The following is a 52,955-nucleotide window of genomic DNA, read 5'->3' as shown; positions in this document are numbered from 1 at the left end:
GGGTCAGTTTGCCCGCGGTGATATCTGTGTCGATGAACCCCGGACAGATCGCGTTGGCGCGGATACCATCGGGGGCCAGTTCGCGCGCCATGGCCTTGGTCAAACCCAAGATCCCCGCCTTGGCCGCCGAATAATGCGGCCCGCCAAAGATGCCACCGCCGCGTTGCGCGGAAACCGACGACATATTTACGATGCTGCCCACTTTGCGCTCTCGCAGGTGCGGGATCAGCGCCTGAGACATATACAGCGTGCCGCGCAGGTTCACGTCGAGAACAGCGTCGTAATTCTCGGGCGCGATCTCCATGAGCTTGAGAGGCTGCGTGATGCCTGCATTGTTCACAAGAATGTCGATGCCACCAAGCGTTCCCAAAAGCTCTTGCACCATCGAAAGACACGCGGTGCGGTTGGTCACGTCACAGGCGCGACCCAGATGGCCATCGCCCGGCAAATCATTGGCAGAAGCTTGCGCTTGGCTTGCATCGAGATCAACAATCACCACGTTCGCGCCATGTTCGGCAAACAAATTCGCCGTCGCCTTGCCCAGCCCCCGCGCGCTGGCCGCACCTGTGATGATCGCGGTTTTCCCTGTCAGAAGTGCCGTCATGTTCTGTCCTTCAAGCTCTGCCCCATAAGGGCCTCGTATGCGCGCACGACGCGGCTGTCGTCTTCGCGCCCATGTCCCATGGCAGACGCGGCGGTGAACATCTGGTAGGCGGCGGCGGACAGGGGTAGGGCCACGCCCGCGTCTTTGCCGGTTTGCAGAACAAGCCCGAGGTCTTTGATGAAGATGTCCACGCTTGACGCGACGGGTGGATCATCGACCAACATGCGCGGCACGCGGTCGGACATCATCCAAGAGTTGCCAGCGGCGTTGGTCACGATGTCATACAGCGTCTGCGGATCGCACCCGGCCTTTGACCCAAGCGCCATAAGCTCAGCAGCCACCGCCAAATGTACGCCTGCCGCCAATTGGTGAACGACTTTGTATGTCGCCGCTTGCCCTGCCTCGTCGCCAAGACGATGCACAATGCCCGCAACCGCGTCCAGCACTGGATCGGCGCGATCAAATGCAGCTTCGGGGCCGGACGCCATAACAGTCAAAGTCCCGGCCTCAGCCCCGACTTGGCCACCCGACACGGGCGCGTCGAGCATGATCAGCCCAGCCTCCGCCAGCCGCGCCGCGATCTCTCTTGCGTCGGATGGTGCGACCGTCGAAGACAGCATGACCGTCGCACCGGGGGCCAGCGCCCTGGCCACATCCGTGTCGAACAAAACCGACCGCGCCTGATCCGCGTTCACCACCATGACGAGCAAGAGGTCTGCGCCTTTCGCGGCATCCTCTGGGGTATCCCGGGGGGTACCGCCTGCGTCCGTGAATCGCTGTCGTGCATCGGGCGAGAGGTCGTAGCCCGTCATTGGGATACCTGCGGTCAAGATATTGCGCGCCATGCCAAGGCCCATTGCGCCAAGGCCGATGATTGCGGTGCTCATTGGTTCACCCATGTCTTGACCGACGCACAAATCGCTTCGACGGTCATACCGTACTGCTGATGCAGCGTCGGCAAAGCGCCCGCATCCAGGAATTCATCCGGCAGCCCGATCTGGCGGAATGGCACATGAACCCCGGCGCGCATGAGGGTGCTTGCCACCGCTTCGCCCAACCCGCCGGTGACGGAATGGTTCTCAGCCGTCACAACCAGTCGCCCGCCTTTCGCGGCTTCTGCGGTGATCGTTTCGGTGTCCAGCGGTTTGATCGTCGGTGAATGCAGCACAGCACAGGAAATCCCGTCTTTGGCCAAAGCTTTCGCCGCATCCAGAACACGCATGGTCATGAAACCGGACGCGATGAACAGAACGTCGGTTCCGTCATGGATTATCTGCGCTTTGCCCAGTTTGAATTGGTAGTCGTATTCACCAAGAACATTCGGCACTTGCCCGCGCAGAAGCCGCATATAGACCGGGCCGGGATGATCGGCGATAGCATGTGTCGCCTGTATCGTGTCAATGGCATCGCAGGGGTCAAGCACCGTGAGGTTCGGCATCCCGCGCATGATCGCCAGATCCTCGGTCGCCTGATGGCTGGGGCCGTAGCCGGTGGTCAGGCCGGGCAAGGCGCAACAGATTTTGACGGGCAGGTTTTCTTCGGCAATTGCCATGCAGATGAAATCATAGGCCCGGCGCGCGGCGAACACGGCATAGGTTGTTGCAAACGGCGTGAACCCTTCACGGGCAAGACCAGCAGCGGCAGAGATCATCACCTGTTCGGCCATCCCCATCTGATAGAACCGATCCGGGTGCGCGTTCGCAAAGACATGCAGGTCGGTGTATTTCGACAGATCCGCGGACAAGCCAACGATATCCTCACGGGTCTTGGCCAGTTCGACCAAGGCATGTCCAAACGGCGCTGCAATGGTCTCGCGCCCCTCGGAATCCAATGACGCGATCATCGCTGAGGTGGCGAGTTTCGTGTCCGGCACCTGCCGCGCGGTGTATTTCGATTTACGGCGTGAATTCGGGGGAAAATGTTCGTTCATACTGGTTTTCCCTCGTCCAGAATGGCAATCGCTTTGGCCCATTCCTCGGGTTCAACCCGCACAAAATGCGCCATCTCACGGGCCTCAAGGAATGGCACGCCTTTGCACATCTTGGTGCGGCAGATGATGACGCGCGGACGCGCATCAGGCAGGTTCCGCGCGGTGTCGAACGCGGCGGTCAACGCATTCAGGTCGTTGCCGTCCACCTCTTGCGCGTGCCAGCCAAACGCCGCCCATTGCGGCGCTTGCGGGCCAGCAGCCAAGGCATCGGTGGTCTTGCCATCCGCCTGCTGGTCGTTGAAATCGACAAGGCAGATCAGGTTGTCGAGCTTCCATTGCACGGCAGACATTACCGCTTCCCAAGTGGAACCTTCGCCCAATTCCCCATCCGACATGAGGTTATAGACAAACGCGTCGCTGCCCTTGCGCTTGAGCCCCATCGCAGCCCCGACCGCAATGCCAAGGCCGTGGCCAAGCGACCCGCCCGTGATCTCCATTCCCGGCGTATAGGCGGCCATGCCAGACATCGGCATCCGAGAATCGTCCATACCGTAGGTGCCGATCTCGTCCTCGGGCAGGACACCGGCCTCGATCAGCGCCGCATAGAGCGCAATCGCGTAGTGACCGATGGACAGGTAAAACCGGTCGCGCCCTTCCCATTCGGGATCTTGCGGGCGGTAGGTCATCGCGTGGAAATAACTGACCGCGAGCAGATCGGCGGCACCCAAGGCCTGCCCGATATAGCCCTGTCCCTGCACTTCACCCATCAAGAGCGCATTGCGCCGGATCGCCCATGCGCGGCGCGCAAGGCTCACATTCTGCCGTGTCAGTGTCGATGCGTCCGTCACGCGCATTCCTCCCCCCGTGCCGATACTCGGGGCTAACGAACCACCACGCCCCAATTTTTGCAATCGAATTTTGGTATACCATTTACACAGATTGCGATTAGGGTTCGGAAAGCATCCCATTTTAAGGACCGCACAGATGAACCTCTCTGCCATGCTCGCTGCACGTCACGCCACAGGCCGCCCGGTTCGGGTGGGCCTGATCGGTGCGGGCAAATTCGGGTCAATGATCCTGAACCAATCCAAGTATCTGAACGGCCTGCATATCGTCGGAATTGCCGATCTGGACGTTGGAAAAGCACAGGCCTCATTGGCCCGCGTAGGCTGGGGCGATGACCGATTTGCGCCGTCTTTGGCGGAGGCCTTAGGCAGCGGCAAAACCCATGTGATGGACGACGCAAACGCGCTTTGTGCGTTTGACGGGATCGACTGCATTGTCGAGGCGACAGGCCATCCGCTTGCCGGGGTGCGCCATGCGTTGGCAGCTATCGACGGCGGCAAACACGTTGTGATGGTCAATGTCGAGGCCGATATCCTGTGTGGTCCGGTCCTTGCCAAACGCGCGGCACAAGCGGGTGTGATCTATTCAATGGCCTATGGCGACCAGCCCGCTGCGATGTGCGAATTGGTGGACTGGGTCCGCGCCACAGGGTTCGAACTGGTGGCCTCCGGCAAAGGCATGAACTTTGCGCCGCATTATCGGTATTCGACCCCCGACACCGTGTGGGGCTTTTTCGGCTGGTCGGATGAAGAGGTTGCAGCAGGGGATTTTAACCCCAAGATGTACAATTCCTTCACCGACGGCACCAAAGCCGCGATCGAGATGGCGGCGGTCGCCAACGCAACTGGCCTTGATTGCCCGGACAATGGCCTCGCCTTTCCGCCTGCGGGGCTGCACGATCTGGCGCAAGTATTCAAACCCGCGTCCGAAGGCGGGCGGCTGGATCGCGCCGGGCTGGTCGATATCGCTGCGAGCCGCGAACCTGACGGGCGAACGGTGATGAACAACATTCAATACGGGATGTTCGTGACCTTCAAAGCGCCCGACACCTATGCCCGTGATTGCTTTGCCCAATACGGGCTGCTGACCGACGACAGCGGATGGTACGGGTCCATGTGGCGGCCGTTCCACCTGATCGGTCTGGAAACCAGCGTTTCGGTGCTTTCCGCCTGTCTTCGGAATGAGGCGACAGGCAGTTCCACCCGCTACCGTGCCGATGCCGTGGCCACCGCGAAACGCGACCTGAAAGCGGGCGAATGGCTGGATGGCGAAGGCGGGTTCTGTGTCTGGGCCAAAGCGATCCCCGCCCGCATCGCAGCGCCAATGAACGCGCTGCCCATCGGCCTTGCGCATCACGTCAAACTCATCCGCGATGTTCCCCGAGATCAGGTGGTGACATTCGACGATGTGGACCTGACTGAAGACCAAGACATCGTCGCGCTGCGCCGCGAACAGGATACAATGATGGAGTAATCTATGGTTGATCTCGTCTATTTCCCAAAAGAAGACGTGGACGAATGGGAATAGACATGGACCAAAACCGGCTCCACGCCACCTAAGTTACATAATTATCATTATTGGTGCATCGAGCCATCACAACAGCAAAGACGTTGCCAATGCCGCGATCTCGTCGGCCACGCGCTGCGGCAAGGGAATACCGTCGCGCATCCGCTCTGCCCGCAAAGCGCGTTCCTTGTCACCGGGGATCAGAACGCGGTCAGTCCCCGCACCCGGGGTCAAGGACCGCACAAAGTCGATATAGGATGCAACCTCGGGAAAGATCGCCTGTTCGGCATCAAGCCGCACGGGATCAATGAACAGCGCCAGCAATCCATTACCGAACGGATGTTTCGTCGCCCCATTGGTGCCATTGCTGGTCAGCGCACCGGCCAACAGCTCGCAGGCCAGCATCAATCCCGACCCTTTGTGCAATCCAAACGCCTGCAACGCGCCCGATCCCATCAACGGATCTGGAACCGCCTCTGACACGGTCGCGCCATAAAGCACTTCGGGGTCGCGCGTCGGCACCCCGTTCTGATCCACAAGCGCGTCAAGCGTCAGCGCAGCCCCCCCTTGCGCGGCAACCAGCGCCTTGCCTTCGGCCACGATCGACGTGGCGAAATCAAGGATGAAATCATCCCCGCCGGGATTGGGCACACCCACCGACACCGGCGCGGTTGAGGCCGCCCGTTTCCCGGTGCCAAACGGCGCGACAAGTTGCGATCCCGCCACGTTCACGAACATGATCGACACCAGACCGGCTGCTGCCGCCTGTTCGGTATAGGCCCCAAGCCGCCCGATATGTCCGGCGCGGCGCAACCCGATTCCCGAAAAGCCAGTGCGCTTTGCCACCTCAATGCCGCGCGCAACCGCATCCCGGGCAAGCCATTGCCCCATCCCGCTATTGCCATCGAACAACGTGAACGCGTCCAATTCGACCATCGGCGTCAGGCTTTGCCCCGCCTTGAGTTGACCCGTCCGCAGCCAGTGATGATAGCGCAGAATACGAATGATGCCGTGGCTGTCATGCCCACTGGCACTGGCCTCGGTCAGATGCTCAGCGACGCAGCGAGCCTCATCCAATGCACAGCCATCCGCACACAGAATATCGGTCATGGTCTGCGTGATTGCGGTGGCGGACACAGGTACAGAGGGCATCATGTGCGTGCACCCCGAGCTGCCGTGACCAAACCCAAGTAAAGACCGCGGCACAGCACCCGAATTCTCATGAAATCCACAGCATTCCTCCCAACGCCGAACTTTCCAAATTTATCCGCGACTTGGGCAGTGGGATCAACGGATATTCGGTAGTGGCACAGTATGGATCGAAACATTTCAGTATTTTGGTATACCAAAACGCCATTTCCTGTGATACCGAATCGAAAGGGCCGCTAAAAACGCGGCCTCAATGGGAGGAAATTCAAATGAAAAAACTGCTCGCTTTGGCGGCAGCTGTTGCTGTCGTTGGAACTGAAACGATTGCCGAGGACTATCCCTCAAAGCCAATCGAAGTGATCACGCATGCCGGTGCTGGGGGAGGCACCGACGTGACGGCTCGCATGATGATGTTGCGCGCCCGCCGCGAACTGGGCGAGGACATGATCGTCGTCAACAAACGCGGTGGTGGTGGGTCCGTTGCGATGGACCATTACCTGACCCTGCCTGCTGACGGCTATTCGATCCTGACTTTCACTATCGGCCACGCCGCCGAACTGGCCAAAGGCAAAACCGACATGACGCTGGCCGATGTGCGCCCGATCGCGCGCGGCACTGATGATCCGCAGATCCTCATGGCCCGGTGCGGTGCCTATGAAAGCGCCCAAGCCTTTGTCGACGCCCAAAAGGACGAACCGCTCAGCTATGGCGTGACCCAGCTTGGCAATATCGACGACGTGTCCGCGTTCATGTTCACCACGCGCGGCGGTCTGGCCACACCCCGGATCGTTCCGTTCGAAGGGGGCGGCGAACTGGCCACACAGCTGATCGCCGAGGCAGTGGACGTTGCCGTTCTTAACCTCGCCGAAGCGGCCAGCCAGATCGACGCAGGCGATATCTGCCCAATCGTAGTTCTGGCCGATGACCGCATGGGCGCGCTGCCGGATGTGTCTACCGCGAAAGAGCTTGGCATTGATGTCAGCTTCTCGACCGTGCGTGGTTTTGTCGTGCACAAGGACGTGCCAGACGATGTGGCCGCCAAGATCGAAGACTCGCTGATGAACGCGATGAACCATAGCGTCTATCAGGGCTTCCTTGAATCGGTCGGTCTTGACGGAACATCCGTCGCCGGCTCCGAGGTCTGGGGCAATCAGCTCACCACCATGGTCACCGATATGGAAGCCGCTCTGAAAGAGCTTGGCTTTATCGAGTAATCGACCGTCCTGCGCGCCCTATCCCGGGCGCGCAGACCCCATTTGCGAGAACTGCCATGACACCCCCAGACACATCAGGCGCACGCCATGCGTCCAGTTGGATCGTGCCGCTTGTGATCCTCGCGTTCTGCGCTGCGGCCTATTACCTGACGACGACATTCGACCGCGTACCGCCGATCCTCAAGCGTGGGATGCAGCCCGCCGATTTTCCGCAGCTGATGATCATACTCTTGGCCATCATGGCGCTTTGGCTGCTGATCCGCGATCACGCACCCGCCCCCGAAGTGCTGCCAGCGCCGGTCTATATCTCAATGGCGCTCCTTGTGGGCTTTCCAGTTCTGGCGTTGCTGGACCTGTTTCTGGCGTTAGGGGTGTTTGGGCTGTTGCTCACGCTGTTTTGGGGCGAACGCCGCACCTGGGCGCTTGTCCTTGTGGGTGTTGTTGTCCCCACCTGTGTCTTTCTCTTGTTTGATCAGGTGTTCGAGATCCGCTTCCCGCGCGGTCTTTTAACCAACCTTTGGTACGGGTGAACCCATGGATGCTGTTTTAGCTGGTCTCTACGCCCTTGCCGATCCTGGGCTGCTTATCCTGATATTCGCGGCCACTTTGGGCGGCGTGCTTGTCGGGGCGCTTCCCGGTCTGAACGCCACCACGGGTGTTGCGCTTTTACTGCCATTCACCATCACGATGGAGCCGATCCCGGCGATCGCCATCCTTATCACAATTTATTGCGCCGCAACCTTTGCAGGCGCGATCACCGCGATCTTGATCAATACGCCCGGCACGTCGGCCTCTGCCACCACCTGCCTTGACGGCTATCCCTTGGCCCAACGCGGCGAAGCCGGCCGCGCACTTGGCATTGCCACCGTGTCGTCCACATTCGGCGGCGTGGTCAGCGTGGTCTGCCTGATGGCGGCAGCACCTCTTATGGCGCGCGCAGCGTACAACTTTGCGCCGCCCGAATATTTTGCGCTAACCGTGTTCGGCCTATCGATGCTGGCCAGCATCGGCGATGGCTCACCCCTCAAGAACGTAATGGCCGGCGCGTTTGGCGTGCTTTTGGCCACTGTCGGGATTGATCTGCTGACCACCGTGGAACGCTTTACCTTTGGGTTCAACGAAATGTCCGAAGGCATCGGGTTTGTGCCCGTAATGATTGGCGTTTTTGGAATTTCCGAACTGCTGGTGCAGGCCTCGAACCTCAACGCAAAACGCGAACGCATCACGATGAAGGCGATCAAGCTGCCCTCGATTGCCGACTATAAAAAGATCTGGCGCACGATCCTGCGGTCCTCTGGCATCGGCACATTCATCGGCATCCTGCCTGCGGAAGGTGCCACAGTCGCGTCGATGATCGGCTATAACGAGGCACGTCGCTGGTCCAAAACACCCGAGGAATTCGGCAAAGGCGCAATCGAAGGCATCGCAGGGTCCGAAGCCGCCAACAACGCCGCCGCCGGGGGCGCAATGGTGCCCACCCTTGCGCTTGGCATCCCCGGCAGCCCAACAGCGGCGGTGATCCTTGCAGGCCTCGTGGTCCATGGCATTCAACCGGGCCCGACCATGTTCACCGAACAGGCCGACTTTGCCTTTGCGATCTTCTGGTCGATGCTGCTGGTCAATTGCCTGTTCTTCTTTGTCGGTCTCTTTGGCGCGAAACTCTTTGCCCGCGTGACACTGATCCCGGTGACGATCCTGTGGCCTGCGGTCTTCACATTTTCCATCGTTGGAGCCTATTCGCTGGATCAATCCATGCTTGACGTCTGGATCGCCATCGCATCGGGCATCATCGGCTACTACATGCGCCGCTATGGCTACTCGGTCGTACCGCTTGCCATTGGTTTGATCCTAGGCGGGATGCTGGAGAAGCGTCTGGGCCAAAGCATGGTGATGCTCGATGAGCAGTGGTGGCTGATGCTCACCCGCCCGATCTGCCTGTTCTTTTTTGTCCTGACAGCACTGGCGCTGTTCGGAAAACCGCTCTGGGGGATGTTGTTCCGCCAGCGCGCACCGCTCAAATCTTCCGGAGAATAACGTGACCAAGATCAAATCCATCCGCACCCGCGTCTGGAACTGGACCGGCCCAACCGTCCCACCCTCGGGCAATTTCTGCACCAACGCGTCTGACGTATTGTGGATGAAGGGCGATGCAATGGCATCGTTCCGATTTCACCAATGGCTGACATGCGAGGTGGAAACCGAAGACGGCACCATCGGCATTGGCAACGCCGCGCTTGCGCCATCGGTGGTTAAGAAAGCCATCGACGATTGGTACGCGCCGCTTGTCATCGGCGAAGACCCATTTGACTATGCCTATATCTGGGAAAAGATGTACCGCCGCACCCACGCCTGGGGCCGCAAGGGCATCGGCATGACCGCAATTTCCGCGATCGACATCGCCATCTGGGACCTGATGGGCAAGCTGGTGAACAAACCCGTCTTCAAACTGCTGGGCGGCCGCACCAAGGAAAAGATCCCGGTCTATTATTCCAAGCTTTATGCAGGCCCTATTGAGACCATGCAGAAAGAAGCCGAAGAGGCGATGTCCCACGGCTACACCGGCTTTAAGTCACGCTTTGGCTATGGCCCGAAAGACGGCATGATGGGCATGCGCGAAAACCTCAAACGGGTCGAGGCGATCCGCGAGGTGATCGGCTATGACCGCGACCTCATGCTGGAATGCTACATGGGGTGGAACATCGATTACACCAAACGCATGTTGCCCAAGCTGGCCCCGTTTGAACCCCGCTGGCTCGAAGAGCCGGTAATTGCCGACGATGTAAACGGCTATGCCGAACTCAACGCGATGAACATCGTGCCCATTTCGGGTGGTGAACACGAATTTTCGGTCATCGGCTGTGCCGACCTGCTGCGCAAAGGCGCGGTCAGCGTCCTGCAATACGACACCAACCGCGTCGGCGGGATCACGGCAGCACAAAAGATTAACGCGATTGCCGAAGCGTTTCAGGTGCCCGTCATTCCGCATGCCGGACAGATGCACAATTACCACCTGACCATGGCCAATGCGAATTGCCCGATCAGTGAATATTTCCCGGTCTTTGACGTCGAAGTTGGCAACGAATTGTTCTATTACATCTTCGACGGTGACGTTGAGGCACAGGACGGTTTCCTCCAACTGGACGACAACACCCCCGGCCTTGGCATCACGATCAGTGACAAACATTTGAAACATTTCGAGATTGAAGAATGAGCACCTATTCCGGCATCTGGCCCGTCGCGCCGACACCCTTTCACGACGATGGCACCGTCGATTTCGACGGCATGAAACGTGTGCTGGATTGCATGATCGACCAAGGTGTCGACGGCATCTGCATTCTGGCCAACTTCTCTGAACAGTTCCTGATTTCCGATCACGAACGCGCGGCGCTGACGAAACTGTCGCTTGATCATGTGGCAGGCAGGGTGCCCGTGATTGTCACGATCAGTCACTATGCCACCCAGATTGCTGTTGAACGCGCCCGCTTTGCCAAAGACCTTGGCGCGGACATCGTGATGATGATGCCACCCTATCACGGCGCATTGCTTAAAGGCACAGCAGACCAGACGTTTGAGCAGTTCCAGGCCGTCGGAGAGGTTGGCATCCCGATCATGATTCAGGACGCGCCGCTGTCCGGTGTCGATCTGCCGGTGCCCTTGCTTGTGCGTATGGCCCGCGAAATCGAGATGGTGAAGCTTTTCAAGATCGAATGCCCGCAAGCCGCTGGCAAACTGCGCAGCCTCATTGCTGCGGGGGGTGACGCCATCGAAGGCCCCTTTGACGGCGAAGAAGCGATCACCCTGCTGGCCGATCTTGAGGCGGGCGCCACCGGGTCCATGACCAGCGCGATGATCCCGGATCAGATCAAACCGGTGATCACCAAATTTGCCGCAGGCGACCTAGCCGGGGCCGAGGCGGCATATGCCCGTGTCCTGCCGGCCATCAACCATGAAAACCGCCAATGCGGGTTCCGGTCGGCCAAGGCCGCCATGGTCGAAGGCGGCGTGATCAAATCCGAATTTTGCCGCCATCCGATCCCGCCTCTGCACCCAGACACGCGGGCACAGCTTTTACGTTTGATCACACCATTAGATCCGATTGTCTTGCACTGGGGGCTTTGATGCAGAAACCTGTTTCCACTTTCGATTTGTCTGAAGAAGACCTGGAACTTGAACGCCCGCGCGCGACCCTTGCAGAAGTGGCCGCAGACAAACTGCGCGACTTTATCCTGCTCGAAAAGCTGCCGCCCGGCGCGGCGATTTCCGAACGCGAAGTCGCTGCGATGCTCAGGATCAGCCGCACCCCGTTGCGCGGCGCGCTGGCGATTCTCGAACAGGATGGGCTGGTGGAATACACGGTCACCCGCCGCCCGCGCGTGGCCAATCCTTCGGTGGCCGAAATCGCTCAGAACCTTGTCGTGATGGGTGCCCTTGAGGCGCTTGGCGGCGAACTGGCCTGCAAACACGCCACTGATGCCGAAATCGCCGAAATCGTCGCTCTGGATGCCAGAATGCAGGACGCGTCAACCACCCTGCCCCCGCTGGACTTCTTCAGCACCGACATGAACATGCATGAAACCATCATCCGGGTCAGCGGCAATTTTGCCCTGGTCGAAACCCACCGCCGCTACAATGCACGCCTCTGGCGCGCACGCTTTATCTCGTCCAAGCGCAGCGAGGGGCGCGACCAAACGCTGGCCGAACACGCCGCCATCATCGCCGCCTTGAAAACACGAGACGCCGCCAAGACAGGCGCGGCAATGCGCAAGCACCTGTCCTCGGCGATCTCGAATATCGAAACCGCGCTTCACGAACGCAATTCATAACCCAGAGGATATCATGGCCCCAAAAATCGGCATCATCCCCGGTGACCCAAGCGGCATCGGTCCGGAACTGATCGCGCGGCTTCTGGCCGAAGACTGCGCGGACGCTGCAAGCATTCTTTTGATCGGCGACCGCCATGTCTTTGAACAAGGTCAAGCGCAGGCCGGTATCCCACACGAGATGGTGGATATCGACGCCACCGCGCAGGATTTCACCACCCTGCCACGCTTTGCCCTGCATGCCTTGGACACCATCGCACCCGAAGATGTGACACTGGCGCAAAGCACCTTTGCGTCGGGCAATTCCACGCTTCGCGCATTGGACAAGGCGCTGGAATTTGCCCAAGCCGGGATCATCGACGCGATTGTCTTTGGGCCGTTCAACAAGGCGTCCATGCACATGGCGGGTCTCGGGCACGCGGACGAACTGCACTACATGGCCGAAAAACTGAGCACGACCGGATATGTCAGCGAACTCAACACCCTGGACGGCATGTGGACCAGCCGCGTCACCAGCCATATCTCTCTGAAAGAGGTGGCTGACGCGATCACAGGACCGCGCATCAAAGAGGCAACACATCTGATTGACCGCACCTTGCGCCGCGCCGGATACGCCCGCCCGCGCATCGCGGTGGCCGCATTGAATCCGCATGCCGGGGATGGCGGCAATTTCGGCCGCGAGGAAATTGACGTGATCGAACCAACCGTGCGCGAAATGGCCCAATCCCAGATGGCTGTTGACGGGCCTTGGCCCTCGGACACCGTGTTTCTCAAGGTCACGCGCGGCGAACTGGACGCGGTGGTCACCATGTACCATGACCAAGGCCAGATCGCGCTGAAACTGCTCGGCTTTGACCGGGGTGTCACGGTGCAAGGTGGTCTGCCGATTCCTGTGGCGACCCCGGCCCATGGCACGGCCTTTGATATCGTGGGCCAGGGCAGGGCCGATGTTGGCGCCACGGTCGCCGCCTTTGAGGTCGCCTGCCGTATGGTCGAAAACTGGAGCGCCGAAGAGGCCGTTGCATGATGCGCCGGATCGGCGTCATCGGGGCAGGACTGATGGGTGCGGGCATGGCATCGTGCCTGCTGCGCACAGGCCATCCGGTCATCGTGCTGGCCAACCGCAACCGCGCCCCTATCGACGCGCTTGTGCAACAGGGTGCCACCGAAGCCGACAGCGCAGAAACGCTGGTACAGACCTGCGATGTGGTTCTGACCTGCCTGCCCAAGGCCGACACAGTGCTGGCGCTCGCCAATCAGCTGGTGCCAATGGTGCGCCCGGATCAGGTGTGGATCGACACCACGTCATCCACCCCCGAAGCCAGCATCACCATTGCCAACATGCTGGCCGCCCAAGGGGCAATCTTTGCCGACGCGCCGGTCACCGGTGGCCCCCCACAGGCAAGCAGCGGTGAACTGGCCTCGCTCGTTGGCTGCGCCGAGGCGCATTTTCCTTTGATACAGTCTCTGGTTCAGCCCTATTCCAAGGTCGTCCGTCGCTTTGGCGATCCGGGGCGCGGGCATGCGGCCAAGCTGCTCAATAACCTTGTCACCCAAGGCACGATGATCTTGCTGGCCGATGCCTATGGCACCGCCCACAATTTTGGGATCGATACATCCGCACTCTACGATGTGATGATGACTGGTGCCGGGCGATCGGGCACTTTGGAGAAAGCGGTCAAACCCGCGCTTCAGGGCGACTACGGCGGGTCACGGTTTTCCATCGAAAACGCCGCAAAAGACCTTGGCTATGCGCGCGACCTGATTGCCGGTTTCGACCCGGACACAGCCGAACTTGCCGCACAGTTACACAACAGGCTCGCAACCCTCATCGACAAGGGCCGCGGGGCCGATTACGTCTCAACCATGCTGGACCCCACACGGGCAGACCAAAAGGACACCTGACATGAGCTTTACCCCACACGGCAAACATCTGATCGCCGGAACCTGGACCGCAAGCGATGCGACCTTTCAGTCCATGCCCGCCCATGGCACCGCGCACAGCTTCAGCGTGGGCACGCCAGATCACGTCACCGCCGCGTGCGAGGCCGCCGAAGACGCGTTCTGGAGCTATGGCTACAGCTCACGCGACGACCGCGCCGCGTTTCTCAACACGATCGCGGACGAGATCGAGGCCCGCGCTGACGCGATCACCCAGATCGGGACCGAAGAAACCGGCCTTCCCGAAGGCCGTTTGCAAGGCGAACGCGGGCGCACAATCGGTCAGATGCGGCTTTTTGCGTCGCATATCCTTGCCGGTGATTACCTTGACCGTCGCCATGACGAAGCCCTGCCTGATCGCGCCCCCCTGCCCCGGCCTGACCTGAAGATGGTGCAACGCCCCATCGGCCCCGTGGCTGTGTTTGGCGCGTCGAACTTCCCACTGGCCTTCTCCACCGCTGGTGGCGACACCGCCAGCGCGCTTGCCGCTGGGTGTCCCGTTGTCGTCAAAGGCCACCCGGCCCATCCCGGCACCGGCGAAATCATCGCCGAGGCCATTCATGCCGCTGTCACAAAGTGCAATCTGCATCCCGGTGTGTTCTCGTTCATCCAAAGCAACAGCAACGAGGTCGGCAGCGCGTTGGTGCAGCACCCTCTGATCAAGGCCGTTGGTTTCACAGGGTCGCTGCGCGGCGGTCGTGCGCTTTATGATCTGTGCGCCGCGCGCCCTGAACCAATCCCATGTTTCGGTGAACTGGGTTCTGTGAACCCCGTGTTCGTCCTGCCCAACGCGCTGTCCAACCGGGCCGACGCGATTGCCAAGGCGTGGGCTGGATCGCTCACCATGGGGGCGGGTCAATTCTGCACCAATCCCGGAATCCTTGTGATGAACGACGGCACAGACGCCGACACCTTCACCACCACCGCCAAAGCCGCACTGGCCGACACAGCGCCGCAAACCATGCTGACCGATGGCATCGCAAACGCGTTCCGCGATGGGCAAACCCAGATCGCAGGCGTCAGCCCGGTATCCGAGATCCTCGCCACATCGTGCGAAGGCCGCAACGTCGCCCCGTTTGTGTATGAAACCACTGGCGACGCGTTTTTGGCCAACCCTGCGCTGCACCACGAAGTGTTCGGCCCGCTTGGCCTAATCGTGCGGACCAAAGACGCGGACCAGATGGTCGCCATTGCGCGCAGCCTTGAAGGCCAGCTGACCTGCACGCTTCAGCTTGATGAAGCAGACACCGATCTTGGCAAAACCTTGATGCCAGTGCTTGAACGCAAGGCCGGGCGCGTGCTTGCCAACGGCTTCCCCACCGGTGTCGAAGTGGCCGACGCAATGGTCCATGGCGGCCCCTACCCCGCCTCGACCAATTTCGGCGCAACATCGGTCGGGACGATGGCCATTCGTCGCTTCGTGCGTCCTGTTTGCTATCAGGACATTCCCGACGCATTGTTGCCGCAAGACTTTTAATCGTTCCGGGGGAACCATGACGAAAACGCAAAACGTGGCTGCGATAGGCCTCGGCTCCATGGGCTATGGCATCGCGCAATCCGCCTTGCGCGGGCGCCATGCCGTTTGGGGCATCGACATCAACGCAGATCAAATGGCCCGGTTTGTCAGTGAAGGCGGACAAGGCGGCGACGTCCCTGCGGATGAGTTGGACAGCGTCATAGTCTGTGTTCTGAACGCGGCGCAAACCGAAGCCGTGTTATTCGGTGAAAGCGGCATCGCCCCCAAGCTGCGCAAAGGCGCGGCAATCCTGTCCTGCGCAACGGTTCCCCCGGCTTTTGCCAAGGATATGGAGGCCCGGTGCGCTGCATTGGGCCTGCACTACCTCGACGCGCCCATTTCCGGCGGATCGGTCAAAGCCGCGAACGGGCAATTGTCGATTATGGCAGCGGGCACACCCGACGCGTTCGCGGCCCTGCGCCCGGTGTTGGGCAGCATTTCCGAGACCGTGTTCGAACTGGGCGACAGCGCAGGCGCGGGCAGCGCGATGAAAGCCGTCAACCAACTGCTTGCCGGCGTGCATATCGCCACCATGGCCGAGGCGTTGACCTTTGGCATGACCCAAGGGGTGACTCCCGACAAATTCGTCGAAGTGATCAGCAAATGCGCGGGCACCAGCTGGATGCTCGAAAACCGCGCACCGCATATCGTGGCGGGCGATTACACGCCGCATTCGTCGGTCAATATCTGGCCCAAAGACCTTGGCATTGTTCTCGACATCGCCAAGGACGCGCGGTTCAGCGCCCCGATCACCGCCGCCGCGTTGCAACAATTCGTAGCCGCCGCTGGCATGGGATACGGGGCCGAAGACGACGCTGCGGTTGCCAAGGTCTATGCCCGGAATGCGGGTCTAACCCTGCCCGGAGGCGACACATGACCACCGTAATGGGCTGCATCGCGGATGATTTCACCGGGGCCACCGACCTTGCCGGACTTCTTGCCCGGAGCGGCGTGCGCGTGTCCCTGCGCATTGGCGTGCCGGATGAGCCGCCAAGCGACACCAGCCCGTTCGAGGTGATCGCTTTGAAGTCTCGCACCGTCCCTGTGGCCGACGCGGTGGAGGAAACCCAACGCGCGCTGGCATGGCTGCAACAGGCGGGTGCGCAGCGGTTCTTCTGGAAATATTGTTCGACCTTTGACAGCACCGCAGAGGGCAATATCGGCCCGGTGGCCGAGGCTTTGATGCAGGCGCTTGGCACCGACCAGACGATCTATTGCCCCGCTTTCCCGGAAAACGGGCGGTCGATCTTTATGGGCAACCTGTTCGTGGGCCAACAACCCTTGGCCGAAAGCCCGATGAAGGATCACCCGCTGACGCCTATGCGCGACAGCAATCTGATGCGTCTGTTGGCTCCGCAAGTGACAAAACCTGTCGGCCTCGCTGATCGCCTCACCGTTGCGCGTGGTGCAGACGCCTTGCGCGACCGTTTCGAAGCGCTGAAAGCCGAAGGTGTCGCGCATGTGGTGGTTGATGCGGTTGCCAACGAAGACCTCTACACCATTGCGGAGGCCTGCCGCGACATGCCGCTGATGACTGGTGGGTCCGCCGTGGCGATGCCCCTGCCCCATCTTTACAAAGCCCAAGGGTTGCTAGCTGCCGATGCCCCCGCGACGCCGAAACCGGACACGCCAGACCAGACGATTGTCCTTTCGGGCAGCTGTTCGGCGATGACCAACGCACAGGTGGCGCGCTATATCGCAACTGGCGCGCCCAGCTTCCGACTGGACCCGCTGGACGTGTCGAAAACAGGCTCTAACCCGGCCCTAAACTGGCTTTTGAACCAAGACCTGAGCACGGCGCCCCTGATCTATGCAACAGCCGAACCTGCGTCCGTCAAAGCGGCGCAAGCCGCGCTTGGCACTGATGCCGCGGGCAAGCTGATCGAAGACACGCTGGCCAAGTGTGCCATCGCCGCCCGCGACCAAGGCGCGCGGCGCATTATCGTGGCAGGGGGCGAAACCTCGGGTGCTGTGACCAAGGCGCTTGGCGTCACGCAACTTGATATCAGCACCGAAATAGCACCCGGCGTGCCGTGGACGTTCTGCACCTCTGACGGCCATACCATCGCGTTGACCTTAAAATCGGGCAACTTCGGCGCAGAGACCTTCTTCACCGACGCCCAAGCCAAGCTGGACGCCGCATGAGCAGCGAGGCCAAGCTGCGCGAGTTGATCTGTACGCTGGCCAAGTCGATGTTCGACCGTGGTCTGACCGGCGGCAGCACCGGCAACATTTCCGCGCGCACCGAAGATGGGGGATTGCTGGTCAGCCCCACAGGCACAAGCTTTGGTCGCCTTGATCCCGGCAGGCTCAGCCGCTTTGACGCGCAAGGCACGCTGATCGACGGAGACAAGCCGACCAAGGAAATGCCGCTTCATTCTGCGTTCTATGACACGCGCAGCACGGCGGGCGCGGTGGTGCATCTGCATTCCTGCCATTCGGTCGCATTGTCGATGATGCCCGACGCGGACGAGGACAATTTCCTGCCACCGCTGACGCCCTACGGAATCATGAAACTGGGCAAGGTGAAACTGCTGCCCTTTTTCCTGCCCGGTGATCCGGCGATGGGTGACGCCGTGCGCGGATTGGCGGGCAAACGCAGTGCGGTGATGCTGGCCAATCACGGACCTGTCGTGGCTGGCAAGGATATAGAGGCGGCATGCAACGCGGTGGAAGAACTTGAAGACACCGCGCGCCTTGCGATGTTGACGCGGGGCCTCAACCCGCGCGGTCTGACCCCGGAGCAGGTTAACCAACTTGTGACCAAATTCGATGTGGAGTGGGACATATGAAATTCTCGGCCAACCTAGGGTTTCTCTGGCAGGATCGCCCCCTGCCTGACGCGATCCGCGCCGCAAAATCCGCTGGGTTCGATGCGGTCGAATGCCATTGGCCCTATGACACGCCTGCTGCCGATGTTGCCGCTGCGTTGGCCGAAACAGGCCTGCCCATGCTTGGTCTCAACACACGGCGTGGCGATGTTGCTGGGGGTGAAAACGGCCTGTCCGCCCTGCCCGGCCGCGAGACCGAGGCACGCGCCGCAATTGACGAAGCGGTTGCCTATGCAAAGGTCGTGAACGCTGGTGCGATCCATGTCATGGCCGGGTTTGCCCATGGGCAAGATTCCCGGCAAACCTTTGTAAGTAATCTGAAATACGCTTCTGAGATTGCCCCGGAGCGGACCATCCTGATCGAGCCTCTGAACCACCACGACGCACCCGGATATTTCCTGCAAACCTCTGGTCAGGCCATCGAGATCATCGCAGAGGTCGGTGCGCCAAACCTCAAACTGATGTTTGACTGCTATCACCTGCAAATTATGGAGGGCGACCTGACGCATCGCCTGCAAACCCTGCAATCACACATCGGTCATATCCAATTCGCCTCGGTTCCAGACCGCGGTACACCGGATCATGGTGAGGTGAATTACGCGCATGTGTTCGGTGTCATCTCTGCCATGGGGTACGACGCTCCGATTGGGGCAGAGTACAAACCGGTCGGGGATACCGATGCGACATTGGGTTGGTTAACAGCGCTGCGTTAACCAGAATTTACAGGGGGTTCTTTTCCGCGAAGCTGCGGAAGAACGCCAGGAACGCCTTGTCTGGGTCGCGCAACGGCTCTTTGCCAGCCGCCCAGGCGCGCCATTCGCCTTCGACGAAATACACGTCATAGCCGGGGTGGCGCAGCTTGGCGGTCTCGTAGGTTTCGGTCCGCAATGCAGGCCCACGCCGGTCAAGCCAGTCGGGACGCGGTTTGAGGGTTTCGGCCCTGCCCTCCATCCGCGCTTTGCGGCCCACTTTGCTGGCACCCAGCTCGCGCTCGGCCTCGGCGGTGCTCCCTGCGTCTTTCTTCCACCAGCGCAGCTCGACATGGGTCACACGACGGCCCGTCTTGATCGGATCAATCGCAACCACGTAATCCGAGAGCGCGTTCACCTCGGCAATCGCGGGATCGATCGCGCGCAGTTTGAGGTTGGACCACGATGTCAGCTTGCCCTTGGCCACGCCCAAAACACCGCGCAGATCATCAAGGCTGAACTTTTCAGACGAGCGATAGCGCAGATTGCCGCGTTTCTGCACCATCTCATACAGGGTCAGCGCGTATTTCGACGACAGCGCAAACATCACCTCGCGTTGCAGGCGGGCAAAGACAGTCGAGTCCTTGATGATCCGCCGAAGCCGTTGCGGGATTTCGTATTCCAGCAATCCGTCGCGCCGGGTGGTTTCGATGTTTCCACCAAGAAGCTGCACGCGCTCAATCGCTTCTTCCCCTTCGCGGATGACGCGGATCTTGACGATGGACGCCATGAGCCGTTCGATCGATTCCCCTACCCTGTCATTGGAATTGTGCGATCCGCGCAGATCAGCCTTGGCAATCACATGGGTCACGGGTTTATCGATGGCATCCCACGCGTTTTCCAATAGCTGGTTAAAGATACGCCGATCGGCCAGCGTCAGCGGAGTGACCTCAACAAGATCCACCAATTCGCCCGGTTTGATCAGGCTTTGCGCATTGGGTCGCGCCTCAACCGTGCGGTACGCTTTGCCTTGCGCCATGCGCCTTACACCACTGCTCTTACTTTTGTACGTGTTTGCGTGTAATTTATCATATTACGTGGGTTTGGCAAACCACCCAATTTGTAAGCCTTAAATCACGGGTTTTTGCCACACCGATTCGCAACCCCCTTATTTTGCGCTGTCTTTTCTGACTAAAGAAGAGGTCATTTCCATCCACCCAAAAGGTAAGAGTTCAGGACCACCCAAGACGTAAGATTGACGACCCCAGACTGTAAGGGAAAACATCCCAGCCTGTAACCAAACCTATCCCGAAACGTATGTTTAGACACGAATATTGGACAGTTATCAGTGGGTTAAGACAGACGAACATTGAATCTAGAAATAGGAACAGAAACAGGGATTTTTGTATTTGAATTTAGTTTGAGAAGTGCGATGGCACTCGCAGCAATTCAGATCAAAACTTAGTAAACTTACATTTTGGGTGATAGACGCTATCAAAGCGTAGCTCAGGCCCCATGATCTTGGTACATGGATCAGTTATCTGATCCAGAAGCCGTCCACACCAAAGTTCCGCTTTTTTCAACGCATCAAGGAAAAAATCGCACTTGTGGCAATGGCCCGATGCCTTCATGATTCGGAAAAACACATAACAAGAGGCCATGATGGAGCAACCCGCCCTACCCCCCGTGACCCTGACCGAGCTGGATCAACTGGCGCAGCGCGCCGCCACAGTGATCGCGCGCCTGCGTGACAGACTATATGCGCCGGGCACCGAAAAGCAGCTCGACCTGACGTTCAACGTGCGCAAGGCCGCTGAAATGGTCGGCCGCAGCGAAAAACTGATCCGGGATGCCGAAGGCGACGGACGACTGCCAATGCCCGATAAAGACCCCGATACCGGTCGGCGCACTGGCTATAACCTTGCTGATGTGAACCGCATGCGCGAAGTGTTCGGCACCCTGCCCCATCGTGGTCCGAACGACCCTGCGATGGTGCTTGCGGTGCAGAACTTCAAAGGCGGTGTCGGCAAATCCACGGTCACTGTGCATCTGGCGCAGTACCTCGCGCTCAAGGGCTACCGAGTCTGTGTTGTGGATTGCGACAGTCAGGCTTCAACCACGTCGATGTTTGGTTTGAATCCTGACGTGGATGTCGATGAAGACGAAGATACGCTCTACCCGTTCTTTCGGCATGGTGGGCCAAAGTCGCTGCATTACGCATTGCGCGCGACCTATTGGCCCGGGGTCGCGTTGATCCCTGCGAACCTAGGGCTTTATGATGCGGAATATGAATTCGCAGCGCGTATGGCGCGGGAACAGAGCTTTGTTCTGGATCGGCTTCGGGCGGGAATAGAAACGATTCAGGATCAGTTTGATGTGATCCTGATGGACCCGCCCCCGGCGCTTGGCATGTTGTCGCTGTCGGTGCTTAGGGCGGCGAATGCGCTGATCATCCCGGCGCCACCCAACAACATTGATTTCGGCTCTACCGCGCATTTTCTCAAGATGATGGGTGCCACATTAAATGAACTCGCGGAACATGGCGGGGCGCGGGATTATGCGTTTGTTAAGATCCTCGCCACGAAGATGAACGATCAGAAATCGGCGCATATCGCAATCAAGCGGATGATGGACGCGGTGTTCCCAATGGACAGCCTGTCCGCGGTTCTCAAGGACAGCGCCGAGATCGACAACGCGACCGCGAACCTGTCTTCGGTTTACGAACTCACCGGACCGGGCACGCGGACGGACACACATAAACGCTGCCGCGCGTATCTGGACGCCGTCAACCGCGAGATCGAAGTGTTGATCCGCAAGACATGGCCCAGCCATTACCCGGCATTGCGCAAGGAGGGACTGCTATGACACGCCGCCATGATGATATTTTCAACGATGTGCTGAACGGGTTGGACACACCCGCGCCCGAACCCGAAGCGCGCGCCGGGGCGCGGTTCCTGAAACGCTCCAACACGATTGCAGATCGGCTTTCGGGCGAGGTTGAGGAAAAGACGCTGCGCTGGGTTGAGCCATCGGAGTGCCGGATGTGGGATCAGCACAACCGCGCCTATGACCTCCTGACCGAAGACAATTGCCGCGATCTGATCGACGGGATTCGCGCGCAAGGGCGGCAGGAATTTCCGGCCATCGTGCGCAAGACCGGCAATTCGGATCAACCCTTTGAGGTGGTCTGCGGCGCGCGTCGGCATTTCGCGGTAAGCTGGTTGCAGGCGAACAATTACCCGCAGTTCAAATACCTGATCGAGGTGCGTGACCTGACCGACGAAGAGGCGTTTCGCCTGTCGGATATCGAAAACCGCGACCGCGAGGATATTTCGGATTTTGAGCGGGCGATGGATTACGCTGATGCGATTGAACGCTATTATGGCGGGCGTCAGCGGGCGATGGCGGACAGGCTGGAGGTCAGTGAACCTTGGCTGTCGCGGTTCCTGCAACTGGCCAAACTGCCCAAAGAGGTGGTTAACGCGTTTCCCACGATCCGCGATATTCGGGAACGCGCGGTACGGGATCTCAAACCGTTGATGACGACTCATTCCACCAAACAATTGCTGATTGCTGAGGCGGTGAGCATCGCAGAAGTGCAGGACGCCGCGCGCGGCGGGCAGGGCGCGTTTGTTGATCCGAACGAGGTGATCCGGCGATTGCTGGAGGTGGGCAAAGCCCCGAAAGCCAAAAAACCGAAGGTGCTCGCGCAGGTGTACGGCGGCAAAACCGTCAAGGACAAGATCGAGGTCCGTCAAAAAGGGCGCACGATGGTTGTCGAATTTGATGAGGGCGTGTCAGAGGCGGGTTTGCGCCGGGCGTTTGCGCAATTCATGGACGCGCATTTCAAGCACGGGCAGCATTCCTGAAAAACTTGCCCATGGGCAAGTTTTCTTATAACGCGTTGAAAATAATGAATAAGTGCCTTTTCATTTTTGCTTATTCAGCGCGACGCCCTGGGCGACAATGTTGTCCACAGTGATGCCGAAATGCGCGTAAAGCACATCCGCCTTGGCCGATGCACCAAAGCTGTCCATGCCGATAAATCTGTCCTCGGGGCGAAGCCAGTGTGACCAGCCAAAAGGCGACGCTGCCTCAATCGCAAGGCGTGGCGCGTCCCCTAGGATGGCGGCGCGGGCCTCAGTCGAGTGCTCGGCGAACAGCTCCCAGCAGGGCATGGACACAACGGCGGTCGGGACGCCGCGCGCCTCAAGGGCGGACTGAGCCGCAACGGCCAATCCCACTTCTGTGCCCGTTGCGATCAAGGTTAACGCGCGGGGGCCTGACGCGTTTGACACGACATAGGCACCGCTGCGTGACAGGGTTGCGGAGGCGTCGCTGCGCACTTGCTCTGCGGGTTGGCGCGACAGCGCAAAGAGCGATGGGCCGTCGCGGGTCTGCAACGCGATGTGCCACGCCTCGGCGGTTTCAATCGCGTCGGCGGGCCGGAAGACGCGCATATTTGGCATGGCGCGAAAGCTGGCCAGAACTTCGATCGGTTGGTGGGTCGGGCCGTTGCTGCCGACGCCGATGGAATCGTGGCTGAACACATAAATCACCGGCAGGCGCATCAGGGCGGCCATGCGCATCGCCGCGCGTTCGTAATCGGAAAACGCAAGGTAGGTCACGTTCACCACGCGCAATCCGCCATGCGCGGCAATCCCGTTGCCCATCGCGCCCATCAGATGTTCGCGCACGCCGCAATGCACATAGCTGCCGCTGCGGTCGTCTGCGGTGAAGGCGGCGCGGCGACGTTTGTGGTTGGTCGGGGCCTCAAGATCCGCACAAAGGACAAGCGTTTCGGGCATCGCATCGGTCAGCCAGTCACAGACATCGCCGGACGATTGAATGGTCGGAGTTGCGGCGTTGGGGACGGCTGGTATGTGCCATGGATCGGGCAGGGGGCTTTGGTGCCAGCGATCGAATTCGGCGTGTTTTGGATGGGCCTGTTTGCGCTGGATCCATTCGTGACATGCGGCGCGGCCCCGGTTCATTGAGGTTGTCCAATCGTGGTAAATGCTGTCCGGGATCACGAAGGGCGCGTGGGGCCAATCCAATGCGGTGCGCATCTCAATGCTGTCTTGCTCCGTCAACGGCGCGCTGTGCCCACCGCGTTTGCCCTCAAGGCGGGGAATGCCACGGGCGATGATGGTACGGCAGGCGATCAGTGTTGGTCGTGGGTCCGTCTTGGCCTGAGACAAAGCGGCATCAATCGCCGAAATGTCGTGCCCGTCCGCTTCGATCACCTGCCAGTTTGCCGCGCGAAAGCGGGCGGGGATGTCTTCGCTGATGGAAAGGCCCGTGGCCCCATCGTCGGTGATCTGATTGTCGTCCCAAAGGAAGGTCAGATTGCCAAGCCTCAAATGCCCGGCAAGCGAAATCGCCTCTTGCCCCATGCCTTCTTGCAGGCACCCATCGCCGACAAACGCCCATGTGCGGTGGTCCACCAGATCAGAGCCGAACTGCGCCTGTAGTCTCTGTTCTGCCACCGCCATCCCAACCGCAGAGGCGATGCCCTGACCCAGCAATCCGGTGGTGATTTCTATTCCGGCATGTTGCTCGATCTCGGGGTGACCCGCGCAGACGGATCCGAGTTTCCGAAAGGATTTGAGCGCGTCCAGCGACAGCTCTTTGTAGCCCGACAGGTGTAGCAGCGCATAGAGCAGCATCGACCCGTGCCCGTTGGACAGCACCACGCGATCCCGGTCGGGCCAGAGCGGATCGTCGGGGTTAACTTTAAGGTGGTTCGCATAGAGCGTCGCCGCGATCTCAGCCATGCCAAGGGGCACGCCCTGATGGCCTTCGCCTGCGGTGCGGATGGCATCAAGGGCTAGGAAACGGATGGCGTGGGCCATGGAGTGAATGTCTGACACGGGCGGCGTCCTTTGGCGAAAACTTACGTTTTGGGTGGGCTAAGTGTTGTTGACACTTGCACCTCTCATGCTCACCATTGCAGATGGTATACCATTTTCCAAGACTGCGCATGAAGGGTGAGGCATGACACATACGCTGGCGATCGGGCCATATAACGATGATGAAAAACAGGGTCTAACACAGGATCTTTCGCCAATTTATCTTGATGGGCCGTCCGGGGTGGCGGGGCTTGATCCGGCGCAGCGCGATGCGATCACGGCCGTGGCCTATAAGGGGCATCACCCGTTTGGTGCAGATGAGATGACGCTTTTGCCGAATATCGGCGTGATTGCGAATTACGGCGTTGGGTATGACGCGATCGATGTCGCTGCCGCCAATGAGCGCGGGATCAAGGTCTCTAACACGCCCGGCGTGTTGAACGATGATGTTGCGGATATTGCCGTGGCCATGTTGATCATGCAGGGCCGCGAGATGGAACAGGCGAGCGCTTGGGCGCGGTCGGGCAACTGGGCGGAAAAAGGTGAATACCGTTTGAACCGCAAGGTAAGCGGCGGGCGCGTCGGGATCGTTGGCCTTGGCCGGATCGGGCGCGAGATTGCAAACCGGCTGGCGGCGTTCAAAATGGACATGCATTATTGGTCGCGCACCGAAAAGGACACGCCGGGTTGGACGCATCACAGCGATCCTGTGTCGCTTGCAAGTGCGGTGGATTATCTGATCGTGGCGCTTGTGGGCGGGCCGGATACCGAGAATTTCGTGTCGAAAGACGTGATTGCAGCGCTTGGCCCTCGGGGGGTTGTTGTCAACATTTCGCGCGGGTCCACGATTGATGAAGGCGCTTTGCTGGACGCGTTGGAATCGCGCGCGATTGCAGGTGCTGCGCTGGACGTGTTTCAGGGCGAGCCCAAGATCGACCCGCGCTTTTACGCGTTGGACAACGTGGTGATCCAGCCGCACCAGGGGTCGGGCACTGTTGAGACGCGCGCGGCTATGGCCAAGCTTCAAAGGGATAATGTGCTGGCGTTTTTGGCTGGGGACGCGTTGTTGACGCCGGTGAATTGATCTTGTTTCGGACCGGGGCGCAAAACCATCCCCGGTCCGAAGCCTTGGCTGCGCTTCAGGCCTTTGGTTTGTCGTCTTCGAGGTAGTAGCGGATATTGTCCTCAAAGCTTTCGTCGGCGGAAAGGCCAAGTTTCAGCGATTTTTCAGGCGCTTGATCATAGCGCCAGCCTTTGACGATGTATTGGATATCGGCATCCGGTTCCCAGCGGATCAGTTTTGCGGGTTCCGGCCCGACTACGGCGGTCATGGCGTCGATCAATTGGCGCACGGACCAGATTTTGCCGGGCATCATCATGTTGCGATTCATGCCCAGATCGGCCTCGGCCAGTTCAGCGCCCTTGATGAGGTTGTCCACGCATTTGCGGGGGCTGAGATAGTAGTGCAGGAAATCGTCGTCCACCGGGCAGATCGCCTCTTGGCCGTTCAGGGGTTCGCGCAGGATCGACGACATAAAGCTTGATGCGGCGCGATTCGGTTTGCCGGGGCGCACCGAGATCGTCGGAAGGCGGAAGCCGCGCCCATCGACAAAGCCTTTGCGGCTGTAGTCGTTGATCAGCATTTCCCCAATGGCCTTTTGCGTACCGTAGGACGTTTGCGGGTTAAGAAAGGTGTGGTCGGTGATCGGGTCGGGTACTTCGCCACCGAACACGGCCAGCGACGATGTGAAGACGACAACAGGTTTGGTGCCCAAGGCGCGGGCGCGGTCCAGCACGTTGATCGTGCCGGTCATGTTGATCTTGTACCCGAGGTCAAAGTCTTCTTCGGCATGGGACGACACGATTGCCGCAAGCAGGTAGATCACATGGGTGTCTGTATCGAGGCAGGCGGCGACGGATGCGGGATCGGCGATATCACAGGTGGTTGTTTCAACCGGAAAGGGGGCTTGCACGGGGGCGGGATCGGCAATGTCGGCCAGAACCAGCTTCGTGATGTCCTGCCCGCGCAATGTGCCGCGTTGGGCCAGCTGCTGTGCGAGTTTCTGGCCAACGACACCGCCGCCACCGAGGATAAGAATGTTCATGGGGGATCTCCTGGTTCTGGATTAAAGAAGCCCGCGCGCGGCAAGATTGCGCATCAGGGCGGATGTTCCAAAGGTCCATTCCGGGCATTCGGTGGACAGGCGCACGGTGTTGCGCAGGGTGCCAAGCTTGGGCTCTGTGATGTCGACCACATCACCGATGTGATGGGTGAAGCCTTGTCCGGGGGCGTCGCGGTCCTTGGTCGGGGCGAAAAGCGTGCCGCAAAACAGGACAAATCCGTCGGGGTATTGGTGATGCCGCCCGATGGTTTGCGCGGCAAGGTCGGCGGGGTCGCGGCTGATCTGGGTCATGGAGGATTGACCGTCGAGTGTGAACCCGTCGGTGCCAGTGACAGTCATGGTCAGTTCCGCGCTGCGCACATCATCGAGCGTGTAGTTGTCATCGAAGAAACGAAGGAACGGACCCAGCGCGCAGGACGCGTTGTTGTCCTTGGCCTTGCCCAAGAGCAGGGCAGAGCGGCCCTCGACATCGCGCAGGTTCACGTCATTGCCCAGCGTCGCGCCGATGATGGTGCCTTTTGAGGTAACGCAGAGGACGACTTCGGGTTCGGGGTTGTTCCATTTGGACACCGGGTGCAGGCCCACCTCGGCACCATAGCCAACTGCGCTCATGGGTTGGGACTTGGTGAACACCTCTGCATAGGGGCCGATGCCAACCTCAAGGTATTGCGACCAAAGGCCCTCGGCTTGCAGCACGGCTTTGACCTTTTCAGCCTCAACAGAGCCAGGTTTCAGGCCCGAGAGGCTGTCGCCGATGATCTTGCCGACACGGTCGCGGATCGCATTGGCGCGCTCGGGGTCGCCGTCGGCCTTTTCCTCGATCACGCGTTCCACCATGCTGTTGGCAAAGGTCACGCCGCAGGCTTTGACCGCGTGCAGATCGACGGGGGCCAGCAGGTGCGGGGCCATGTCGGACAGGCTGCCAATGTCTTCGCCAGCGGCGGCGTTCAACAAGGCAACGGGATCATCCGCTTCGCACAGATCGCGCATGGTGGGGATGGTGTGGGACGTGATGTCGATCACGCGGTCGCCGCGAATTGCGACAACGCAGGGGCCGATATTGGGGCGCCAGACCCGGCCTGCCAGGGCAGCGTTTGAAAAGGGATTGGACAGGGGCAGCATGGGTCACCTCGTGTTGGTCGGCGGCAGCATCTTGCCGGGATTCAGGATGTTGTGTGGGTCTAACGCGGCCTTGATCGCGCGCATGGGCATCAGGGCGGGGCCGTGTTCAGCCTCCATATGGCGCTGTTTGCCAAGGCCGATGCCATGTTCGCCGGATACCGTGCCGCCAAGGCGCAGGGCGGTTTTGCACAGGTCGCTTGTGAATTGCTCGGCGCGTTTCATCTCGTCCGGGTCGTTGGGATCGACTGACAGTCCGGCATGGAAGTTGCCGTCCCCGACATGGCCGACAATGGTGGCGGTCAGGCCAAGTTTGGCTGCGTCATCCTGCGACTGGCGGACCGCTTCGGCCAGTTTCGAGATCGGCACGCAGACATCCGTGGGCCAGATATGTTTGCCCTTGCCTAAGGCGGCAGAGGCGTAATGCGCGTCGTGACGCATGGCCCAAAGTGCTGTGCGGTCCTCGGTCGTGTCGGCGGTTTTCCAGCCGCTTGCGCCGTGATCTTCAGCGATCGCGGCAAAGGCGACGCGTTGGTCTTCGACTGCGGCGGGAGAGCCGTGGAATTCGAGAAACAGATGCGGAACCTCTGGCAGGCCCGCGTTGGAATAGGCGTTGAACCCGCGCACCATCATATGGTCAAGAAGTTCGATCCGCGCCATTGGGATGCCGCATTGAATCGTCGTGATCACGCAATTGACCGCGTCATCAACCGATGCAAACCGGCAGGTCGCGGCGGTGGTTGCTTCTGGCAGGCCGTGCAGTTTCAGGGTCAGTTCGGTGATGATACCAAGCGTGCCTTCCGACCCAATCAACAAGTGCGTCAGGTCATAGCCGTTCGAAGCTTTGCGCGCGGCGCTTCCGGTGCGGATGATCGTGCCGTCGGCCAACACTGCCTCAAGCGCGAGGATGTTTTCGCGCATGGTGCCATAGCGCACGGCGGTGGTGCCGCTGGCGCGGGTGGCGGCCATGCCGCCCATGCTCGCGTCGGCACCGGGATCGACGGGAAAGAACAGGCCCGTGCTGCGCAGATCGGCGTTCAGTGCCTTGCGGGTGACACCCGGTTGCACCACGCAGTTGAGGTCTTCGGTCTGCACCGAAAGCACGCGGTTCATATCGCGGAAATCGACACTAATACCGCCCAAAGTGGGCAGGTGTTGACCTTCGAGAGACGATGCCGCGCCCACTGGCGTAATGGGGCATCCGTGCTGCGCACAGAGTTCGACAATCGTGCTGACATCGTCGGTCGAGGCCGGGTAGGCGACGGCGTCGGGCGGCGTGTTGGGGTAATAGGTTTCGTTCTGCCCGTGCAGCGTCAGATCTGCGTGCGACGTGCTGATCTTGTCGCCAAGCGTGGCTTTGAGCGCGGTGATGGCTGTTGAAATACTCATCGTGTGGCCGTCCATGTTGCCAGCGCCACGACCGACAGCATGGCAAGGGCCATGCCAATGTTGATGGCGCGTTGGGTGCGGTGGCTGAGGTTCAGTTCGTGCAGGACCGTGCCCGCCCAGAGCCAGCCCAGATGCAGAGGTATCCAGATCGCTGTCATGATCAGGACTTTTGTGATCACTTCAAAGGGCAGGTTGTCTGGCGCATAGTTGAACCCCGAGATGAGTGAGGTGTTGACCACATACGCCTTGGGATTGATCGCCTGAAGCGCAATGCCTCCAAGGATGCCGGGGGGGGTCTTTGCCTCCATGAACGCGATTTTTGATCCGGCGAAGGCGATCCGCGCTGCGAGGTAGAGAAGATACGCGATAGAGGCCGTCATCAGCACGATGCGCAGCCATGGGACGGACAGCACAATTGCGGCAACGCCGGTGATGACCGCGAGCAGCACAAGGTTTGTGCCGATGAACAGCCCCAGAACATAGCGCAGCGACGGTTTGAACCCGTAGGCTGCGCCAAAGCCCGCAGTGGTCAGAACACCGGGGCCGGGGGTAATGATCAGCAGGATCACGGCAAGCGCGAAGGTTCCCATCAGGTGAACTCCAACTGCACTTTCATCGCCGTCGCGCGGTCATTGGCGGTGGCGAAGGCGGTGGCGTATTGGGCCAGCGGAAAGCTGTGAGTCACTAACGGGGCAACGTCGATCAGGCCTTTTTGCATGAAGGCGACGGCTTGTGCGAATTCGGCGTGAAAGCGGAAGGAGCCTTTGAGAGACAGTTCCTTGGCGGTGATTTGCATCATCGGCAGGGTCATGTCGCCCGACAGGCCCAGTTGCACCAACGTTGCGCGCGGACGCAGGGCACCGACCATCGCGCGCAGGGCGGGTTCCGCGCCGGAACATTCAACGCCTGTGTCGATACTGCCCTTGGCGGCTGCATATGGAGCGAGTGCTTCGGGATGCGTCAGGCTGTTGAGCGTCACGTCAGCGCCCGCTGTCTTTGCGCGGGAAAGGGCGGTGTCGGTGATGTCGGTCGCTATGATTTCGGACGCACCTGCGCGGCGGGCGGCAAGGATCACCAGCACGCCGATGGGGCCGCACCCCGTGACCAGAACGCGTTTGCCAAGAACGGTGCCGGCTTGCGCCATCGCGTGGAGGCACACTGCGAGCGGTTCGGCCATGGCGGCCTCTGCCGGGGTCAGGCCGTCAGCGTTGATGCATTGCGCCGCATCGGCGATCAGGCTTTCGCGGAACGCGCCTTGGATGTGTGGGAATGGCATCGCAGAGCCATAAAACCGCATATTCAGGCATTGGTTGGGCAGGCCGCGCAGACATTCGTCGCAGACGCCACAGGGGCGCGACGGAGACACGGCGACCAGATCGCCGACGCTGTACCCGTCAACGCCCGTGCCGATTTCGGTCACATGGCCGGACACTTCGTGCCCTAGGATCATCGGTTCGCGCAGTTTGACCGTGCCGAACCCGCCGTGGTTGAAATAATGCAGGTCGCTGCCGCAAATGCCGCCGCGCGCCATCTTGATGCGCAGTTGGCCGGGGCCAAGCAGATCATCGGGTGCTGTGCCAAGGCGCAAATCCTTGGGCCCATATGCGTAGAGTGCTTGCATCAGACGACCCTCCCTAGATCGGGCAAAACGCGGCTTGCGTCATGCGGCAAATGGTATACCATTTTTGCAAGTAAGAGCGTCGGCGGGGAATTGTCAAACACCCAAAGCACGACGAAACCGGGAGGGGACATGCCGAATTTCGATCTAACGGGGCGCGTGGCGTTGGTCACGGGGTCATCCAAGGGGATTGGCTTTGCCTTGTCCCAAGGACTGGCCGAGGCTGGCGCACGCATCGTTATGAACGGTCGCAATGAGAGCGACCTTGAGGCGGCGGCAGAGCGGTTGCGCGGGGCAGGGGCCAGCGTTGAGACCCTGGCCTTTGACGTGACCGATGCGGCAGCGGTGCGCGACGCGGTGAACGGCTATGAACGCGACGGGCAGATCGACATCCTGATCAACAATGCTGGGATGCAGCATCGTGGTCCTTTGGAGGATTTTGAGCCGGATGCGTTTGACCACCTGATGCGGACCAACGTCAATTCGGCATTTTATGTCGGACAGGCCGTGGCCAAGCACATGATCGGGCGCGGTACGGGCAAGATCATCAACATCGCGTCGGTCCAGACCGCTTTGGCGCGTCCGGGGATTGCGCCCTACACCGCGTCCAAGGGGGCGATTGCGAACCTGACCAAAGGCATGGCGACCGATTGGGCGCGGCTTGGTCTGAACTGCAACGCAATTGCGCCGGGGTATTTTGACACGCCGCTGAACGCAGCATTGGTGGCCGACCCGGAGTTTTCCGCATGGTTGGAAAAGCGTACGCCGCAGGGCCGGTGGGGCAAGGTCGAAGAGCTGCAAGGCGCTGCTGTGTTCCTTGCCTCGGACGCGGCCAGTTTTGTGAACGGACACACGCTGTATGTCGATGGCGGCATCACGGCGAGCCTTTGAGGGAGGGAAAACATGAGTGAGAAATTGACAGTTGGCTTTATCGGCGTTGGTCTGATGGGGCATGGGATGGCCAAGAACATCCTGAAGGGCGGCTATCCGCTGGTCATCAAGGGCAACCGCAATCGGGTGCCGGTGGACAGTCTTGTTGGCATGGGTGCCACCGAGGTGCAGACCGCGCGCGAGATGGCGGCGCAATGTGATGTAATCCATTTGTGTCTGTCGAATTCACCGCAGGTCGAGGCAATGATGCGTGGCCCTGACGGTATCCTGGCCGGTGCGCGCGAGGGGTTGATCGTGGTCGATGCAACGACCGCTGATCCAACCTCGACCATGGCGCTGGCCGAAGAGATGTTGGCACAGGGCGTGCACATGGTCGATGCGCCTTTGGGCAGGACGCCGAAGGAAGCCGAGGAAGGCATGCTTGACGCAATGGTGGGGGCGTCGGACGCCGCGTTTGCCAAGGTGAAACCCGTGATCGAATGTTGGTCCGGGTCGATCAACCATATCGGGCCGGTGGGGTCTGGCCATAAAATGAAGCTCATCATGAATTTCATGTCGATGTCCTATGCCGCCGTCTATTCCGAAGCGCTGAGCATTGCCGTCAAATCCGGACTAACGCCGCAATCGGTGCGTGATGTGATGGCTCCATCCCGCATGGGCTGTGGGTTCTTTGACACGTTCTTTTCCGCTGCAGTGGGCGGCAATCCGCAGGCGCACAAATTCGCCATCGCCAATGCGGCCAAGGATGTGCGCTATGTGGCCTCTATGGCCACGGCGGCGGGGGTGATGAACCCGATGGGGGCTGCCGTGCGCAACTATTTTGATCAGGCCGAGGCGGCGGGCAAGGGGCAGGATTTCGTGCCGACCATTGCCAATCACATCGCGGAACTGAACGGGTTCAGCCTTCCGGAGGCGGTGAAGAAGGGCGAAAGCTGATGTTGAGCGCAGAGCAGACGCAGTTCTACGACGAGAACGGATACCTGTTGGTCGAGAACGCGGTCACGCCGGACCAGCTTGACCGTTTGCGTGACATCACCACGCGGCTGATCGAAGCATCGCGCGAGGTGAGCGAGAGCAACGAGGTTTATGACCTTGATCGGGGTCATTCTGCGGACAACCCGCGCTTGACGCGGGTGAAGCTGCCGCACAAGCGCGATCCGTATTTCTGGGATTTGATCCGCGATTCTAAGATGACCGAAGTCCTGACTGATTTGTTGGGGCCGCATACGAACTTGCTCACGTCCAAGCTCAACACCAAGGCACCCGGCGGTGGGCGGGCGATTGAGTGGCATCAGGATTGGGCGTTCTACCCCGCGACCAATGACAGCCTGCTGGCATTCGGTCTGATGCTTGAGGATGTGGATGAGGCGAACGGGCCGCTCATGGTTATTCCTGGAAGTCACAAAGGCCCGATCCTGAGCCATATGGCGAACGGCTATTTCGCGGGGGCCATTGACCCGGATGATCCGCTGTTCGAGATGGACAAGGCTGTGACGCTGACCGGCAAAGCGGGCGATATGACGGTGCATCATGCGCGCATCCTGCACGGGTCAGCGCCGAATATGAGTGATCGGAATCGATTGATTCTGTTCTACGAATGCAGCGCGTCGGATGCCTGGCCGATCCTTGGCGCGTCCAGCTATATCCATTCACTGGGTCAACGTGCCTATTGGGACGATGTGCAGGACCGCCAAATCACCGGGGAGCCGCAATTGGTGGCTCGTATGGCGGATGTGCCTGTCGTGATGCCAATGCCGCCTGCGCCTGACACCGGGTCGATCTTCAAGACACAGGAAAGTGCAGGCGCGAAAAGCGCGTTTGCGACGAAACCAAGTTAGGATTTGCACACGACATCCCACAAACCGCGCGTTGGTGCGCCTGTTGACCAGACCAGTTTTCCTCTACTGGGCGGCGGGTCTGTGATCATTGGCGCGCCCAAGGATCGCTGGACGCTGCTGGTGGTCTATCGTGGCAAGCATTGCCCGCGCTGCAAGCGGTATCTGAACAAGTTTAACGCGATGCTGGCGGATTGGACGGCGATCATGGATGTGATCGTGGTGTCTGCGGATACCGAGGCAGAGGCAAAAGCGGATGTGGCAGAGTTCGGTTGGGGTTTCGATTTGTGTTACGGCATGACCGAGGCGCAGATGCGCGCGCTTGGGCTTTATGTGTCGGACCCGTTGTCCGAGGCGGAAACAACCGACCGGTTTGCTGAACCCGGCACCTTTGCGATTCGGCCTGACGGGACGCTGATGCTGGTGGATATTTCCAACGGACCCGCGTCGCGGCCCGATCTGGACGAGTTGCTCGACGGGATGCGGTTCAACATCGAGAACGACCGCCCGGTGCGGGGGACGGCTTAGGGTGCGATCTTAGCCAATTTGGTTTGATGCGATGCGATCAAGGATGTGGGTCTTGTGATCCTGTCCACCAAAGAACACTGCCAGAACAAAGATCGTCTGCGTGGTCTCATCGACGGTAAAATACAGGATAGCGCGGTTCTTGGTGGTCCAACGCAAGCCTGCCATCACTTCGGGCCACAGCGTGCCCTGATGGGGCGTTTGGGCAAGGGCGTCGATGATCGTTTCAATCTCGAACAGGCGTTTTTCGGCTTGGTCGAACGCGTCCGCGATGTCAGAGCCAAGGTCGGTATAGGCCGCGATGAGATGGTCAAAGATCGTTTCAAGATCGGTTTGGCAGGCCAGTGACCGCTGAACCCTACAGCCCATGCGCCTGTCGTTTGCGGGCAATCATGTCTTGAGTTGCGCGGCGGGCGATGTCCGAGGATTCAAACGGGCCGTCTAGCCGGTCAGCAACAAATGCGCGGAGGGCATCAAGTTCGGTAGTTTCGCGGTCAGCCTTGGCTTTGAGCAGATCAAGGCTGTGTTGAATCACCGCGCTGACGCTGGAATACCGACCTTCTTGAACCAGGGAGCGTGCAAACGAGTCTTGTTGTTCAGAGATCGAAATCGAGGCTTTGACCGACATTTTGGCACCTTCTTTCACCATGCTACTGAGTAGCATAGAGTTGACCTCGTATCAAGGTTCAGGGTGGTGCTACAGCTCGTCCACCAGCCTTGCGCTGCCGTCCTCAAGCATCGCGGCGATCTTGGGCATCTCGCAGAACCCGCCTTGGACCTTTGCGTCCAGCGTATCTTCGAGTTCCTGAATGGCGGCAAGTTGGGCGATAACTGTGTCGATTTTGGCAAAGGGTACCACGACCACGCCATCCCTGTCGGCGACGATCATGTCACCGGTCTCGATATGCCTGCTGCCGACAACCGCGCCAAAGCCCACCTTTCCGGGGCCGTTGGAATAGGGTGAATTCGGGCTGAGACCTGCGCACCATGCAGGCAGGCCAGCTGCGACAATTCCGGGATAGTCGCGCATCTGGCCGTCGGTGACGAACCCGGCAACGCCTTTGTTCCTCATCATCCCGCAGAAGCGATCACCGGCGGCAGAGCAGTTCTGATGTCCGTGGACTGCGGCGACGATGATGTCACCGGGCCGTGCGACATGCACAGCCCCCATGGTGGCGAGGATCTCGGCCGGGCCGTTGTCGGCGACAAGTGCGGGGCCGTGGGCGTGCAAGGGCAAGCCGCCATCGGTGCAGACAGGCTGGATGGATATGTCCAAGGCGCCTTGCCCTTCCATCGCGTCACACAGAAACCCCGTTGGAATGTTCTTGAACGCGTCGATCTGGGCTTGGCTGGGGCGCGGGATCGTGGTGAGGATTTGCAGCTTTGGGGGTTCTTCGATCATGTCAGACCTCTGGGTTCAGGTGAGAAAATGCAGGGCGTAGAATGTGCCCATGCCTGCGATGATCGCGCCGATCACCGACCCCTTGAGGCCAACGGCAAACGCGGCAATCGCGGCTATGATGCGCACCGGATCCATGTCTCCGCCGGTTGCGTCGGGCCACAGGACCAGCGGCGTGAACAGGGCCGGGAACACGGCAACGCCGACATAGCGGAGGTGCAAAAGTGCCCAGTCGGGCAGTTGCCGTCCCCCCAGAAGGCCCAGAAACGAAAACCGGATCGCAAAGGTACCAAGACCCAGTCCGAGCGTCAGTAGCCAGAATGCGGTGTCGTCGATCATGCGGTGCGCCCCGCGCGGCGTTTGAGGAACAGTTCTGCTTGCGCGCCGACGCCCATGGCAATCAGCGCAGCAACGATGATGCCAAGCGACCACGGCACCCACGCGAATGCGATGGCCATGGCACAAGAGGTGAGCGCCGCAATGATGTGGGGCAGGGACCGCAGCAGCGGGGCTGTCAGGGCAATAAAGCAAATAGGGACGGCGAAATCCAAAGACCAGCTTTCGGGGATTGCCTGGCCCATCACCGCACCGAAGAAGGTGCAGATGTACCAGATTGGACAGATCAGTAACATCGCTCCAAAGTAATAGGCAACCTTGGCATCGGGTGTCATCTCGGGGCGGTCTTCATAGGTTTTGACGGCAACCGCAAAAGCCTGATCGACCATCAGATAGGCCATGAGCGCGCGTGTGCCGAACCTGGCATGGCCGACATGCGGGACCAGAGCAGCGGAATACATCGCCATGCGCAGGTTGACCGCCAGCGCTGTGAGCAGCGCGATAAACACCGGCGCTTGATCCTGTAACAGTGCAAGGGCCGTGAACTGTGACGCGCCTGCAATGACCAGCACCGACATTGACATGGTTTGCAGCACATCCAGACCTGCGTCGCGGGCGACAACACCGAACAGCGTGGAATAAGGCACAACGATCAGGATGAAGGGCGCACAATCAAGGTAGCCGCGCCAAAACGCTTGTCTTGGTGTCATTGCAGGCTTTGCGCCCGCATTTTGACGCGCAGATAGACCAGCCCGGCGGCGGAGGCCTCGCATTGGGCGCGTTGGCGGGCGATCTGGTCTCCGGTTGCGACTGCGCCGAGCTTGGCAAGCTCTTCCATCCGGTCGCATTGCATCAGGTTGGCCAGCAGATCGTATTTCAGCTCAACCGCCGCAATCGCAGCGATCCGGTCGTCAGCGTTTTGGGTTATGTTGTCCATATTGGCGGCGATCCCGATGTTCCACGCTTCGCGGGCCTGCCCGAAGCACAGGACGGCAGACGCGGTCATGGTTTCGGGGGTGGTCAGGCAGCGCTGATGGGCCTGATCAATACAAGCCGAGGGGTTTTGATTGTGGGACAGATGGTCAGTAAGACAGGTATCTGCCGTTGCAAGGTCAACATCGGCTTGCGCAAATGTGCCCAGACACACCGCCAAGACCGCGCCTAATCCGCGCGTGACACGTGATGGCATACGTCGTTCTCCCTCTTGCTGATCTGGGCTGATCTTTTGCCCTTGCATTTGGTATACCATTTCGGAATGCTATGCCAAGCGCCCCGATGCCAGAGGGCGAAAAACATAGCATGGGAGGGCACGATGTCGGACACGCGCGCCAACAAACGGTTCCGCTCGCAAGAGTGGTTTGACAACCCGAACAATCCGGGGATGACAGCACTTTATACAGAGCGCTATCAAAACAGCACGTTCACCCGTGAAGAGCTGCAAGCGGGCCGCCCCGTGATCGGCATTGCGCAGACCGGCTCTGATCTGGTGCCGTGCAACAAGATCCATGTGTTCCTGATGGACCGGATCAAGGCGGGCATCCGCGAGGCCGGTGGCATTCCGATGGAATTCCCGGTGCACCCGGTTCAGGAAACCGGCAAGCGCCCGACAGCGGCGTTGGACCGGAACCTGCAATACCTGAGCCTTGTCGAAGTGCTGCATGGGTATCCGATTGACGGGGTTGTCCTGACCACGGGCTGCGACAAGACCACGCCTGCGATGCTTATGGGGGCCGCCACTGTGGACCTGCCCGCGATTGCGCTGAATGGCGGGCCGATGCTGGATGGTTGGTGGAAGGGTAAACGCGCCGGATCGGGTGCGATTGTCTGGGAGAGCCGCCGTTTGCTTGCCAATGGCGAGATTGACTACGAAGAATTCATGAAGCGGGTTTGTTCCTCTGCCCCGTCGCACGGGCATTGCAATACGATGGGCACCGCCAGCACGATGAACGCGATGGCCGAAGCTTTGGGTATGACCCTGACCGGGAACTCGGCTATTCCCGCGCCGTTCCGCGAACGCATGGCGATGGCCTATGAGACCGGCAAGCGGATTGTCGGGATGGTGTATGAGGATCTCAAACCCTCGGATATTCTGACCCGCGCGGCGTTCGAGAATGCGATTGTCGTGAACGCGGCCATTGGTGGATCGACCAACGCACCACCGCATCTGCAGGCTATCGCACGCCATATCGGCGTTGATCTGCATGTCACCGATTGGGAAAAGGTCGGGTTCGACGTGCCATTGATGGTCAATATGCAGCCTGCGGGCGAATATCTGGGCGAAAGCTTTTTCCGCGCGGGAGGTGTGCCTGCGGTGATGGGCGAGCTGGTCAAAGCGGACCGTCTGCATCTGGATGTGATGACCGCGACCGGGAAGACGATGGCCGAAAACCTGAACGGCTGGGAAAGCGAAGACACGGATGTCATCAAAACCTATGCCGACCCGATGCGCCCCAATGCAGGGTTCAAGGTTCTGTCGGGCAACCTTTTCGATTCTGCGCTGATGAAGACCAGCGTCATTTCGCCGGATTTCCAAAAGCGGTTCTTGTCCGAGCCGGGCAACGAGGGCGTGTTCGAAGCGCGTGCGGTCGTGTTCGAAGGGCCTGAGGATTATCACGACCGCATCAACGATCCGGCGCTTGAGATCGACGATCACACGGTCCTGTTCATTCGTGGAGTCGGCTGTGTGGGCTATCCCGGGTCTGCCGAGGTGGTGAATATGCTGCCCCCCGATGCGATTGTGCGGCAGGGTGTGAACCATTTGCCCACAGTCGGTGACGGGCGGCAGTCGGGGACTTCCGAAAGCCCGTCGATCCTGAACGCGTCTCCTGAGTCGGTTGTTGGTGGCGGTCTGGCCTATCTCAAGACCGGTGACTGCGTGCGGCTTGATCTGAACGCCAGCCGCATGGATGCGCTGGTGCCCGACGACGAATGGCAGGCGCGCAAGGATGCGTGGGTTGCACCTGTGCTCAAGAACCAGACGCCGTGGCAAGAGATTTACCGATCGCTTGTTGGGCAGTTATCTGATGGTGGCTGCCTTGAATTGGCAACTGCGTATCAGAAGATCCGGCATGATCTGCCACGTGACAATCATTAACGATTGGGGGCCAGCCCCCAAACCCCCGAGGTATTTCGGGCCCAAAGAAGCATAGGACAAGGGCATGTCTCAGAACATCATCATCACCGGCGGCGGACGCGGGATTGGCAAAGCGACGGCGGAGGTTTTTCTGCAAGCCGGTTGGAAGGTTGGCCTTGTCGGGCGGACGGGGTCTGCGTTGGAGGAGGTCGCCGCGTCACACGAGAACGCCTTGGCGATGCCATGTGACGTCAGTGATGAGGCGGATGTTGCGCGGGCGTTTGGTGAGGCGGCCAAGTCGTGGGGTCGCGTAGACGCCTTGTTCAACAATGCGGGCGTGTCTTTAGGGGCCGCGACGGTTGATGAGATCGACGTTGCAGATTGGCGCAACCTGATCGACATCAACGTCACCGGCAGTTTCATCTGCGCCAAGGTCGCCTTTGGCCTGATGCGCCGGCAAGACCCCCAAGGTGGGCGGATCATCAACAACGGGTCGGTCTCGGCCTATGTTCCACGCTATGGCTCGGCGGCCTATACGACGTCGAAACATGCAATCACCGGGCTGACGCGGTCGATTTCCCTCGATGGGCGCGCGTTCAACATTGCCTGTGGTCAGATCGACATTGGGAATGCTTTGACAGACATGGCGGCGAAGATGACAAAAGGCGTACCGCAAGCGGATGGGTCCATCGCGGTCGAGCCTGTGATGGATGTGGCCAATGTTGCCAAATCGGTGCTTCATATGGCGTCGCTGCCGCTCGATGCCAACGTGCAATTCATGACGGTGATGGCGTCGGCGATGCCGTATATCGGGCGGGGCTAACCCTCCTTCACCTGCCGTTCCCTTGCCCAGATATACAGACCGGAGGCGATGATGATGGCACCGCCACCCAATGTGTAGATGGTGGGCCAGGTGTTGAAGATCACGATACCCGAGATCGCGGCAAAGACGATTTGCGCGTAGAACATCGGCGACAGCAGTGAGGCATCTGCCCAGCGGTGTGCTGTGGTCGCTGCGATATGGCCGGTCGCCCCAAAACATCCGATGGCACAGAAGACCATCCATGCTTGCATGTCAGATGGCCAGACCCAGCCTTTGATCACAAAGGGCAGCAGGATCGTTGTGGCGACAGCTGCGGACCAGAGTTGCTGGGTCGCGTTGCTTTCCACGCCTGCGAGCATGCGCGTCATGACAAAGTAGAGAGACGCAACGACCACTGACAGGATCGACAAGAGCATGGCGGGGTGCCACTCGGCCCCCCAGGGTTGCGTCACCACCAGCACGCCGGAAAACCCGACGCAGACGGCGACGATGCGGCGTATGCCGACGGTTTCGCCCAGCATTGGGATGGCGAGCAGGGTCACAACGATGGGCATGGTGAACTGAATCGTCGTGGTGACCGTGATTGGCAGATAGCTGAGCGCGAGAAAGTTGAGGATCGTGCTGCCGAGCAGAAAGATCGAGCGCAGGAATTGCTTGCCGGGGCTTTGGGATTTCAGCGCACCCAGCCCTTCGCGTGGCAAGTACAGAACCAGCGCCACGATGAGATGTCCGGCATAGCGGGCAAAGACCACCTGCAAGGCGGGCAGCCCTGCGATAAGCAGCCATTTGGCAGAAGTGTCGATACAGGTAAACAGGGCCACGGCCAGCACCATGATGCCGATGCCAGCCGGGGTCTTGTCCTCACGCGGAAGGATACCTACCAAGTGCGCCTCATATCGTCATGCCACCATCAATGCTGATGATTTGCCCAGTCATATAGCGGGTTTCGTCGCTGGACAGGTAGACGACCAGATCGGCGATTTCGGGGGCGGTGCCGATGCGGCCCATGGGTTGGCGCGCGACAAAGGCTTTCATCGCGGCGTCATAATCGCCGGTCGCCCGAAGACGTTCATGCAGCGACGGGCTGTCTACGGTGCCGGGGGCGATGGCGTTGCAGGTGATGCCCTGGGTGACAAAGTCTGCCGCGACGGATTTCGTCAGGCCAATCACTGCCGCTTTGGACGTGCCGTAGATACAGCGGTTGGGCAGGCCCTGAATGCTAGAGGCGACAGAGGCGATGTTCACGATAGACCCGCGCCCCTTGTCGATCATTCCGGGCAACGCCGCCTGTATGGCATGCATCTGGGATCGCAGGTTGAGGTGCATCGCAAAGGCAAATTCGTCGTCCGTGACGTCCAGAACGCTGCCGCCATGCACATGGCCCGCGCAATTGACCAGAATGTCCGGGGCCGCCGCTGTGACCGCGCTTTGCAGCGCAGCTTTGTCGAGCACATCAAGGGCGAATGCCTCGGCAGCGGTGATCCCGGTCAGCAGATTCGCGTGCAGATCTGTGGCGACCACATGCGCGCCTGCGGCTGTGAGCGCTTCGACCGTCGCGCGGCCAATCCCCTGACCTGCGGCGGTGACGAAGGCGCGTTTACCAGAGAGTCGTCCTGTCATGATGTCCTCAAATTCTTGCTCATCCAATCGACCATTTCTGAAACCATCTTGTCTCCGTCGCCGTCTTTGGTCGCTGTTTTGAGGGCGTCGTCGGCACAACCGGACATGCGGCTTTCAAGGCCAAGATCCTGCGTCATCTGGCGATAATATCCGACATCCTTGGACGCGTTCGCAATCGAAAATGCCAGATTGAGGTCGCCATCGACCGCATAGTTGCGGATGAATTCCATCATGCCAGAGCGTAGCGGCCCGGCGGCCATCACTTCGAACAGGGCTTGCCGATCAATTCCTGCGGCGTCGGCGGTGGCAAAGGCCTCGGACATGGCACAGGCGGTGGTCATGCCGAAATAGTTGTTGATGAGCTTGATCGTGTGGCCGCTGCCCAGTTTGCCAAGGTGAAAGACGTTTTCGCCCAGCACATCCAGCACCGGCTTGACCTGATCAAACGCTGCCTTGTCACCCGAACACATCAGGTTGAGCAACCCGTCCACCGCATGCGCCGGCGTGCGGCCCAACGGGGCGTCAAGATAGGATGCGCCCTTGGCCTCCATCTCGGCGCCGATCTTGAGGGTCGAGGCGGGTAGGGAGGTGCCAAAGTCGATCACGACCTGACCCGCGCTGACACCGGCAAGGATGCCGTTGTCGCCATAGACATTGGCCTCGACATGGTCAGAAGTGCCGACACAGAGCATGACGATATCGGTCATCTTGGTCAGGTCGCGGGCAGAGGTGGCCTCGGTCGCGCCACGGGCCAAGGCTGCTTCGATCCCTGTGCGGTCGCGGTTGCCAAGGACAACCACATCGTACTCTGCCTTTTGCAGGCATTCGACCATGGCGCGGCCCATCAGGCCCAGTCCGATAAATCCGATTTTCATAAGTTTTCCTTCGTTGTTGTCTCAGACCCCGGTGAACTGTCCGGGCACTTGGCCCTGACGCACCGGACGACCGTCACGCCCAGACAGGGCGGCGGCCAGCGTGATTTCAAGCGCTCGTGCGCCTTGGGTTCCGGTACACAGAACATCGTCCTGCCCACCTTGTGCAACCCGCGCAAAGCGGATCAGTTGTTCGTGGATCGGGTCGACCCGCGCGAAGGTCGGTGTGTCGTGGCGCAAAAGTGGTTTTGACCATTCGATTTCCGCCTCATCCGACCGGCCCCAGCGGGTCAGCGACGGAAAGGCCAATGCGCCGTCCGTGCCGGTGAAGCGCAGGTAATCTTCGCCCGACCCCGCGATGGCCGGGTTTTCATAGCTGCCGGATTCGAACGACCACGGCGATGCGCCTGCATCGGACATGAGCATCGACCCCAGCGCGCCATTGGCAAATCGAAACGCCAGAGCGGCAGTGTCTTCAATCGGCAGGTTGCGCCGGGCCGAAGACAAGAGCGTTGTGACCTCGATGATCTCGCCCACAAGGAAATGCAGCAGATCAACCTCGTGGCTGAGGTTGGTCATCAGCGGCCCTGCACCCGGTTGCCTGCGCCAAGGAACATCATAGTAGCTGGTGTGTTTGCGCAGCGACCAAAGCCCCTGAACGCCGACAAGATCGCCCAATTTCGCAAGTTCCTCGCGCGCGGCGATGGTGAACGGGTGACAGCGGCGGTGATGGCCGGTGAAAAACGCGAGTCCCTTGGTATCGGCCTGACGCACCAGATCATTTGCGGCCTCCAACGTGTGCGCGGTTGGCTTTTCGACCAGCACGGCCCAGCCTTTGTCAAAGCAACGCAAGGTGCTTTGTGCGTGGTCCGGGGTGGGCGTTGCGATGATCGCGGCACGGGTGCTGTTGGGCGCGTCGTCGATATTGGCAACCATCGGCAAGCCCTGTTGCGCCAGGGTGCTGCGCAGGGCTTCGTTGGGTTCCACCACAGCAACCAGATCGACCGCCGCGCATGTCTGCGCGACGCCGATATGGCGCTGACCGATAGAGCCTGCACCGATGATGGTTAGCGGTAGGGGTCGGGTCACATCGTGGCGCCGATCTGCCACGGGACGAATTCGTAGTCGCCCAAGCCCTGAACTTCGGATTTGGACTGTTCGCCCGACGCCATGCGCAACCACATCTCGTAGATCTCGCGGCCCACTTCTTCGACGGATTTGCCGTCTGACAGGATAGTGCCTGCGTTGATGTCCATGTCATCTGACAGGCGGGCGTACATTTCGGTATTAGTGGCGACCTTCATCGATGGACTTGGTTTCGCGCCAAAGGCCGATCCGCGCCCTGTGGTGAAACAGACAAGGTTGCAGCCTGACGCGATTTGGCCCGTAACAGAGACTGGATCGTAGCCGGGGCTGTCCATGAAGGTGAAGCCTTTGGCGGTGACCGGTTCGGCGTATTTGTAGACGCCGGTTAGCGGTGTTGTGCCGCCCTTGGCCGCCGCGCCAAGCGATTTCTCAAGGATCGTCGTCAGTCCGCCCTGTTTGTTGCCGGGCGACGGGTTGTTGTCCATGCTGCCCTTGTTGCGGGCGGTGTAATCCTCCCACCAGTCGATCAGGGCCAACAGTTTGTCGCCTGTCGCGCGGTCAATCGCGCGGGCGGTGAGCAGGTGTTCCGCGCCGTAGATTTCGGGCGTTTCGGCCAGCACACCTGTGCCGCCTTGCGCGACGAGCAGATCGCAGGCGTAGCCGACAGCCGGGTTCGCGGTCACACCGGACCACGCGTCTGATCCGCCACATTGCAGGGCAACCATGAGTTCAGAGGCAGGCACCTCTTCACGTGTTGAGGCGTTGACCACAGGCAGCATGTCTTCGATTTTCTTGATGCCAAGCGCGATGCATTTTTGCAGACCCCCGACATCCTGAATGTTCATCCGCTGGAACAGCGGACCGGGGACAAGGCCATATGCCTCAACGAGCCAGTCGATCTGGTTCATCTCGCAGCCTAGACCGGCCATCAGAACGCCGCCGATATTGGGATTCTTGGCATAGCCCCACATCACCCGTTGCAACGCCTCGAAGCCGTCACCCGACCCGGCCATACCGCAGCCCGTGCCGTGCACAAAGGCGACCACGCCATCAACATTAGGATAGTCGGCAAGCATGTCTGGCGTGAAATGCGCGGCAATCATCCGTGCGGCGGTGGCGGAGCAATTCACCGATGTCAGAACGGCGATATAGTTGCGGGTGCCGACGCGGCCCGTGGCGCGTTTGTAACCCATGAACGTGTCTTGGCTGGTCGCCTTTGGGGCAGGGTGCAAGTTGGTGGAAAACTCGTATTCAGTGTCGACGCCGCGAAATTCGAGGTTGTGCGTGTGGACATGCGCGCCCTTGGCGATGTCTTCGGCGGCGTAGCCGATGATCTGCGCGTATTTGCGCACAGGCGCGCCTTTGGCGATGTCGGTGGTCGCCATTTTGTGGCCACGCGGGATCAGTTGGGTGGCGCCCTCGATTCCAACTTCAAGCGGTTTGATAGCAGTGACGACGTTGTCTTGGTCTGACAGGCGAACGGTGGTCATGTCTGTGTGGTCCTATTTGGGGCTCTGCCCCCGCGCGTGCCGCGCTCCTCCGGGATATTTATACACCAGAGAAGCAAAGGGTCAGGCGCAGGCGGGGCTGTCGGAAGTCCATCTGTGGAGAGGGATATGGGGGTTCGGAGCAAGACGGGCGCGGGTGTTGTGCCAGCTTTTGCTCCAGATTTTCCAATCGCGCAGTTCGGTTTCGGGGGCTGTGCGCGACCGGGCGATGAAATCAGGGAAATGGGCGCGGCCTGTCGGTTGGCCGGTGACATTGTAGCGAATGTCGAACGACCAGCGGAACCCGTCAGACGTGTTGTCGAGCGCACCATGCGGGGTAAGCGGATGGAAGATCACCGCACCACCCGCTTTGACGGGCAAGGGTTGCGCCCTGGACTCGTCGATGAAGCCGTCAGCGATGGAGGTCTGGCGTTTGGGGCAATGGGGATACATCTGCGGCTTGCCGGGGATCACCTGAAGACAGCCATTGTCCAGTGTTGCGTCGGTGATGGCGAGCCACACAGTGACGATCTTGGTCTGGTCGCCGTCTTCATGGGCAACGGCGCGGTCCTGATGCCAGTCGGTTGCCATGATATGCGCTGTGGTTTCGGTGTTGCGCAGGGTGCGCGCGGGTGGCTTCAGGCGGACATGTTGGATCGGGTTTGACGTGATCTCGGGCCCAATCAGGTCTTCGACCAAATCGAGAAGGCGCGGACAGGTGAGCATGTCAAACACCGCTGACCCGGTGTGAAACGGCGTGTTTGCCGCGATCTCAGATCCGGGTAGGGATATGTCCAGGGGTTGAAACCAGTCGCATCCCGCCTCGTAGGCGGTCAGCAGTTTTTGAAAGAAATCCATGTCTCCGGGCGCTGGCACACGGCCCTGTGCGTGCCACGTGTCGTAAATTTGATCCAGCAGGTCGGTGTATTCCGCTTGGACAGCGGCGAGCGTTTCGGCAGGCAATACGTTGTCGACCACCAGAACGCCGTCACGCTCAAAAGCTGCGATCTGGTGGGCAGAGAGGAACAATGTCATGCGCGGACCCTTTCCAGTTTGTCCCAGTCAAAGGCAACACCATGCCCCGGTACATCGCGGGCAATGGCATGGCCGTCTTCGATCTTGAGAGGCGTTTCAACGTAATTCTCAAGCCCGAAACCGTGTGCTTCGAGGTAGGAACGGTTCGGGCAAGCGGCGAGCAGATGCACCGTGATATCATGCGCGCCATGGCTGGTGACGGGCAGGTGGAACGCCTCGGCCAGTCGCGCGATTTTCATAAAGGGCGTGACACCGCCGCAATTGGTGACGTCTGGTTCGGGGAAGGACACGCCGCCTTCGATGGCAGTTCGGAATTCCCACAGGGATCGCAGGTTTTCGCCCGATGCAATGGGAATGCCACCTTCGGTCAGGATACGTTTGTGGCCTGCCGGGTCTTCTGGCGGGATCGGTTCTTCGAACCAGACCAGATCAAAATCGCGGAACGCGCGGGCGGCGCGGATGGCCGCATCCACGGTATATTTCATGTTGGCATCCACCATCAGCGGCAGGTCAGGGCCGAACGCATCGCGCATCGCGGCAATCTTGGCCACGTCTTCGCGCAGCACATCACGACCCACCTTCATCTTGATGGCGCGGTGGCCGTTTGCGATATTGTCGTGGGTTTGTGCAACCAGCTCAGATGGGGTCAGGTCAATGTCGATCCCTCCCGCGTAACAGGGCACTTTCGCATCATAGCCGCCAAGCAGTTGGTAAAGCGGCAATCCCGCTTTCACCGCTTTCAAATCCCACAGCGCCATGTCCAGCGCCGACAGGGCCAGCACGGTAGGCCCGCCGCGACCGCCATAGTGGAAGGCCCACCACAGGTCTTTCCAGATCGCTTCGATCATCGCGGGATCACGGCCAAGCACGCGTGGCGTCATTTCCCGACCAAGGATGTCGGCAATCGCGCCGCCATTCACACCGCAGGTGAAGGTATAGCCGACACCCGTTGCGCCGTCGCTGTCCGTGACACGAGCGGTGACCACTTCGAAGCCAGTCATGGTGCCGTGCATGGAATCCTCCAACGCGCGGGGCAGGGGGATCATGTAATGGTCGGTTTGAATACGGTCGATATGTGTCATGGGATTGTCCGAAAAAGGGGCACCCCGCAGGATGCCCCCAGTTGGTTTACAAGAACACCGTCACAATGGGCGGGTAGGCCAAAAGCACGGCCAGCGCCAAAAGCTGCAGGCAGATGAAGGGCAGGAAGCCTTTGAAGATGTCCGTCAGCGAGATATGCGCAGGCGCCACTGACTTGAGGTAGAACGCCGCCGGGCCAAAGGGTGGCGACAAGAAGCTGACCTGCATGTTCATACAGAACACCACACCGAACCAGATCGGGATCAGGCGCGGGTCAATTGTCCCAAGCCAGCCGATTTCTTCCGCAGGCAGGCGCACCACGATGGGCAGGAACACTGGCATGATCAGAAGAACGATGCCGATCCAGTCCATGAACATGCCCATGATCAGAAAGATGAGCATCATCATCAGGATCACACCCATTGTGGGCAGGTCGTAGCCCACGATCAGGTTCGCCACAAAGGTCGGGCCGCCCGCAAGCGTATAGGCCGCAGCAAGCGCTGACGCCCCGATGGTCACCCAGATGATCGTCCCTGTGGACCGCAAGGTCCGCACAAGCGCATCCCAGACGATCTCAAAGTTCATCTCGCGGCGCAGGAGGCCGATCACGAAGACCGCGACCACACCCATGCCCGCCGCTTCGGTGATACCGGTGATACCGCCATAGATCGACCCCATGACAACACCGATCACAACGATGGGCGCGACAAGACCCTTGCCCATCTCCCAGCCCTTGTCGGTGCGTGCCTTGCCCACGACCACATAGGCGATCAGCGCGAAGATGCCGAAGGCTGCGGCCAGATAGGGCAGGTCAGCCACCATCCCCAAGGGGATCGGATCGGTGTTTTCGACGATGCGGTTGTCGCCAGTTACTGTAAAGAACAGTGCGCGGCCCGTCAGGACACCGGCAATCCACATGCCGGTCTTGGCAAGGAAGCCAAGGAACATCATGCGCTTTTCATTGCCTTCGGGTTCACCGGGAACCGGCTCTGGCAAAGGGGCCAACGACGGGTTCAGGTTCGTGCGTACAATGATGTAGGTGATAAAGAACATGGCCAACATGAAACCGGGCAGGAATGACGCGGTGAACAGCGCCTTGATCGAGGTTTCCGTGACCAGACCGTAGAAGATCAGAACGATCGATGGCGGGATCATGGTGCCCAAAGAGCCGGACGCACAGATCGTGCCGATGGCAAGGTTCTGGTTGTAGCCAAGCCGCAACATCTGGGGCAGGGCGATCAGGCCAAGCAGAACAACCTCGCCGCCGATGATGCCCGACATGGCAGCCATGATAACGGCCATGATCGAGGTCACGATGGCAATGCCGCCGCGGGTGCGGGACAGCCAGACGTTGAGAGACGAATACATGTCCTTTGCGATGCCAGACCGCTCCAGTAGAGCGGCCATAAATATGAAGAGTGGCACCGATATGAGAACATAGTTCGTCATCTGTCGGTAAACCGCCTGACCCAGAACCGAGAACGGTCCCTGGCCAAAATTGCCCCATAGGATGCTGGCATCAAATTTCAGGACCAGTGTCACGACTGCCAAAAAGGCAGAGGCAAAACCAAGAGGCATCCCAATCGCCAGCAATGCGAACATTGCCAGCAGAATGATCATGCTGAGTGTGCCGATATCGACCATCGATTATACCTCGCCCAGAGTTTTCTTGATCTTTTCGATCTCGGTTGCGTCGATGTCATCGGCGGGCGAATGCTCACCGGGCTCCTTGTTCCAGTCGGCAATCAGGTTCGACACGGCCTGAATGGTCACGGCAAGGATGATGATGAGAATGGCCGGCTTGAGTGTGCCGGGCAGGGGGGGATCCCAGGCTGTCCCGAATGTCTCCATCCGCAGCATCCGGCGCATGGCGTCATTGTAGCCACCCCAGATCAGCGCAAAGGTGAAGACACAAATCAGGGACGTCGAAATCACGTCAGACGTCTTCTGAAGCCAGCGCGGGAACATATCGTAAATGATATAAATGCGGATATGGCAGCGTTGCTGCATCGCGTATTGTCCTGCGAACAGGAACACGAAGCTTGCGATCCACAAGGACAGTTCGTTCGCCCAAAGCGTCGGTTTGCTGAACACGTAGCGCGACACAACTTCGTAAAACATCACAAGCACGATGAATGTGGTTGCGATCATGGCAAGGCGCGACGCGACAAGCGATATGACGTCGAAAACCCCGTCAGGCTTGCTTTCGATCGAAACGGCCCAGTCGGATAGGTAGATAGAGCCGATAAGCAGTGTGATGGACAAAGACACCAGCATGAGCTGAACCATTGGTGATCCCGCCGGGCGGATCATTTCATGCATGCCGATGGCGTCATCACCAAACAGTAGTCGGTTCACCACAAGCCAGCCAAATAGTGCTGACGTAAAGATGATGCTGGCAATCATGGCCGAGCGTATCGGCTTGCGATACGATCCCAGCCACAGGCTTTCCTGTGTCATGGCACGCGTTCCCCTCGCGGTATGTCGTGGGTGGTCAGATGCGGCGGGCCCAAGCGGACCCGCCAAGACCCCAAAATGTCAGGGCCATTTGGGCAAGCAAGGATGGTTTAGTTTATCAAACCAAGCTGCTTGAGATACGCTTTGTGGCTTTCGACCAACGCGCGTGTCTCTGCATTCTTGTCAGCCCAGCCTTCCCAAGCCGCCTGTGCACCTTTACGGAACGTGGCACGATCTTCGGCTGACCAGTCATACAAGGTCACACCCTGTTCCTGCAGCGCCGCTGCGGCTTCGGAGTTTGCCTTTTCGTTGAAAAGCGCGATCTGGAAGCTGAGCTTTTGCCACGCAGTGTCGATGATACGACGCTGCTGTTCAGTCAGACCGTTCCAGACGTCAAGGTTACACGCAAGGTGGTCCGACGGCATGGAGTGGAAGCCGGGATATGTCGCATGCTTCACGATGTCATAGATGCCGAGACCCACGTTGTTGGCCAGGCCCGATGCGTCGGCACCGTCAATGATTCCGGTCTCAAGTGCGGTAAAGATTTCGGTAAAGTCCATCACGATGGGGGATGCACCAAGCCCCTGAAAAATCTCAGTCTCAAGACCGGGCGGCGACCGGAATTTCCAGCCTTCAAGGTCTGCGAAGCCAGCAATTGGCTTGGAAGAGGACAGCGATTCCTGACCGTAGATCGACCAGCCGATCAGCTGCATGTTCTGTTCGTTGTAAAGCTCTTGTGCGGCTGCGTAGCCGTCACCGTAGTAAAGCCAGCTATACTGCTGCCAAGGCGTGTCATAACCACCCATGATGTCGCCGACGAACTGGAACGCCGGGTTCTTGCCAGTCTGGTAGGCGCCGCCTGTGGCGTCGCAATCCAGAATGCCGTTGATCGCGGCGTCAAAGGTCTCCACCGTCGCAACGACGGATGCGGAATAGAACATCTCGATGGTAATATCGCCGCCAGACATGGTCTGAACGTCATCAATCCACTGGGCCAGGAACTTGCCCGTGGGGTGCTCTGTTGCGTAATGCGTCTGGATACGCAACGTCACCGGATCGGCGCTTACTGTTGTCGCCAGCAGCGCAGCTGCCGTTGATCCCATAAGAATGGACTTAAAATTCATAGTATTTCCTCCCAATGCGGCTCGAATGTCCGCCTGATTTTCTTTGGTTGGCCGCAGACAACCGGATAGATGGTATACCATCCTGTACCAACGCTAACGAATGCAATGTCGACACGCAATAATTTTTGGTATACCAAATTTGTTAATTCGCTCTGGGCCTGATTTTGACTGATTCAAACGACACATCTCCCCTGCCTTTCGCGCCCGCGAGCCTGCCCGAGCAGATCGCAGCACAACTGCGCCGCGATATACTGGCCGGAAAACACGCCCCTGGCGCGACCATCAAGGAACGCGACAATGCCGCCGATATGGGGGTCAGCCGGACACCCATGCGCGAAGCGATTCGTATCCTTGCCCAGGAAGGTCTTGTTGTCCTGCGCCCGGCGCGCAGCCCGATTGTCGCGCAACCCACGTTCAAACAGGTCTCTGACAATATAGAAGTCCTGACCGCGCTGGAGCTTTTGTCAGCCGATCTGGCCTGCCAAACCGGAACGGATGACCAGATCAAGGCGATCGTCGATGCCCAGTACCAGTTCGCTGCCGAATACGATTCGCGCGAACCCGTCGATGTGTTTGAGCTCGACATGCAGGTGCATCTTGCCATTGCACAAGCCTCGAACAATGACGTGCTGATCGAAACCCACCGCAGCATGCTCGCCCGTTTGTGGCGGGCGCGGTATCTTTCCGCCCGGCGTCAGGACAGCCGCGCCCGCGTCATGCGCCAACACACTCTGATCATTGACGGGCTCGTGAAACGCGATGCCGATCTGGTGCGGCTCAGCCTTTCGGACCACCTTGAACATCTGCTGGTAAATGTCCGCGACTACTTCGAAAGCGACGACTCAGATCAGGCCGCCGCTTCGTGAACTCTCAACCTTTCAAGACCAAACAGGAAACCAACTATGAAACTCTTGCGCTTTGGCCCCAAGGGCCAGGAAAAACCCGGCCTTCTTGATAATGACGGCGCTGTCCGGGATCTGTCTGCGCATGTGACGGATTTCGCCGGCACGTCAGTGTCGCTTGAGGCCTTGGAGGCGTTGCGCGCAATTGACGTGGCCAGTTTGCCGGTCGTGGCAGATCCGGGCCGCATCGGGTCGTGCCTGGCGTCGGTGCCAAATTTCTTTTGCGTCGGCCTGAACTACACCAAACACGCCGAAGAAACCGGCGCGACACCACCGACCGAACCAATCCTGTTTTCCAAGGCAACGTCATCGCTTTCGGGTCCGTTTGATCCGGTGATCCTCCCACGCGGATCGGTCAAAGGCGATTGGGAGGTTGAACTGGGCGTCGTGATCGGCCGCACCGCTTTGTATGTGTCCGAGGACGACGCGTTGGACTATGTCGCGGGCTATTGCACCATCAACGACGTGTCGGAACGCGAATTCCAGATCGAAAAGGGCGGTCAGTGGATCAAGGGCAAATCCGCCCCAACCTTTGGCCCGACCGGCCCCTATCTGGTTACGGCTGATGAAGTGCCAAACCCGCAAGCCTTGCGCGTGCAACTGTCGTTGAACGGCGAAACTGTGCAGGATTCCAATACTGACGACATGATCTTTTCGGTGCGCGAAATCGTGTCGTACATGAGCCAGTTCATGGAACTGCAACCGGGCGACATCATCGCTACCGGCACACCTTCGGGCGTCGGCATGGGCATGAAACCACAGCGGTTCCTCAAACCCGGTGACGTGATGGAGATTGAGGTCGAAGGGCTTGGCCGTCAGCGACAGGTCACCGAGGCGGCGGAGTAAAGCGCGGCAGATCCAAGTTTCGGCGCAGCCTATTCACACGTCATGGTTAGCCTGCGCCGTTACGAACATATCGCAAATGCCCGTCTGTCACTGGCACCAAGACAATAGCAGTCTCGTGTTACGGATCCTGCTCAGTCGGATGCGTAAAGCCCATCACAAGACCGACTGAACGACACCCGCTTTTGTCAATGGATCAACGACCCTCCATTCACGTCTACCTCTGACCCCGTCACATAGGCCGACAGGTCCGACGCGAGGAAAAGTGCGCATCCCGCTACGTCGCGGGCGGTGCCCGCGCGACCCATCGGGATACCGTCCAGCACGGACTGGCGCATCTCCGGGGTCAGTTTGCCCGCGGTGATATCTGTGTCGATGAACCCCGGACAGATCGCGTTGGCGCGGATACCATCGGGGGCC

54 protein-coding genes are annotated in these 52,955 nt (G+C 59.7%); 25 read left to right on the top strand and 29 right to left on the bottom strand.

Features of this window, described 5'->3' with window-relative positions:
• From ACSHXH_RS16870 to ACSHXH_RS16855, 4 genes are all read right to left on the bottom strand, one after another.
• A partial coding sequence (locus ACSHXH_RS16870; RefSeq protein ID WP_435672967.1) for an SDR family NAD(P)-dependent oxidoreductase occupies positions 1-604 on the bottom strand: 604 nt, incomplete at its 3' end.
• On the bottom strand, positions 601-1,491 hold the full coding sequence (gene ltnD, locus ACSHXH_RS16865; protein ID WP_435672966.1) for an L-threonate dehydrogenase: 891 nt from the start codon (positions 1,489-1,491) through the stop codon (positions 601-603). The genes ltnD (ACSHXH_RS16865) and ACSHXH_RS16870, both read right to left, overlap by 4 nt.
• Entirely contained in the window at positions 1,488-2,534 is a 1,047-nt protein-coding gene (locus ACSHXH_RS16860) for a transketolase family protein (RefSeq protein ID WP_435672965.1), read from the bottom strand. Before ACSHXH_RS16860 ends, ltnD (ACSHXH_RS16865) begins: the two co-directional genes overlap by 4 nt.
• Positions 2,531-3,301: a transketolase gene (locus ACSHXH_RS16855; protein ID WP_435672968.1), complete on the bottom strand. Its 771-nt coding sequence runs from the start codon at positions 3,299-3,301 to the stop codon at positions 2,531-2,533. Before ACSHXH_RS16855 ends, ACSHXH_RS16860 begins: the two co-directional genes overlap by 4 nt.
• Before the next feature lie 217 nt (positions 3,302-3,518).
• Between ACSHXH_RS16855 and ACSHXH_RS16850 the strand changes: the two genes are divergently transcribed.
• Entirely contained in the window at positions 3,519-4,853 is a 1,335-nt protein-coding gene (locus ACSHXH_RS16850) for an NAD(P)H-dependent oxidoreductase (RefSeq protein WP_435672964.1), read from the top strand.
• A gap of 120 nt (positions 4,854-4,973) precedes the next feature.
• Here the strand turns inward: ACSHXH_RS16850 and ACSHXH_RS16845 are convergent, their stop codons facing one another.
• Positions 4,974-6,041 (bottom strand): Ldh family oxidoreductase, encoded by a 1,068-nt coding sequence (locus ACSHXH_RS16845; RefSeq protein ID WP_435672963.1) that lies wholly within the window; start codon positions 6,039-6,041, stop codon positions 4,974-4,976.
• Between the two features lie 263 nt (positions 6,042-6,304).
• Between ACSHXH_RS16845 and ACSHXH_RS16840 the strand changes: the two genes are divergently transcribed.
• From ACSHXH_RS16840 to ACSHXH_RS16780, 13 genes are read left to right on the top strand one after another with little or no spacing between them, the layout of a single operon-like run.
• Positions 6,305-7,249: a Bug family tripartite tricarboxylate transporter substrate binding protein gene (locus ACSHXH_RS16840; protein ID WP_435672962.1), complete on the top strand. Its 945-nt coding sequence runs from the start codon at positions 6,305-6,307 to the stop codon at positions 7,247-7,249.
• 56 nt (positions 7,250-7,305) lie between these two features.
• The gene (locus ACSHXH_RS16835; protein ID WP_435672961.1) at positions 7,306-7,779 is read left to right on the top strand and encodes a tripartite tricarboxylate transporter TctB family protein; all 474 of its coding nucleotides are present in this window, start codon (positions 7,306-7,308) and stop codon (positions 7,777-7,779) included.
• 4 nt (positions 7,780-7,783) lie between these two features.
• The gene (locus tag ACSHXH_RS16830; RefSeq protein WP_435672960.1) at positions 7,784-9,283 is read left to right on the top strand and encodes a tripartite tricarboxylate transporter permease; all 1,500 of its coding nucleotides are present in this window, start codon (positions 7,784-7,786) and stop codon (positions 9,281-9,283) included.
• Between the two features lies 1 nt (position 9,284).
• Complete coding sequence (locus ACSHXH_RS16825) at positions 9,285-10,460, top strand: L-rhamnonate dehydratase (protein WP_435672959.1); 1,176 nt, start codon at positions 9,285-9,287, stop codon at positions 10,458-10,460.
• On the top strand, positions 10,457-11,368 hold the full coding sequence (locus ACSHXH_RS16820; protein ID WP_435672958.1) for a dihydrodipicolinate synthase family protein: 912 nt from the start codon (positions 10,457-10,459) through the stop codon (positions 11,366-11,368). The genes ACSHXH_RS16825 and ACSHXH_RS16820 overlap by 4 nt, the downstream gene beginning before the upstream one ends.
• A complete protein-coding gene (locus ACSHXH_RS16815; protein ID WP_435672957.1) occupies positions 11,368-12,072 on the top strand; it encodes a GntR family transcriptional regulator in 705 nt (234 codons plus the stop codon). The genes ACSHXH_RS16820 and ACSHXH_RS16815 overlap by 1 nt, the downstream gene beginning before the upstream one ends.
• 13 nt (positions 12,073-12,085) lie before the next feature.
• Positions 12,086-13,096, top strand: a complete 1,011-nt coding sequence (locus ACSHXH_RS16810) for a 4-hydroxythreonine-4-phosphate dehydrogenase PdxA (protein ID WP_435672956.1) — start codon at positions 12,086-12,088, stop codon at positions 13,094-13,096.
• Positions 13,093-13,974 carry an NAD(P)-dependent oxidoreductase gene (locus tag ACSHXH_RS16805; RefSeq protein WP_435672955.1) on the top strand — a complete coding sequence of 294 codons (882 nt, stop codon included), beginning with the start codon at positions 13,093-13,095 and terminating at the stop codon, positions 13,972-13,974. The genes ACSHXH_RS16810 and ACSHXH_RS16805 overlap by 4 nt, the downstream gene beginning before the upstream one ends.
• Position 13,975: 1 nt before the next feature.
• Positions 13,976-15,487: an aldehyde dehydrogenase (NADP(+)) gene (locus ACSHXH_RS16800; protein WP_435672954.1), complete on the top strand. Its 1,512-nt coding sequence runs from the start codon at positions 13,976-13,978 to the stop codon at positions 15,485-15,487.
• Positions 15,488-15,503: 16 nt separating this feature from the next.
• Complete coding sequence (gene ltnD, locus ACSHXH_RS16795; RefSeq protein WP_435672953.1) at positions 15,504-16,403, top strand: L-threonate dehydrogenase; 900 nt, start codon at positions 15,504-15,506, stop codon at positions 16,401-16,403.
• Complete coding sequence (gene otnK, locus ACSHXH_RS16790) at positions 16,400-17,671, top strand: 3-oxo-tetronate kinase (protein WP_435672952.1); 1,272 nt, start codon at positions 16,400-16,402, stop codon at positions 17,669-17,671. The genes ltnD (ACSHXH_RS16795) and otnK overlap by 4 nt, the downstream gene beginning before the upstream one ends.
• The gene (otnC, locus tag ACSHXH_RS16785) at positions 17,668-18,318 is read left to right on the top strand and encodes a 3-oxo-tetronate 4-phosphate decarboxylase (RefSeq protein ID WP_435672951.1); all 651 of its coding nucleotides are present in this window, start codon (positions 17,668-17,670) and stop codon (positions 18,316-18,318) included. Before otnK ends, otnC begins: the two co-directional genes overlap by 4 nt.
• Positions 18,315-19,070 carry a hydroxypyruvate isomerase family protein gene (locus ACSHXH_RS16780; protein ID WP_435672950.1) on the top strand — a complete coding sequence of 252 codons (756 nt, stop codon included), beginning with the start codon at positions 18,315-18,317 and terminating at the stop codon, positions 19,068-19,070. Before otnC ends, ACSHXH_RS16780 begins: the two co-directional genes overlap by 4 nt.
• A 7-nt stretch (positions 19,071-19,077) precedes the next feature.
• On the opposite strand, the gene ACSHXH_RS16775 is transcribed toward ACSHXH_RS16780, so the two are convergent.
• Positions 19,078-20,085 (bottom strand): replication initiation protein, encoded by a 1,008-nt coding sequence (locus tag ACSHXH_RS16775; RefSeq protein WP_435672949.1) that lies wholly within the window; start codon positions 20,083-20,085, stop codon positions 19,078-19,080.
• Positions 20,086-20,705: 620 nt separating this feature from the next.
• Between ACSHXH_RS16775 and ACSHXH_RS16770 the strand changes: the two genes are divergently transcribed.
• Together ACSHXH_RS16770 and ACSHXH_RS16765 are read left to right on the top strand one after the other, a co-directional pair.
• Positions 20,706-21,911 (top strand): AAA family ATPase, encoded by a 1,206-nt coding sequence (locus tag ACSHXH_RS16770; protein WP_435672948.1) that lies wholly within the window; start codon positions 20,706-20,708, stop codon positions 21,909-21,911.
• Positions 21,908-22,915: a ParB/RepB/Spo0J family partition protein gene (locus ACSHXH_RS16765; RefSeq protein WP_435672947.1), complete on the top strand. Its 1,008-nt coding sequence runs from the start codon at positions 21,908-21,910 to the stop codon at positions 22,913-22,915. The genes ACSHXH_RS16770 and ACSHXH_RS16765 overlap by 4 nt, the downstream gene beginning before the upstream one ends.
• A gap of 60 nt (positions 22,916-22,975) precedes the next feature.
• Here ACSHXH_RS16765 and tkt read toward each other — a convergent pair whose 3' ends face one another.
• Positions 22,976-24,919 (bottom strand): transketolase, encoded by a 1,944-nt coding sequence (gene tkt / locus ACSHXH_RS16760; protein ID WP_435672946.1) that lies wholly within the window; start codon positions 24,917-24,919, stop codon positions 22,976-22,978.
• Between the two features lie 124 nt (positions 24,920-25,043).
• Between tkt and ACSHXH_RS16755 the strand changes: the two genes are divergently transcribed.
• A complete protein-coding gene (locus tag ACSHXH_RS16755) occupies positions 25,044-25,982 on the top strand; it encodes a 2-hydroxyacid dehydrogenase (RefSeq protein WP_435672945.1) in 939 nt (312 codons plus the stop codon).
• A 55-nt stretch (positions 25,983-26,037) separates the two neighbouring features.
• On the opposite strand, the gene denD is transcribed toward ACSHXH_RS16755, so the two are convergent.
• From denD to ACSHXH_RS16730, 5 genes are read right to left on the bottom strand one after another with little or no spacing between them, the layout of a single operon-like run.
• Positions 26,038-27,003, bottom strand: coding sequence for a D-erythronate dehydrogenase (denD, locus tag ACSHXH_RS16750; protein WP_435672944.1), 966 nt, complete (start codon positions 27,001-27,003; stop codon positions 26,038-26,040).
• A 21-nt stretch (positions 27,004-27,024) separates the two neighbouring features.
• A complete protein-coding gene (locus tag ACSHXH_RS16745; RefSeq protein ID WP_435672943.1) occupies positions 27,025-28,143 on the bottom strand; it encodes a fumarylacetoacetate hydrolase family protein in 1,119 nt (372 codons plus the stop codon).
• 3 nt (positions 28,144-28,146) lie between these two features.
• Complete coding sequence (locus ACSHXH_RS16740; protein WP_435672942.1) at positions 28,147-29,529, bottom strand: FAD-binding oxidoreductase; 1,383 nt, start codon at positions 29,527-29,529, stop codon at positions 28,147-28,149.
• On the bottom strand, positions 29,526-30,119 hold the full coding sequence (locus tag ACSHXH_RS16735; protein ID WP_435672941.1) for a LysE family translocator: 594 nt from the start codon (positions 30,117-30,119) through the stop codon (positions 29,526-29,528). The genes ACSHXH_RS16740 and ACSHXH_RS16735 overlap by 4 nt, the downstream gene beginning before the upstream one ends.
• The gene (locus tag ACSHXH_RS16730; protein WP_435672940.1) at positions 30,119-31,150 is read right to left on the bottom strand and encodes an L-idonate 5-dehydrogenase; all 1,032 of its coding nucleotides are present in this window, start codon (positions 31,148-31,150) and stop codon (positions 30,119-30,121) included. Before ACSHXH_RS16730 ends, ACSHXH_RS16735 begins: the two co-directional genes overlap by 1 nt.
• A gap of 129 nt (positions 31,151-31,279) precedes the next feature.
• On the opposite strand from ACSHXH_RS16730, the gene ACSHXH_RS16725 reads away from it, so the two are divergent.
• Genes ACSHXH_RS16725 through ACSHXH_RS16710 form a run of 4 tightly spaced genes read left to right on the top strand, consistent with a single transcriptional unit; the run spans position 31,280 to position 34,401 of the window.
• Positions 31,280-32,038: an SDR family oxidoreductase gene (locus tag ACSHXH_RS16725; protein WP_435672939.1), complete on the top strand. Its 759-nt coding sequence runs from the start codon at positions 31,280-31,282 to the stop codon at positions 32,036-32,038.
• A 12-nt stretch (positions 32,039-32,050) separates the two neighbouring features.
• On the top strand, positions 32,051-32,974 hold the full coding sequence (locus ACSHXH_RS16720; RefSeq protein WP_435672938.1) for an NAD(P)-dependent oxidoreductase: 924 nt from the start codon (positions 32,051-32,053) through the stop codon (positions 32,972-32,974).
• Entirely contained in the window at positions 32,974-33,876 is a 903-nt protein-coding gene (locus ACSHXH_RS16715) for a phytanoyl-CoA dioxygenase family protein (protein WP_435672937.1), read from the top strand. The genes ACSHXH_RS16720 and ACSHXH_RS16715 overlap by 1 nt, the downstream gene beginning before the upstream one ends.
• Positions 33,877-33,879: 3 nt before the next feature.
• Positions 33,880-34,401, top strand: coding sequence for a redoxin domain-containing protein (locus ACSHXH_RS16710; protein WP_435672936.1), 522 nt, complete (start codon positions 33,880-33,882; stop codon positions 34,399-34,401).
• Positions 34,402-34,410: 9 nt separating this feature from the next.
• Here the strand turns inward: ACSHXH_RS16710 and ACSHXH_RS16705 are convergent, their stop codons facing one another.
• The 6 genes from ACSHXH_RS16705 to ACSHXH_RS16680 are packed head-to-tail and all read right to left on the bottom strand — an operon-like array spanning position 34,411 to position 37,322.
• Positions 34,411-34,767, bottom strand: a complete 357-nt coding sequence (locus ACSHXH_RS16705) for a type II toxin-antitoxin system RelE/ParE family toxin (RefSeq protein ID WP_435672935.1) — start codon at positions 34,765-34,767, stop codon at positions 34,411-34,413.
• Positions 34,757-35,062 (bottom strand): ribbon-helix-helix domain-containing protein, encoded by a 306-nt coding sequence (locus tag ACSHXH_RS16700; RefSeq protein ID WP_435672934.1) that lies wholly within the window; start codon positions 35,060-35,062, stop codon positions 34,757-34,759. The genes ACSHXH_RS16705 and ACSHXH_RS16700 overlap by 11 nt, the downstream gene beginning before the upstream one ends.
• A 33-nt stretch (positions 35,063-35,095) precedes the next feature.
• A complete protein-coding gene (locus tag ACSHXH_RS16695) occupies positions 35,096-35,800 on the bottom strand; it encodes an RraA family protein (protein WP_435672933.1) in 705 nt (234 codons plus the stop codon).
• Between the two features lie 15 nt (positions 35,801-35,815).
• Positions 35,816-36,136, bottom strand: a complete 321-nt coding sequence (locus ACSHXH_RS16690; protein ID WP_435672932.1) for an AzlD domain-containing protein — start codon at positions 36,134-36,136, stop codon at positions 35,816-35,818.
• Positions 36,133-36,843 carry an AzlC family ABC transporter permease gene (locus tag ACSHXH_RS16685; RefSeq protein ID WP_435672931.1) on the bottom strand — a complete coding sequence of 237 codons (711 nt, stop codon included), beginning with the start codon at positions 36,841-36,843 and terminating at the stop codon, positions 36,133-36,135. The genes ACSHXH_RS16690 and ACSHXH_RS16685 overlap by 4 nt, the downstream gene beginning before the upstream one ends.
• Positions 36,840-37,322, bottom strand: coding sequence for a hypothetical protein (locus ACSHXH_RS16680; RefSeq protein WP_435672930.1), 483 nt, complete (start codon positions 37,320-37,322; stop codon positions 36,840-36,842). The genes ACSHXH_RS16685 and ACSHXH_RS16680 overlap by 4 nt, the downstream gene beginning before the upstream one ends.
• A gap of 123 nt (positions 37,323-37,445) precedes the next feature.
• On the opposite strand from ACSHXH_RS16680, the gene ACSHXH_RS16675 reads away from it, so the two are divergent.
• Both ACSHXH_RS16675 and ACSHXH_RS16670 read left to right on the top strand, forming a co-directional pair.
• Complete coding sequence (locus ACSHXH_RS16675; protein ID WP_435672929.1) at positions 37,446-39,227, top strand: IlvD/Edd family dehydratase; 1,782 nt, start codon at positions 37,446-37,448, stop codon at positions 39,225-39,227.
• A gap of 64 nt (positions 39,228-39,291) precedes the next feature.
• Positions 39,292-40,029: an SDR family oxidoreductase gene (locus tag ACSHXH_RS16670; RefSeq protein ID WP_435672928.1), complete on the top strand. Its 738-nt coding sequence runs from the start codon at positions 39,292-39,294 to the stop codon at positions 40,027-40,029.
• Here the strand turns inward: ACSHXH_RS16670 and ACSHXH_RS16665 are convergent.
• The 10 genes from ACSHXH_RS16665 to ACSHXH_RS16620 all read right to left on the bottom strand — a co-directional run bounded on the left by ACSHXH_RS16665 (position 40,026) and on the right by ACSHXH_RS16620 (position 50,790).
• A complete protein-coding gene (locus tag ACSHXH_RS16665; RefSeq protein ID WP_435672927.1) occupies positions 40,026-40,913 on the bottom strand; it encodes a DMT family transporter in 888 nt (295 codons plus the stop codon). The two genes, ACSHXH_RS16670 and ACSHXH_RS16665, sit on opposite strands and share 4 nt — an antisense overlap.
• 7 nt (positions 40,914-40,920) lie before the next feature.
• Complete coding sequence (locus tag ACSHXH_RS16660; RefSeq protein WP_435672926.1) at positions 40,921-41,649, bottom strand: SDR family oxidoreductase; 729 nt, start codon at positions 41,647-41,649, stop codon at positions 40,921-40,923.
• Positions 41,646-42,524: an NAD(P)-dependent oxidoreductase gene (locus ACSHXH_RS16655; protein ID WP_435672925.1), complete on the bottom strand. Its 879-nt coding sequence runs from the start codon at positions 42,522-42,524 to the stop codon at positions 41,646-41,648. Before ACSHXH_RS16655 ends, ACSHXH_RS16660 begins: the two co-directional genes overlap by 4 nt.
• A 21-nt stretch (positions 42,525-42,545) precedes the next feature.
• Positions 42,546-43,610 carry a Gfo/Idh/MocA family protein gene (locus ACSHXH_RS16650; protein WP_435672924.1) on the bottom strand — a complete coding sequence of 355 codons (1,065 nt, stop codon included), beginning with the start codon at positions 43,608-43,610 and terminating at the stop codon, positions 42,546-42,548.
• Positions 43,607-45,097 (bottom strand): UxaA family hydrolase, encoded by a 1,491-nt coding sequence (locus ACSHXH_RS16645; protein ID WP_435672923.1) that lies wholly within the window; start codon positions 45,095-45,097, stop codon positions 43,607-43,609. The genes ACSHXH_RS16650 and ACSHXH_RS16645 overlap by 4 nt, the downstream gene beginning before the upstream one ends.
• Before the next feature lie 81 nt (positions 45,098-45,178).
• Entirely contained in the window at positions 45,179-46,129 is a 951-nt protein-coding gene (locus tag ACSHXH_RS16640) for a phytanoyl-CoA dioxygenase family protein (RefSeq protein ID WP_435672922.1), read from the bottom strand.
• On the bottom strand, positions 46,126-47,211 hold the full coding sequence (locus ACSHXH_RS16635) for a mandelate racemase/muconate lactonizing enzyme family protein (RefSeq protein ID WP_435672921.1): 1,086 nt from the start codon (positions 47,209-47,211) through the stop codon (positions 46,126-46,128). The genes ACSHXH_RS16640 and ACSHXH_RS16635 overlap by 4 nt, the downstream gene beginning before the upstream one ends.
• Before the next feature lie 46 nt (positions 47,212-47,257).
• Entirely contained in the window at positions 47,258-48,853 is a 1,596-nt protein-coding gene (locus tag ACSHXH_RS16630; protein ID WP_435672920.1) for a TRAP transporter large permease, read from the bottom strand.
• A gap of 3 nt (positions 48,854-48,856) precedes the next feature.
• Positions 48,857-49,669, bottom strand: a complete 813-nt coding sequence (locus ACSHXH_RS16625; protein WP_435672919.1) for a TRAP transporter small permease subunit — start codon at positions 49,667-49,669, stop codon at positions 48,857-48,859.
• A gap of 107 nt (positions 49,670-49,776) precedes the next feature.
• Complete coding sequence (locus ACSHXH_RS16620; RefSeq protein ID WP_435672918.1) at positions 49,777-50,790, bottom strand: TRAP transporter substrate-binding protein; 1,014 nt, start codon at positions 50,788-50,790, stop codon at positions 49,777-49,779.
• A 164-nt stretch (positions 50,791-50,954) separates the two neighbouring features.
• Here ACSHXH_RS16620 and ACSHXH_RS16615 point away from each other — a divergent pair, with 164 nt between their 5' ends.
• Both ACSHXH_RS16615 and ACSHXH_RS16610 read left to right on the top strand, forming a co-directional pair.
• Complete coding sequence (locus ACSHXH_RS16615) at positions 50,955-51,656, top strand: GntR family transcriptional regulator (protein WP_435672917.1); 702 nt, start codon at positions 50,955-50,957, stop codon at positions 51,654-51,656.
• A gap of 36 nt (positions 51,657-51,692) precedes the next feature.
• Complete coding sequence (locus ACSHXH_RS16610; RefSeq protein WP_435672916.1) at positions 51,693-52,538, top strand: fumarylacetoacetate hydrolase family protein; 846 nt, start codon at positions 51,693-51,695, stop codon at positions 52,536-52,538.
• A 185-nt stretch (positions 52,539-52,723) separates the two neighbouring features.
• Here ACSHXH_RS16610 and ACSHXH_RS16605 read toward each other — a convergent pair.
• Positions 52,724-52,955, bottom strand: a 232-nt coding sequence (locus ACSHXH_RS16605) for an SDR family oxidoreductase (protein ID WP_435672915.1), incomplete at its 5' end; no start/stop codon positions are given.

Origin of the sequence: Marivita sp. (assembly GCF_051251565.1) — a bacterium.
Taxonomy (GTDB): Bacteria; Pseudomonadota; Alphaproteobacteria; order Rhodobacterales; family Rhodobacteraceae; genus Marivita.
This window is presented reverse-complemented; position numbering and strand designations above follow the sequence as displayed.

Bases quoted from the DNA above. Each gene is read 5' to 3' on its own strand.
- ltnD (WP_435672966.1), bottom strand. From the start codon at position 1,491: ATGAGCACCGCAATCATCGGCCTTGGCGCAATGGGCCTTGGCATGGCG.
- ACSHXH_RS16860 (WP_435672965.1), bottom strand. From the start codon at position 2,534: ATGAACGAACATTTTCCCCCGAATTCACGCCGTAAATCGAAATACACC.
- ACSHXH_RS16855 (WP_435672968.1), bottom strand. From the start codon at position 3,301: ATGGGTGAAGTGCAGGGACAGGGCTATATCGGGCAGGCCTTGGGTGCC.
- ACSHXH_RS16850 (WP_435672964.1), top strand. From the start codon at position 3,519: ATGAACCTCTCTGCCATGCTCGCTGCACGTCACGCCACAGGCCGCCCG.
- ACSHXH_RS16845 (WP_435672963.1), bottom strand. From the start codon at position 6,041: ATGATGCCCTCTGTACCTGTGTCCGCCACCGCAATCACGCAGACCATG.
- ACSHXH_RS16840 (WP_435672962.1), top strand. From the start codon at position 6,305: ATGAAAAAACTGCTCGCTTTGGCGGCAGCTGTTGCTGTCGTTGGAACT.
- ACSHXH_RS16835 (WP_435672961.1), top strand. From the start codon at position 7,306: ATGACACCCCCAGACACATCAGGCGCACGCCATGCGTCCAGTTGGATC.
- ACSHXH_RS16830 (WP_435672960.1), top strand. From the start codon at position 7,784: ATGGATGCTGTTTTAGCTGGTCTCTACGCCCTTGCCGATCCTGGGCTG.
- ACSHXH_RS16820 (WP_435672958.1), top strand. From the start codon at position 10,457: ATGAGCACCTATTCCGGCATCTGGCCCGTCGCGCCGACACCCTTTCAC.
- ACSHXH_RS16815 (WP_435672957.1), top strand. From the start codon at position 11,368: ATGCAGAAACCTGTTTCCACTTTCGATTTGTCTGAAGAAGACCTGGAA.
- ACSHXH_RS16810 (WP_435672956.1), top strand. From the start codon at position 12,086: ATGGCCCCAAAAATCGGCATCATCCCCGGTGACCCAAGCGGCATCGGT.
- ACSHXH_RS16805 (WP_435672955.1), top strand. From the start codon at position 13,093: ATGATGCGCCGGATCGGCGTCATCGGGGCAGGACTGATGGGTGCGGGC.
- ACSHXH_RS16800 (WP_435672954.1), top strand. From the start codon at position 13,976: ATGAGCTTTACCCCACACGGCAAACATCTGATCGCCGGAACCTGGACC.
- ltnD (WP_435672953.1), top strand. From the start codon at position 15,504: ATGACGAAAACGCAAAACGTGGCTGCGATAGGCCTCGGCTCCATGGGC.
- otnK (WP_435672952.1), top strand. From the start codon at position 16,400: ATGACCACCGTAATGGGCTGCATCGCGGATGATTTCACCGGGGCCACC.
- otnC (WP_435672951.1), top strand. From the start codon at position 17,668: ATGAGCAGCGAGGCCAAGCTGCGCGAGTTGATCTGTACGCTGGCCAAG.
- ACSHXH_RS16780 (WP_435672950.1), top strand. From the start codon at position 18,315: ATGAAATTCTCGGCCAACCTAGGGTTTCTCTGGCAGGATCGCCCCCTG.
- ACSHXH_RS16775 (WP_435672949.1), bottom strand. From the start codon at position 20,085: ATGGCGCAAGGCAAAGCGTACCGCACGGTTGAGGCGCGACCCAATGCG.
- ACSHXH_RS16770 (WP_435672948.1), top strand. From the start codon at position 20,706: ATGATGGAGCAACCCGCCCTACCCCCCGTGACCCTGACCGAGCTGGAT.
- ACSHXH_RS16765 (WP_435672947.1), top strand. From the start codon at position 21,908: ATGACACGCCGCCATGATGATATTTTCAACGATGTGCTGAACGGGTTG.
- ACSHXH_RS16755 (WP_435672945.1), top strand. From the start codon at position 25,044: ATGACACATACGCTGGCGATCGGGCCATATAACGATGATGAAAAACAG.
- denD (WP_435672944.1), bottom strand. From the start codon at position 27,003: ATGAACATTCTTATCCTCGGTGGCGGCGGTGTCGTTGGCCAGAAACTC.
- ACSHXH_RS16745 (WP_435672943.1), bottom strand. From the start codon at position 28,143: ATGCTGCCCCTGTCCAATCCCTTTTCAAACGCTGCCCTGGCAGGCCGG.
- ACSHXH_RS16740 (WP_435672942.1), bottom strand. From the start codon at position 29,529: ATGAGTATTTCAACAGCCATCACCGCGCTCAAAGCCACGCTTGGCGAC.
- ACSHXH_RS16735 (WP_435672941.1), bottom strand. From the start codon at position 30,119: ATGGGAACCTTCGCGCTTGCCGTGATCCTGCTGATCATTACCCCCGGC.
- ACSHXH_RS16730 (WP_435672940.1), bottom strand. From the start codon at position 31,150: ATGCAAGCACTCTACGCATATGGGCCCAAGGATTTGCGCCTTGGCACA.
- ACSHXH_RS16725 (WP_435672939.1), top strand. From the start codon at position 31,280: ATGCCGAATTTCGATCTAACGGGGCGCGTGGCGTTGGTCACGGGGTCA.
- ACSHXH_RS16720 (WP_435672938.1), top strand. From the start codon at position 32,051: ATGAGTGAGAAATTGACAGTTGGCTTTATCGGCGTTGGTCTGATGGGG.
- ACSHXH_RS16715 (WP_435672937.1), top strand. From the start codon at position 32,974: ATGTTGAGCGCAGAGCAGACGCAGTTCTACGACGAGAACGGATACCTG.
- ACSHXH_RS16705 (WP_435672935.1), bottom strand. From the start codon at position 34,767: ATGGGCTGTAGGGTTCAGCGGTCACTGGCCTGCCAAACCGATCTTGAA.
- ACSHXH_RS16700 (WP_435672934.1), bottom strand. From the start codon at position 35,062: ATGCTACTCAGTAGCATGGTGAAAGAAGGTGCCAAAATGTCGGTCAAA.
- ACSHXH_RS16695 (WP_435672933.1), bottom strand. From the start codon at position 35,800: ATGATCGAAGAACCCCCAAAGCTGCAAATCCTCACCACGATCCCGCGC.
- ACSHXH_RS16690 (WP_435672932.1), bottom strand. From the start codon at position 36,136: ATGATCGACGACACCGCATTCTGGCTACTGACGCTCGGACTGGGTCTT.
- ACSHXH_RS16685 (WP_435672931.1), bottom strand. From the start codon at position 36,843: ATGACACCAAGACAAGCGTTTTGGCGCGGCTACCTTGATTGTGCGCCC.
- ACSHXH_RS16680 (WP_435672930.1), bottom strand. From the start codon at position 37,322: ATGCCATCACGTGTCACGCGCGGATTAGGCGCGGTCTTGGCGGTGTGT.
- ACSHXH_RS16675 (WP_435672929.1), top strand. From the start codon at position 37,446: ATGTCGGACACGCGCGCCAACAAACGGTTCCGCTCGCAAGAGTGGTTT.
- ACSHXH_RS16670 (WP_435672928.1), top strand. From the start codon at position 39,292: ATGTCTCAGAACATCATCATCACCGGCGGCGGACGCGGGATTGGCAAA.
- ACSHXH_RS16660 (WP_435672926.1), bottom strand. From the start codon at position 41,649: ATGACAGGACGACTCTCTGGTAAACGCGCCTTCGTCACCGCCGCAGGT.
- ACSHXH_RS16655 (WP_435672925.1), bottom strand. From the start codon at position 42,524: ATGAAAATCGGATTTATCGGACTGGGCCTGATGGGCCGCGCCATGGTC.
- ACSHXH_RS16645 (WP_435672923.1), bottom strand. From the start codon at position 45,097: ATGACCACCGTTCGCCTGTCAGACCAAGACAACGTCGTCACTGCTATC.
- ACSHXH_RS16640 (WP_435672922.1), bottom strand. From the start codon at position 46,129: ATGACATTGTTCCTCTCTGCCCACCAGATCGCAGCTTTTGAGCGTGAC.
- ACSHXH_RS16635 (WP_435672921.1), bottom strand. From the start codon at position 47,211: ATGACACATATCGACCGTATTCAAACCGACCATTACATGATCCCCCTG.
- ACSHXH_RS16630 (WP_435672920.1), bottom strand. From the start codon at position 48,853: ATGGTCGATATCGGCACACTCAGCATGATCATTCTGCTGGCAATGTTC.
- ACSHXH_RS16625 (WP_435672919.1), bottom strand. From the start codon at position 49,669: ATGACACAGGAAAGCCTGTGGCTGGGATCGTATCGCAAGCCGATACGC.
- ACSHXH_RS16620 (WP_435672918.1), bottom strand. From the start codon at position 50,790: ATGAATTTTAAGTCCATTCTTATGGGATCAACGGCAGCTGCGCTGCTG.
- ACSHXH_RS16610 (WP_435672916.1), top strand. From the start codon at position 51,693: ATGAAACTCTTGCGCTTTGGCCCCAAGGGCCAGGAAAAACCCGGCCTT.